The sequence below is a fragment of the Rhabdobacter roseus genome (genome assembly GCF_014202275.1).
Lineage (GTDB): Bacteria > Bacteroidota > Bacteroidia > Cytophagales > Spirosomataceae > Rhabdobacter > Rhabdobacter roseus.
On sequence record NZ_JACHGF010000002.1, the window covers coordinates 1,075,027 to 1,132,697 of the forward strand.

42 protein-coding genes and 1 riboswitch (1 of these 43 running past the window's edge) are annotated in these 57,671 nt (G+C 50.3%); of the genes, 16 read left to right on the forward strand and 26 right to left on the reverse strand.

Features of this window, described 5'->3' with window-relative positions; translation table 11 throughout:
* Nucleotides 1-65: 65 nt before the first annotated feature.
* Nucleotides 66-177: riboswitch (SAM riboswitch) on the reverse strand.
* A 221-nt stretch (nucleotides 178-398) separates the two neighbouring features.
* Entirely contained in the window at nucleotides 399-1,646 is a 1,248-nt protein-coding gene (locus HNQ92_RS09585) for an NAD(P)/FAD-dependent oxidoreductase (protein WP_184173523.1), read from the forward strand.
* 9 nt (nucleotides 1,647-1,655) lie between these two features.
* Here HNQ92_RS09585 and HNQ92_RS09590 read toward each other — a convergent pair whose 3' ends face one another.
* From HNQ92_RS09590 to HNQ92_RS09625, 8 genes are all read right to left on the reverse strand, one after another.
* Nucleotides 1,656-2,411: a methyltransferase family protein gene (locus HNQ92_RS09590; RefSeq protein ID WP_184173525.1), complete on the reverse strand. Its 756-nt coding sequence runs from the start codon at nucleotides 2,409-2,411 to the stop codon at nucleotides 1,656-1,658.
* 144 nt (nucleotides 2,412-2,555) lie between these two features.
* A complete protein-coding gene (locus HNQ92_RS09595) occupies nucleotides 2,556-5,660 on the reverse strand; it encodes an efflux RND transporter permease subunit (protein ID WP_184173527.1) in 3,105 nt (1,034 codons plus the stop codon).
* Nucleotides 5,661-5,717: 57 nt separating this feature from the next.
* Nucleotides 5,718-6,758 carry an efflux RND transporter periplasmic adaptor subunit gene (locus HNQ92_RS09600; RefSeq protein ID WP_246439846.1) on the reverse strand — a complete coding sequence of 347 codons (1,041 nt, stop codon included), beginning with the start codon at nucleotides 6,756-6,758 and terminating at the stop codon, nucleotides 5,718-5,720.
* A 246-nt stretch (nucleotides 6,759-7,004) separates the two neighbouring features.
* A complete protein-coding gene (locus HNQ92_RS09605) occupies nucleotides 7,005-8,069 on the reverse strand; it encodes a DUF1735 domain-containing protein (protein ID WP_484573250.1) in 1,065 nt (354 codons plus the stop codon).
* Entirely contained in the window at nucleotides 8,054-9,505 is a 1,452-nt protein-coding gene (locus HNQ92_RS09610; RefSeq protein ID WP_184173533.1) for a SusD/RagB family nutrient-binding outer membrane lipoprotein, read from the reverse strand. The genes HNQ92_RS09605 and HNQ92_RS09610 overlap by 16 nt, the downstream gene beginning before the upstream one ends.
* A gap of 40 nt (nucleotides 9,506-9,545) precedes the next feature.
* Nucleotides 9,546-12,794 (reverse strand): SusC/RagA family TonB-linked outer membrane protein, encoded by a 3,249-nt coding sequence (locus tag HNQ92_RS09615; RefSeq protein ID WP_184173535.1) that lies wholly within the window; start codon nucleotides 12,792-12,794, stop codon nucleotides 9,546-9,548.
* A 286-nt stretch (nucleotides 12,795-13,080) separates the two neighbouring features.
* On the reverse strand, nucleotides 13,081-14,565 hold the full coding sequence (locus HNQ92_RS09620; protein ID WP_184173537.1) for a SusD/RagB family nutrient-binding outer membrane lipoprotein: 1,485 nt from the start codon (nucleotides 14,563-14,565) through the stop codon (nucleotides 13,081-13,083).
* A gap of 59 nt (nucleotides 14,566-14,624) precedes the next feature.
* Complete coding sequence (locus tag HNQ92_RS09625) at nucleotides 14,625-17,825, reverse strand: SusC/RagA family TonB-linked outer membrane protein (RefSeq protein ID WP_184173539.1); 3,201 nt, start codon at nucleotides 17,823-17,825, stop codon at nucleotides 14,625-14,627.
* Nucleotides 17,826-18,793: 968 nt separating this feature from the next.
* On the opposite strand from HNQ92_RS09625, the gene HNQ92_RS09630 reads away from it, so the two are divergent.
* Together HNQ92_RS09630 and HNQ92_RS09635 are read left to right on the forward strand one after the other, a co-directional pair.
* Nucleotides 18,794-21,910: a SusC/RagA family TonB-linked outer membrane protein gene (locus tag HNQ92_RS09630; protein ID WP_184173541.1), complete on the forward strand. Its 3,117-nt coding sequence runs from the start codon at nucleotides 18,794-18,796 to the stop codon at nucleotides 21,908-21,910.
* A gap of 37 nt (nucleotides 21,911-21,947) precedes the next feature.
* Nucleotides 21,948-23,519 (forward strand): RagB/SusD family nutrient uptake outer membrane protein, encoded by a 1,572-nt coding sequence (locus HNQ92_RS09635; protein WP_184173543.1) that lies wholly within the window; start codon nucleotides 21,948-21,950, stop codon nucleotides 23,517-23,519.
* Between the two features lie 120 nt (nucleotides 23,520-23,639).
* On the opposite strand, the gene HNQ92_RS09640 is transcribed toward HNQ92_RS09635, so the two are convergent.
* The 3 genes from HNQ92_RS09640 to HNQ92_RS09650 are packed head-to-tail and all read right to left on the reverse strand — an operon-like array spanning nucleotide 23,640 to nucleotide 25,781.
* Nucleotides 23,640-24,440 (reverse strand): SDR family oxidoreductase, encoded by an 801-nt coding sequence (locus HNQ92_RS09640; RefSeq protein ID WP_184173546.1) that lies wholly within the window; start codon nucleotides 24,438-24,440, stop codon nucleotides 23,640-23,642.
* Between the two features lie 15 nt (nucleotides 24,441-24,455).
* Nucleotides 24,456-25,406: a S66 peptidase family protein gene (locus HNQ92_RS09645; RefSeq protein WP_246439849.1), complete on the reverse strand. Its 951-nt coding sequence runs from the start codon at nucleotides 25,404-25,406 to the stop codon at nucleotides 24,456-24,458.
* Nucleotides 25,407-25,454: 48 nt separating this feature from the next.
* Nucleotides 25,455-25,781 carry a DciA family protein gene (locus HNQ92_RS09650; RefSeq protein ID WP_184173548.1) on the reverse strand — a complete coding sequence of 109 codons (327 nt, stop codon included), beginning with the start codon at nucleotides 25,779-25,781 and terminating at the stop codon, nucleotides 25,455-25,457.
* Between the two features lie 149 nt (nucleotides 25,782-25,930).
* Between HNQ92_RS09650 and HNQ92_RS09655 the strand changes: the two genes are divergently transcribed.
* From HNQ92_RS09655 to HNQ92_RS09675, 5 genes are all read left to right on the forward strand, one after another.
* On the forward strand, nucleotides 25,931-26,617 hold the full coding sequence (locus HNQ92_RS09655) for a response regulator (protein ID WP_184173550.1): 687 nt from the start codon (nucleotides 25,931-25,933) through the stop codon (nucleotides 26,615-26,617).
* Between the two features lie 11 nt (nucleotides 26,618-26,628).
* A complete protein-coding gene (locus HNQ92_RS09660; protein WP_184173552.1) occupies nucleotides 26,629-27,999 on the forward strand; it encodes a sensor histidine kinase in 1,371 nt (456 codons plus the stop codon).
* A 78-nt stretch (nucleotides 28,000-28,077) separates the two neighbouring features.
* Nucleotides 28,078-29,328 (forward strand): TolC family protein, encoded by a 1,251-nt coding sequence (locus HNQ92_RS09665; protein ID WP_184173554.1) that lies wholly within the window; start codon nucleotides 28,078-28,080, stop codon nucleotides 29,326-29,328.
* 2 nt (nucleotides 29,329-29,330) lie between these two features.
* Entirely contained in the window at nucleotides 29,331-30,428 is a 1,098-nt protein-coding gene (locus HNQ92_RS09670; protein WP_184173556.1) for an efflux RND transporter periplasmic adaptor subunit, read from the forward strand.
* Between the two features lie 4 nt (nucleotides 30,429-30,432).
* Nucleotides 30,433-33,546, forward strand: coding sequence for an efflux RND transporter permease subunit (locus tag HNQ92_RS09675; RefSeq protein WP_184173558.1), 3,114 nt, complete (start codon nucleotides 30,433-30,435; stop codon nucleotides 33,544-33,546).
* A gap of 124 nt (nucleotides 33,547-33,670) precedes the next feature.
* Here HNQ92_RS09675 and HNQ92_RS09680 read toward each other — a convergent pair whose 3' ends face one another.
* The 6 genes from HNQ92_RS09680 to rpoN all read right to left on the reverse strand — a co-directional run bounded on the left by HNQ92_RS09680 (nucleotide 33,671) and on the right by rpoN (nucleotide 42,150).
* Nucleotides 33,671-34,675, reverse strand: a complete 1,005-nt coding sequence (locus HNQ92_RS09680; RefSeq protein WP_184173793.1) for a 4-hydroxyproline epimerase — start codon at nucleotides 34,673-34,675, stop codon at nucleotides 33,671-33,673.
* Between the two features lie 4 nt (nucleotides 34,676-34,679).
* On the reverse strand, nucleotides 34,680-35,588 hold the full coding sequence (locus HNQ92_RS09685; protein WP_343062980.1) for a dihydrodipicolinate synthase family protein: 909 nt from the start codon (nucleotides 35,586-35,588) through the stop codon (nucleotides 34,680-34,682).
* Nucleotides 35,589-36,212: 624 nt separating this feature from the next.
* Nucleotides 36,213-37,661 carry a hybrid sensor histidine kinase/response regulator gene (locus HNQ92_RS09690; RefSeq protein WP_184173562.1) on the reverse strand — a complete coding sequence of 483 codons (1,449 nt, stop codon included), beginning with the start codon at nucleotides 37,659-37,661 and terminating at the stop codon, nucleotides 36,213-36,215.
* Nucleotides 37,662-37,670: 9 nt separating this feature from the next.
* Nucleotides 37,671-39,173, reverse strand: a complete 1,503-nt coding sequence (locus HNQ92_RS09695) for a sensor histidine kinase (protein ID WP_184173564.1) — start codon at nucleotides 39,171-39,173, stop codon at nucleotides 37,671-37,673.
* 35 nt (nucleotides 39,174-39,208) lie between these two features.
* Nucleotides 39,209-40,657, reverse strand: a complete 1,449-nt coding sequence (locus HNQ92_RS09700) for a sigma-54-dependent transcriptional regulator (protein ID WP_184173566.1) — start codon at nucleotides 40,655-40,657, stop codon at nucleotides 39,209-39,211.
* 41 nt (nucleotides 40,658-40,698) lie between these two features.
* Nucleotides 40,699-42,150: an RNA polymerase factor sigma-54 gene (gene rpoN, locus HNQ92_RS09705; protein ID WP_184173568.1), complete on the reverse strand. Its 1,452-nt coding sequence runs from the start codon at nucleotides 42,148-42,150 to the stop codon at nucleotides 40,699-40,701.
* Nucleotides 42,151-42,403: 253 nt separating this feature from the next.
* Here rpoN and HNQ92_RS09710 point away from each other — a divergent pair, with 253 nt between their 5' ends.
* Both HNQ92_RS09710 and HNQ92_RS09715 read left to right on the forward strand, forming a co-directional pair.
* Complete coding sequence (locus tag HNQ92_RS09710; RefSeq protein WP_184173570.1) at nucleotides 42,404-43,846, forward strand: sensor histidine kinase; 1,443 nt, start codon at nucleotides 42,404-42,406, stop codon at nucleotides 43,844-43,846.
* A gap of 9 nt (nucleotides 43,847-43,855) precedes the next feature.
* A complete protein-coding gene (locus HNQ92_RS09715; RefSeq protein ID WP_221307411.1) occupies nucleotides 43,856-44,272 on the forward strand; it encodes a response regulator in 417 nt (138 codons plus the stop codon).
* Here the strand turns inward: HNQ92_RS09715 and HNQ92_RS09720 are convergent.
* From HNQ92_RS09720 to HNQ92_RS09730, 3 genes are all read right to left on the reverse strand, one after another.
* A complete protein-coding gene (locus HNQ92_RS09720; protein ID WP_184173574.1) occupies nucleotides 44,258-44,767 on the reverse strand; it encodes a hypothetical protein in 510 nt (169 codons plus the stop codon). The genes HNQ92_RS09715 and HNQ92_RS09720 overlap by 15 nt on opposite strands.
* Nucleotides 44,742-45,113, reverse strand: coding sequence for a phage holin family protein (locus HNQ92_RS09725; protein WP_184173576.1), 372 nt, complete (start codon nucleotides 45,111-45,113; stop codon nucleotides 44,742-44,744). The genes HNQ92_RS09720 and HNQ92_RS09725 overlap by 26 nt, the downstream gene beginning before the upstream one ends.
* A 136-nt stretch (nucleotides 45,114-45,249) precedes the next feature.
* On the reverse strand, nucleotides 45,250-45,537 hold the full coding sequence (locus tag HNQ92_RS09730; RefSeq protein WP_184173577.1) for a YtxH domain-containing protein: 288 nt from the start codon (nucleotides 45,535-45,537) through the stop codon (nucleotides 45,250-45,252).
* A 420-nt stretch (nucleotides 45,538-45,957) separates the two neighbouring features.
* Here HNQ92_RS09730 and HNQ92_RS09735 point away from each other — a divergent pair, with 420 nt between their 5' ends.
* Nucleotides 45,958-46,314: a response regulator gene (locus HNQ92_RS09735; RefSeq protein WP_184173579.1), complete on the forward strand. Its 357-nt coding sequence runs from the start codon at nucleotides 45,958-45,960 to the stop codon at nucleotides 46,312-46,314.
* A gap of 18 nt (nucleotides 46,315-46,332) precedes the next feature.
* On the opposite strand, the gene HNQ92_RS09740 is transcribed toward HNQ92_RS09735, so the two are convergent.
* The gene (locus HNQ92_RS09740) at nucleotides 46,333-47,469 is read right to left on the reverse strand and encodes an AI-2E family transporter (RefSeq protein WP_184173581.1); all 1,137 of its coding nucleotides are present in this window, start codon (nucleotides 47,467-47,469) and stop codon (nucleotides 46,333-46,335) included.
* Between the two features lie 338 nt (nucleotides 47,470-47,807).
* Here HNQ92_RS09740 and HNQ92_RS09745 point away from each other — a divergent pair, with 338 nt between their 5' ends.
* On the forward strand, nucleotides 47,808-48,266 hold the full coding sequence (locus HNQ92_RS09745; protein WP_184173583.1) for a sll1863 family stress response protein: 459 nt from the start codon (nucleotides 47,808-47,810) through the stop codon (nucleotides 48,264-48,266).
* A gap of 84 nt (nucleotides 48,267-48,350) precedes the next feature.
* Nucleotides 48,351-48,578 (forward strand): hypothetical protein, encoded by a 228-nt coding sequence (locus tag HNQ92_RS09750; protein WP_184173585.1) that lies wholly within the window; start codon nucleotides 48,351-48,353, stop codon nucleotides 48,576-48,578.
* 118 nt (nucleotides 48,579-48,696) lie between these two features.
* Here HNQ92_RS09750 and HNQ92_RS09755 read toward each other — a convergent pair whose 3' ends face one another.
* From HNQ92_RS09755 to HNQ92_RS09775, 5 genes are all read right to left on the reverse strand, one after another.
* Complete coding sequence (locus HNQ92_RS09755; protein WP_184173587.1) at nucleotides 48,697-49,161, reverse strand: PA2169 family four-helix-bundle protein; 465 nt, start codon at nucleotides 49,159-49,161, stop codon at nucleotides 48,697-48,699.
* A 64-nt stretch (nucleotides 49,162-49,225) separates the two neighbouring features.
* Nucleotides 49,226-51,043 (reverse strand): alpha-amylase family glycosyl hydrolase, encoded by a 1,818-nt coding sequence (locus tag HNQ92_RS09760; RefSeq protein WP_184173589.1) that lies wholly within the window; start codon nucleotides 51,041-51,043, stop codon nucleotides 49,226-49,228.
* A gap of 94 nt (nucleotides 51,044-51,137) precedes the next feature.
* Complete coding sequence (locus tag HNQ92_RS09765; protein ID WP_184173591.1) at nucleotides 51,138-51,602, reverse strand: ferritin-like domain-containing protein; 465 nt, start codon at nucleotides 51,600-51,602, stop codon at nucleotides 51,138-51,140.
* 332 nt (nucleotides 51,603-51,934) lie between these two features.
* Complete coding sequence (ctlX, locus tag HNQ92_RS09770; protein WP_184173593.1) at nucleotides 51,935-52,891, reverse strand: citrulline utilization hydrolase CtlX; 957 nt, start codon at nucleotides 52,889-52,891, stop codon at nucleotides 51,935-51,937.
* A gap of 95 nt (nucleotides 52,892-52,986) precedes the next feature.
* Nucleotides 52,987-54,447 (reverse strand): arginine deiminase family protein, encoded by a 1,461-nt coding sequence (locus tag HNQ92_RS09775; protein WP_184173595.1) that lies wholly within the window; start codon nucleotides 54,445-54,447, stop codon nucleotides 52,987-52,989.
* Nucleotides 54,448-54,708: 261 nt separating this feature from the next.
* Between HNQ92_RS09775 and sufC the strand changes: the two genes are divergently transcribed.
* The 3 genes from sufC to HNQ92_RS09790 form a co-directional block, all read left to right on the forward strand.
* A complete protein-coding gene (sufC, locus tag HNQ92_RS09780) occupies nucleotides 54,709-55,470 on the forward strand; it encodes a Fe-S cluster assembly ATPase SufC (protein ID WP_184173597.1) in 762 nt (253 codons plus the stop codon).
* A 75-nt stretch (nucleotides 55,471-55,545) separates the two neighbouring features.
* Complete coding sequence (gene sufD / locus HNQ92_RS09785; protein ID WP_184173599.1) at nucleotides 55,546-56,865, forward strand: Fe-S cluster assembly protein SufD; 1,320 nt, start codon at nucleotides 55,546-55,548, stop codon at nucleotides 56,863-56,865.
* Between the two features lie 105 nt (nucleotides 56,866-56,970).
* Nucleotides 56,971-57,671, forward strand: the 5' portion of a protein-coding gene (locus tag HNQ92_RS09790; protein ID WP_184173601.1) for a cysteine desulfurase. Its footprint extends 535 nt past the window's final position; the window shows 701 of its 1,236 coding nt (coding positions 1-701); its start codon is at nucleotides 56,971-56,973; its stop codon lies off the right edge, out of view.

The window sequence follows — 57,671 nt, forward strand, 5'->3', positions numbered from 1 at the left end:
AAGCTTAAGGGGGTACTTTCCCCCTCACCTAGTGTACGTAAGGATCGACTTTTCATGCGCGTTTGAGTTTATATTCCCTAATGAATTAGGTGGGAGTTAGCACCTTGCCCCGGTTGCGCTTGGGGTAGGTTGCCAGAGGTTCGCTGAGCCCATTCTCTAGCCTCTTCTTTATAAATCAACCGCTGTGATACGTGAAGCAATTGACTTGATGCTGCAATATTACAGTTGGATCGTTACAAAACCAAACCTGCCCCTATTTTTATCATGGGGTCCCGTATCGGTGGTGGGACTTTTCCAGGTACTTTCCGTAAGATTTTCCTTGGAGAGCAAAAATTTAGCCATACCTTCACCCCTTCGTTTTAGGAAAGTCTTTTGATACAAAAATAGTCTTATTCGTCATGAAGCACGTGGGCATCGTAGGTGGTGGCATCAGTGGACTTTTTTCGGCCTACTACCTGCACAAGGCCGGTTGTGAGGTCACGGTTATTGAGCGGGGTACTTTTGAAGACGGCTGTTCTTTCGGCAACGCGGGCATGATTGTCCCGAGCCACATAGTACCTCTGGCGCAACCCGGTATGATCTCCAAGGGCTTGCGCTGGATGCTAAGCGCATCGAGTCCTTTTTACGTCAAGCCACGGCTCAACCTCGGCCTGCTGAAATGGGGGTACTTATTCTGGAAACATTCCACCGAAGCCCACGTACAGCGGGCCGTACCCATTCTGCGTGACATCAGTTTACTGAGCAAGCAGCTCTTCCAGGAAATGGCCATGCAGGGCGAGCTGGACTTTGGGTGGCAGGAAAAAGGCCTGTTCATGCTCTTTAAAGAAGCCGAAGCCCGGCATGAACTCACGCAGGAAGCGGCCCTGGCCAACCGCGCGGGGATCGAGACCCACCTGCTGTCCGAAGCAGAAGTACAGGCCCTGGAGCCCGAGCTACGCGTAACCGTGGAAGGAGCCCTGTACTACCCCGGTGACGCGCACATCAACCCTGCCAAACTGATCCAGGAGTTGCTGACCTACCTCCGTCGGCAGGGAGTTACCATTTTATCGGGTCAGGCGGTCCGGGATTTTGGGGTGAGCCATGGCAAGATCGAGAGCGTCGTTACCGACGGCGGCTCCTACGCTTTCGACGAGGTAGTAGTAGCCCTGGGGGCCTGGTCGCCGGTCATGACCGAGAAACTGGGCATTACCCTGCCCTTGCAGGGAGGAAAAGGATACAGCTTCACGCAAAGAAAAGTACCTCAGAACGTCACGGTACCGGCCATCATGCTAGAAGCCCGCGCCACGGCTACTCCCATGAGTGCCGACCTGCGCTTTGCCGGTACCTTAGAGGTAGTAGGCACAGACCTGTCGGTCAATATGAACCGTGTGCGGGGCATTGTGCAGTCCATCAACCGGTACTACCCGGACCTACCCGTAGCTGCGCCCGCTCCCGAGGAAGTGTGGCGGGGCCTCAGACCCTGTTCGCCCGACGGCCTCCCCTACCTTGGGCGCGTGGAAGGCTTCAAGAACCTGACCCTGGCTACGGGACACGGCATGATGGGCATCAGCCTGGGGGCTGGTACGGGCAAGCTAATATCGGAGCTGCTGACAGGTACCCCTACCAGCATGGATGTGACCCCTTTCAATCCGCGGCGCTTCGGCTAAGGCTGAAAACTACCGGCCTTCTTCGTTCAGGAGATCGGTATAATTCTTGATTAGTTTCAGCACCAGGTAGATCAGCCCGCTCACTCCCCCCATCACCAGCCAGTGCTCGTTGCGAAAGGAAACGTCGCCGTACGTAATAAATTCACCTACGGTATCGAAAACGAAGAAGAGTAAAAAAAGAGCCGCAAACCCATTCTTCTCCTGCCGAAGTACCTTCCGCACACTAAAACAAAGATTGGGGTTGCGCCACTGGCTGGGAAACGGGACGATCGCGGGCGTTTGAGCCGCCCATTTTTTGAAATCATCCCCAAATTTTTTGGCAATGTACTGCTCCTCCGCGTACATGATTCGTTCGTAGTAGAGCCAATAGGCCAAACTAAAGGCCGTGATAAACCAGCCATCCTGGGTGAGCATCGCTACGCCCAGCCACATAAAGAAATTTCCCAGGTACAGAGGATGGCGTACGATGGAATACATACCCGAGGTATTCAACTCGTCGGCCAGCTGGCCGTGTGTATTCCGACCGGACGTGTTCTTGGGAGTAAATCCAACCGTCAGAATACGCACCAATAGGCCCAGTAAGCCCACTCCCAGGCAAAAAAACTCGTAGCCATTGGCGGCAAAACTAGGGTTACGCGCTTTGGTTTCCTCCCATATCACAAAAGCATATACGCCTAGGCCCACGCCCAGCACAAGTACCGGAAGTACACTGCGGTACTTGAAAAGGAAGTTCCCCTGCTGATCAAACTCTTTACTTAGTGCCATAATTCGCTGTTTAGGGTTTATCATAATTCAGCAATATAAATAGATTATTTCAATAAGTTGATTCACCCATGCCCAAAAAAAGCGGCAGGTAGTTTACCTGCCGCTCAAGGGTACTTTGTTAGCCATTCATGCGGTCGGCGTTTTTTACTCCACCGCTTCCAGCTCCGGCTTAAAGGTAGGCTCTTCAGGACGCCCTTTGTAGTCGCGCGATAGGTACGAATATACCGCCGGAATGACGTAGAGCGTCAGGATGGTAGAAAATAACATCCCTCCTACCACCACGATTCCCATCGAAACCCGGCTTTCGGCCCCGGCTCCCAGCGCCAGCGCAATGGGCAGAATACCCAGAATGGTACAGAGGCTTGTCATCAGAATGGGCCGGAACCGCGATACCGCCGCGTCTACCACGGCTTCGGCTTTAGACAGGCCTTCTTCCTTGCGTTGGTTGGCAAACTCAACGATCAGAATGCCGTTTTTAGTCACCAACCCGACTAATACGATGATGCCGATCTGGCTGAATATATTCATGGTTTGGCTGAAGTCCCAGAGCGATAGCATGGCGCCGCAGACAGCCAAAGGCACCGTAAGCAGAATAATGACGGGATCGATAAAACTCTCAAACTGAGCGGCCAGTACCAGAAAAATCAGAATGAGCGAAAGCAGGAAGGCGAACAGGAGGCTGTTGGAGCTTTCCCGGAACTCGCGCGAGTTACCGTCCAGCGTCGTGGTGAAGGTATCATCCAATACCTCTTTTCCGATCCGCTCCATTTCTTCAATGCCGTCGCCCAGCGTAACGCCCTTGGCCATGTTAGCCGAGATGGTCGCGGAGATGTAGCGATTGAAACGCAGTAGCTGCGGCGGTGAACTTTGCTCGGTAAGCTTCACGAGATTATCCAGTTGCACCAGCTCTCCGTTTTTGCTCTTTACGTACAGCGAGCGCAGGTCCAGCAGGTCGTTTCGCTCCTTGCGGTCAATTTGTCCAATGACCTGATACTGCTTTCCATCCATGATAAAGTACCCAAATCGCCGACCGCTCAGCCCCAGCTGGAGCGTTTGCCCTACGTCCTGAATGGATACGCCCAGGCTCTGCGCTTTTTCGCGGTCAATCTCCACCCGAATCTCGGGTTTGGTAAATTTGAGGTTGGCATCAACCCCTTCCAGCTTGGCGCTGGCCTGCGCTCTTTCAAGTACCTTGGGCAGGAATTCCTTTAATTTTTCAAAATTCTGCGCCTGAATAACGTACTGAATGGGCTGGCCCCGCCCTCCCCCGGCGTTGATGGTCTGGTCTTGGGTAAAGAAAGAACGAGCTCCCGAAAACTGCTTGATCTTGGGCGTAAGATCATCGACGATCTCCTGCTGGCTGCGGCTACGCTGGGCGGGAGGAGACAACACGATGCGCGTAAAGCCCGAGTTGGTAGAAGAAGAGCCAAAGCCGGGCGATGTAATGGTGACAATCCCGGCGCGCTCGGTTGAGTCGAGCTCGTTGTAAATAAAACTACCCAGCTCGTCGATGTACTTCTGCATGTACTCAAAGGTAGCTCCCTCCTGCGCCACGCTGTTGATCCGGAAGTTGCTTCGGTCTTCGAGGGGAGCCAGCTCCGAGGGGATTCGGTTGCCGGTACCCAGGTAGTAGGTAATCCCCCCGAACACAATCACCATGACCCAAGCCAGCCAGCGGTGGTACATGAAGCTCCGCAGGGTACTTTCGTAGCCTTCTACCAGCCAGGTGAAGAAGGGTTCCGTTTTACGGTACAGCCACGGCTTTTTCTGGCGGTTCTTAAGGATTCGCGAGCTGAGCATGGGCGTCAATGTCAGGGAAACGAAGGAGGAAATAATGACGGCCCCGGCCACGACGATGCCAAACTCCCGAAACAGCCGTCCGGTGATTCCTTCCAGAAAAATAACGGGCAGAAAAACGGCCGTGAGGGTTACGGTAGTAGAAATAACCGCAAAGTAAATCTCCTTTGAACCCGTAAAAGCGGCCTGCATGGGAGGCATTCCCTCCTCGATTTTGACATAAATATTTTCAAGTACCACAATGGCGTCGTCCACGACGAGCCCGATGGCCAGTACAATACCCAAGAGTGTCAATACATTGATCGTAAAGCCAAAAAGGTACATCATGAAGAAAGTACCTATCAGGGAAATAGGAATGGCCGTGAGTGGAATAAGCGTTGAGCGCCAGTCGCGCAGAAAAATAAAGATAATGAGCGCTACCAGCATGAAAGCGATGAAGATGGTCTCTTCCACCTCCTGGATGGAGGACCGCACGAATTTGGTATAATCCGTACCCAATTCCACCGTAATATCGCTGGGCAAATCGCGGGAAATCACGGCCAGTCGCTCGTTCAAAGCGTCTACGATGGCAATGTGGTTGGCACCCGGCTGCGGAATCACGGCCACGGCCACCATCGGCACGCCATCGCGCTTCAGTAGAGTACGTTCGTTTTCCGGAGCCAGCTCGGCGTAGCCCACGTCTTTAAAGCGCACAATCCGGTTGCCTTCCTCGTAGATGATCATGTTGTCAAAATCATCGGTTGTGTGCAGCCGTCCCAGCGTCCTAACGGTCAGCTCCGTATTGGCACCTTCGATGCTTCCCGAGGGTAGTTCTACATTTTGGCGGTTGAGGGCCGAGGCGATGTCGAGGGAAGTAAGCCGGTAGGCGGCCATGCGGGCTGGGTCAATCCGCAAACGCATGGAGTACTTTTTCTCACCCCAGATCTGCACGCTACTCACGCCGGGGACGGTCTGGAATTTTTCCTTAAGCTGGCGCGTCACGATGTCGTTGAGGTCCAGCAAGGTACGTTGCTCGCTCCGCACGTTAACAAACCAAATCGGCGAGGCATCGGCGTCGGCCTTGGCCACAATGGGCGGATCCACGTCCGGTGGAAGTACCCGCTGGGCGCTGGATACGCGGTCGCGAACGTCGTTGGCCGCGGCTTCCATATCTACTCCCAGCTCAAACTCCACCGTAATGCTACTCCGACCATCCCGGCTGGAAGAAGAGAGCGTCCGGATGCCCGCGATCCCGTTGATGGATTCTTCGAGGGGCTCCGTGATCTGGGATTCCACAATTTCGGCGTTTGCTCCCGTATATACCGTCGTGACGGTCACCACCGGAGGGTCTACGCTGGGAAACTCCCGAACCCCCAGGTATAGAAAACCAATCGCCCCGAACAGCATAACGACCAGCGACATAACGATCGCCAGTACGGGACGCTTGATGCTTACATCTGACAAACTTGCCATGTACCTTTAAAATTTAAGCGTAAAAGATTCTAACGAATGCTCGGAGAATAAATTTCTTTAGAGCTGAGCTTCCACCCGGGCCAGCGGGCGATTGATAACCTCCCGAATTTCTACCGCTCCTTCGGGTTTTACCTGTAGAATTCCCGTCGTAATCAGCGTATCTCCGGCATTGAGCCCGCGGCTGATTTCCACCGTACTTTCTCCCCGCACACCTACTTCAACCACCTGAGGCTGCGCTTTTCCGTTGCGTACCACAAATACCTTGTGCCCATTTTGCTCCGGAATAACGGCCTCCGTAGGTACCGAAATAGCCATCCCCTTGGAGCCGATGATCAGCTCGATGCGGGCAAAAGATCCGGGTATCAATTCGCCTTTGGGGTTCGGGCTCAGCGCCCGCACCTGCAGCGTACGGGTTTGGGGGTCAATTTGCGGATCAATGGCGTAGACCGTCCCGTTGTGGGTACTTTCGGAGCTTTCGGTTTGGTAAATAATACGGCTATTGACCCGGATGTTATCGGCGTACTTCGCCGGAATGGAAAACTCTACCTTGGCCGGATTGACGCTCGTGAGCATGGTTACGCGGGTACTTGGAGTTATGTAGCTTCCTTCGCTCACGTACCTGAGCCCAATGCGCCCCGCAAAGGGAGCCCGAATGGTAGTTTTGGCCAGGAGCGCCGTAATATTTTCAATGTCGGCTTCGATGGTTTTCACCGAAGTAAGGCTAATGTCGTATTCCCGTTGACTGATGGCTTCTTTTTCCAGCAAACGCCGCTGCCGGAACTCATTATCCTCTGCCAGTTTTTTGCTGTACTCCAACTTTTTAAGCTGTGCCTGCAAATCATCGTCATTGATTTTTAAGAGGATAGTCCCTTTTTGCACGTTCTGGCCCTCGCGTAGGGATAGTTGGGTAATTTTGCCGGACACTTCACTCCGTATTTCCACTTCTTCGTTGGCCAGTACCGTGCCGGTTGTTTTGACTACTTCGTCCAGCCGGGCTGGCTCTACCACCATCACCGAAACAATGGCCTTGCCCCCACCGGGCCGCACTCCGGCAGCAGGCGCACCCGTGGTGGGCGCTTTCTGAAAATATTCTTTCAATCTGGGATAAAACACCAGTCCGAGAATAAATAGAAGAATTAATCCCGTGATTACCCTTTTGGTAATTGTAGTCATGAAATAATTAAAAGGAGGTTAGGTTGACTATAATAATTGGTTAAACAATTTTATGAAGATAGAAGTTTGGGAAGGCCTAAGTCTACTTTGTTTGTCAGCAAAAAAGGTTGCTGAATTCAGTTCAGCAACCTTTTTTGGTAAATAGTAGCAATCAAAAAGTGCTTCTGGCTACTACCTTTCTCTCACAAACTTCCACTCTTCGTCCCAAGCGGTACGGATGTGGGGAGCTGCCGCTATGACACTGGGCTGGATCATCCAGTACTTGAGCTGGATGGTCTTGGTACTTGGGTCGTACGCATTCACGCCCGAGGGATCCAGCTGGGCCGAGCGGGTGTTGCCAGCGGGCTGGCCGAAGTAGTTGGTCACAGCCACTACCTTGTCCGTCACGGGATCAAATTCAATCACTAGACCAAAGCTTCCAAAGTAGCTATAGCCCGTTCCGGTCCAGATAGGAGTCGCCACGCCGCCCACAATCACATTGTCCACCACCAGGCATTTGGTAGGGCTGGCCGTCTGGAGGGTATATTCCATCACCAGGCCGCTACCCGCAGGATCATTATTAACCGTTACCAAAGCCGGATTTGCAAAGTCTTGCATGGTACCCGTCACCGCATAAACACCGTCATACTTGTTCTTCACGCTAATGAACGCCAGAATCGACTCTCCTCCCGATTTAATGGGCAGCCCTGAAGCATCCGTAATGGTGTAGGCTACGGCGTACTTGTGCGAAATGTCCCACTTGGCTCCGTTAAGCTGAATCGACAGCTCCTTGGCGAAATCACCAGAACCAAAGTTCAACATGTAGCCATCTGACGTTTTTTGGATCGTCGAATTAGAAACCAACGTATACAAGGAGTCGGGTAGCCACTCGAAAGTCTCATCGTTTTCTTCGTTAAAATCAGCCAGAAGTCCCGGAGCAGCCGTCAATTTCACCGCCGTAGCCGTTCTCAACGTAGCATTAGAATTGACATCTCGCCGTACGCTAAAAAGGTCAATGGTTTTCATGTTGGTAAAGGGGCTAAAAAATAGTTGATTTTCCGTCCCTTCAAAAAATTTCACCATGGATTGTCCTTTGTCCCCCAGCGGAGTCACGTCATCCTTGATACAAGAGGTAAAAAAGGCCGAGAAAGCGAGAAACGCTAAAAGGTACCTTACTAGAATGTTATATCTCATGTTCGTTCTATGATTAAGCTTTTTTAGAATTCTGTTCACACCTGCGCTTATTGATCCCACCATACGCGTGAGTCCTGCGTATCGCCGCCGGGAATAAGGGCCGCGGCCGCTTCTACGCTGGCCTTGTTGCTGGAGTACTCCGTATTGGGGTCGTACACGTACCGGCGGGGAATTTGCTTGGAAGTATTGGTGGCATCGGGAGCGGGCGTGAGCACGGGGAACCCGGTTTTGCGCCAGATGTTCCAGCCCTGAAGTCCGTTAGGATAAGTCGCAATGAACCGCTGTACGGAAATATTCCGGATGTTAGCGCCAGTACCTGCGGCAGCGGCCAAGGCTACGTTGTTTTGCGTAAAGTAAGAGTTAGCCGGTGCACTCAGCCCCCACTGCTCAAAGGAGAGCGTGATACCCTGACGGTACACGGTTTGCAGGTTCTCGGTGGTCCAGCCGTAATCGGCCGCTTCGGCGCGGGCCAGAGCCACCTGAGAGGCCGTGATGATGTGAACCGTTCCGTTGTTGGTTCTCTTGTCACCCCGCAAAATCCGGGCCCAGGTAGGGTTGTCGGCCGTAAAAGCTTCGGCACTAGCCCGGCGCAAGCCGTAGGGCATTCCTATGTTAGAAGTGGCGTTGGAGTTAGGCTGTCCTTCGAGCTCCGTCGCACCGCCAAATACACTTTGGCGGGTGTCGGCCAGGGAACCCAGCAGGGTCGTCATGGTCTCGCTTTCGGCGAAGTCCTTCCGGCCATTGTAGAGGTTCCACCAGTTGCTGTTGAAGTTTCCTCCGGGGTAAGAAACCGCAAAGTTCTGCGCGTTGGTGGTGATGTACCCAGCCGGATCGTTGAGTGCGGCCTTGAATTCCGTCGCGGCGTAGCCCGTGGGGCTGGGGAATTTTTTGGAAAGCTGTATGGCGGCCAGCAAACGGATGGAGTTGGCCGTACGTTTCCAGAGATCGATGTTACCCCCAAAAATGACATCGCCGGTAATGGGCGAATTATCAAATTCGGTCACGGCTTCTTTCAAGCCCTGGATAATACCCTTGTAGATCTCCTCCTGGCGGTCATACTTTGGCGTCGGGAATTCAACGCCTTTCAGCGCTTCGCTGTAAGGTACATCGCCCCAACGGTCGGTGATGGTCCAGAAGATATACTGCTTCAGGATCTTGGCAATGGCGCTCATATTCCGGCTCTGATCCTGTATGATGATATTCTCCAGGTCGTACAGGCTACCTGTATACTCGCCCACGAAGGCCACCTGCGGAATGCTGTACAAAGAGACGTCGGTGTACTGCGTTTCGGAGAAGTACTGGGCGTAGAGACCACCCCGGGTTTGCGTAGCATAACCAGCGATACCCGCTTCTACGTTGGTAAGCAGAGCCCCAATGTTAGGATTGGTGGTAGCCGCCGGATTTAGGTTGGTATCACCAAAATCAGAAAAGTCTGAGCAGCCCGAGACCCCCACAAGCAGGAGGCCAGAAAGCGTAGCTGATAATATTTTATTTTTCATCTTGAATTTCTTAATGAGTAAAGTAATGGGGATGAAAGGATCAGAATCCAATTCGCAGGTTAAATCCGTACCCTCTGGTACCAGGCAGCTGGCCCGTTTCGCCATAGACAGCACTTACTTCCGATGGATCGAAATCCCTGGTCTTGGCGTAGATCAACACCGGGTTACGCGCTACAAACGAAAGGGTTGCCGTTTGGAAGTACTTGGAAAGCCCCCACGATTTTACGGGAAGGTTATACCCCAACGCAAGCTCGCGTAGCTTAACGAAGGTAAGGTCATAGATGAATTCATCAAATACCTTATTGTTGTACAGGTTATGGTAGTAGTCCTGCGCCTCCACGTAGTAGTCTACGGCTTCACCGGCTTCGTTGACACCCGATACGTGGATACCGCCGCCATCAGCTACGGCGTCACGGATTGAATTGCCTTTGTCATTCACGGTAGCCGTCCGGGCGGTAAGGCCGCTGTAAGATCCCCACATGTTGGAAAGAGAGGCAAATTTACCCCCAAACTGGTAGTCAATGTTGACGTTCAAAGTAAAGTCCTTCAGGAAGTTAAAGGTATTTTGAACACCGCCCGTAACCTGAGGCAATACGCTACCAAAGTTAACATCGGGGTCATTTACGTAGAATCCGCTGGAGTTCAGGACGGGCTGTCCGTTGATCCGCTTGATCCCGTTGCCATACAACTGGCCCCAGCGCTGGCCTTCAATGTGTACCATATAAGGTACCGTGCTTCCCCATACACCACCCAGGTTGGTCGTGCGGGAGATCCCGTACTTCTTGCTGATCTCGATCACGTCGTTTTCGAGCAGGTTAGAGTAGGTACCTAGCAAGTTCCAGCGGAAGTTGGGTATGTCGATGGGCGTTACGTCCACCTTAAGTTCAATTCCTTTTTTGGTGATGGTACCTACGTTGGTAAGTAACGAAGTAAATCCGCTGGCTCCGTTGATACTCAGTGAGAAGGGGAAGCCTTCGGCGGTACCGTCAAAGTAGGTAGCGGAGAATCCGATCTTGTTAGACAGGAAGCGCAGGTCAACGCCTATTTCGCGCTGAGAAACGACCGAACCGCGGATTTCGGGATCAACGAGCTGGTCGGGCGTGCTCATGAGGTAGTTGTTGCCCCACTTGAACTGACCCACTCCGTACGCAAAGCCAGGGTAACGGTAGGCTCCGAAGGTCTCGGCCGTGGTACCCAGTGCCTGCGGAATTTCTCCCCAGGAAGCCCGAAGTTTACCAAAGCTAAACCAGCGGGAATCTTTGGCTATCAGATCACCGAAGATAAACGAGGCTCCGATAGACTTGGAAAGTACCGCGTTGTTATTGGGAGGTAAAGTCGAGTACCAGTCCTTACGAAGGGTACCTTCTAAGTAGATAAAGTCTCGGTATCCAATGGAGGCATTACCAAACACAGCCCGGTATTTCTCCTCGGCCCGGCCGTTAGCAATAGTGGGGTCATTCACGGAGTTAGCCAGGGTGAAAAGATCCGGTACACTCAGGCCTTGATTGGTATTGGCTGAATTTGACTTGGAAACCCACTGGAAGAAGTCCGCTCCCACAAAACCATTGATGCTGAAGTCTTGGATGGTTTTGTTGTAGTTGGCCATAAATTCCAGGTTCTGCCGGTTGGAATAGCTATTGCCGGTAGAATAAAAGCCCCTGGCCCGTGCGTTATTTCCAGTCGTTTGCAAACCACTTTCGTTCAGGCGGCTGCTGTACTTGGTTTCGGCCCAGGTGGTATTTTGCTGCTTCCGGTAGGTGGCTTTCAAACTGAGATCACTGTTAACTCGGTACGTAAAGGCCACGTCACCAAACAAACGATCGCGGGTTTGTACCATGTCGATCAGGTCGTAGTAGGTGTACGGGTTGTACCAGTAGTTCCCGGCGTAGAAGTTGCGAGGATTAGAAGGATCGTAAGTCGCGGGGCTGGCGTGGTTCCAGCTGGCAAAGATACCGTCCGGCGTGGTGAGACCCCGAAGCTCCTTCATGATTCCCATGTCGAGGTTACGGTGGAACCATTGGCTGAAGGCACCCGTGGATTGGTTGGAGTAGGCATCGTCGATTTCGCCTTTCAGGCTCCAATTCACGTAGTTGATATTGGCCGAAAACTCAAGGTGCTTGTTCAGCTCATAGGTCGTCTTAATACCAAAAATGTTTTTCTTCAAACCAGAATTAGGGATGAGCCCTTTGATATCCTGATTGGCATAGCTGGCCTTGAACGTAAGCCTCTCGGTAGCGGTGTTGAAGCTCACGGAGTTGTTAAGTACCACGCCCGTATTGTAGAAATCGCGGCCATTGTCGGGCTGAGGGTCCAGCGTGGCAGTTTGGTACGAACGGCTGTGGCCACCATACCAGGCATACCAGGGAATGTACTCCTGCCCTACCATACGGGGGCCCCAGCTTGCGTCGTCGTTGTAGTCAGGGTAGTACTTGCCTTCCAGCGCCTTCCACTCTTCCGGGTCGCCCGCTTTCCAGGTATACTTCGTCAAATCGCCGTTCGCACCACCGGAATAAGAATTCTGGTAGTTGGGCATGATGTATACATTCTCAAACTGAGCTCCCAGGTTAAGGGTCAAGCCCATACCGGCGGTTTTCTTTCCTCTTTTGAGCGTAATGACGATGGCCCCGTTGGCTCCTTGAGAACCAAACTGCGCCGAAGCGGCTGGTCCCTGAAGTACCGATACGCTCTCGACGTCATCAAGGTTGATGTCATCGGCGTTAGGCAGAATGGTACCGTCTACGACGTACAACGCACCGGTGCCGGTACCTAGCCCTGAGGCTCCCCGCAGACGTACTTCCGTCTGCCTGCCCAGAGCGGCGGCCGACTGGCTACGTACCTGAATACCCGCTACCTTACCGGCCAACGAGTTGTTGAGGTTGGGTTGGCGGATGGTGTTCAACTGCTCATCAGCAACGACCTGCGCACTATAGGTGGTAGCGCGGGAAGAGCGTTGGTTACCATAGGCCCCCGTAACGACTACCTCCTGAAGCTGGGCTACGTCATTGACCAGCACTACATTGATGATACTCTGGGTACCTACGGCGATTTCCTGACTGTTGAAGCCAATGAAACTGAAAACTAGCGTAGATCCGGTAGGAGCCGTAATACGGTATTCCCCTTCGCTATTGGTACTGACCCCGCGGGTCGTTCCCTTAAGCGAAACATTTACGCCCGGAAGTACCGAGCCATCTTCTGCCGAAACCTTGCCCGAAACGGCGATTTCCTGGGCATAGGAATGCATGCTAAGCAGCAACAAACCCGCCAGGATTGCAGGTAAAAAGTTCTTCATACGATTAGGTTATGTTAAAAATGAATCACTAATTGTTATTTAATGATTTACTAATAGTTGCAAAGATAACATTCAGTTTATCCATAGCAACGGATTGTACTCATTTTGCAGAATTAAATTTTGAAATGCCCCCTGTTATTAAAACATTTCGCAGTAAAGTACCTAAATGGGAGATACATTCGCATAAAAAGAGAGGTCTTCCTACCTGAGTAAGAAGACCTTCCCTTGTGTTATTCGCCGAATAAATGTAAATAAAGTACCTTCTGAATAAATTAAGGTACCTGGCTTAGTTCACGTCCCACCATTGCTTAGCCCCTTTGCTGTTGTTGCCTCCCAGCATCTGGACGGCAGCGGCATAGTTGGTGCCGTTCAGCGAAGCTTCCGTAACAGGGTAGCTCATCCGGTAAGGTACCGTCGTCACGGCTTGGTCCAGCGAACCTCCAGCGGGTGCTACAAAAATTTCCTCCCCCGTGTAGGGATCTTTGAAATCCAGTCGCAAACGCTCCAGCCAGCCCTGAATGCCCTGCATGTACATGGCGATCCACTTCTGGCTGCCGATGGCGTCTTTCCAACGGACGGGTACGTAGGGTACATTCTCGATATACGCGTTGGCGGCGGCAGTACTTAGGCCGGTATACGCAAAGGAAGCCCGGATGCCGTTTTCGTAGTGCTCCTTGGCGGTCCCGCCCGTATTAAGCCCCAGGTTGCGGGCTTCGATCTCCGCCAGCATGAACTCCACCTCGGCATAGTCCAGCCAAACGGCCGGGGCCGTGGCGGCAATGGAGAAATTAGCCGAGGGCAGGCTCACGCGGGTTGGGTCACCGTTGGACTGCTGGGCGTCGCCCTGCCGCAGGCCGTAGATTTCCCCTACGTACGTATTGGTACCCCGAACGGGCTCTGCGTACACCGCCAGGCGCGGGTCTTCGTACTTGTTGAGGTAGTCAACGAGCGTGGCGCTTACGGCAAAATCTATCCGAGTTTTGAAGGCCTCGTTCAGGGGGTTGTTGTTAGGAGCTCCCGCCAGGTACCTGAACAAAGCGCTTTCGGCGTTGGAAGAGATGACCCCGCCATTGGCCGGGTCCAGCGACTTAGCAATGGCCGCCGCTGCTTCCGTTGGTTTGACGTCGATCATTCGCAGGGCAATCCGCATCCGCAGGGAGTTCGCAAACTTTTTCCAGTTTTCAACATTACCACCGTAGATGATATCGCCGGCCAGAAACCCGGGATCGGAGGCGTTAAGAATACCTACCTGCTGATCCAGGGTAGCCAGCAGCCGCTCGTACACTTCCGGCCCGGACTCATAACGTGGAGTAATGATCTCGTTGTTGAGCGCTTCAGTGTAAGGAATGGGGCCGCCGTAGATATCCGATATATAATGAAAGACCATGGTCTTCATGACTTCCGCAATCGCGACCCGGTTTTCATAGCCAAGTACCTGCCTTTCGCGTTCGATTTCCTGCGATTCGCTGAGTTCCCGAAGTACGTCCGCATACAGGGCATTCCAAGTGGTTTGGTTGGTACCTTCTCGAATCAGGTACCGGCTTTCGTCCGAGTAGTAAGTCGACGACCAGTATTGGGCGTAGTACATGCCCATGCGACCGTTGTTCCAATCATCCCAAATCTGGTTGGAAAAATTGTATTGGGCCGTCGTAAAAAACTGACCCGACTCCGCCGCCGTGGGCTGGTTGGGGTTCATGTTCATCTCTTGCAAATCGTTGCAGGAGGCCATGAACAAAAGTGAACCCAGGTATAAACAATTTTTTAGTTTCATTTTTTGTAACTAGTTAAGCTTTACAACTCTTTATTCTTACCACACGTACTAGGCTGCGCTTACAACCCAAAAGACAATGTGAAGCCTACTGAACGCACCGAAGGCAGCGCCGAGCCCTCTATACCCTGGATGTTGGTAATGGAGCTGGTGATGTTGGAGGGATCGATGTGCTTCGAGTTGGATTTGAGCAACAGGAGGTTCCGGCCCGAAATCGCCAGGTTGGCGTTTTGAATGATCTTACCTCCAAACCATTTGGCGGGCAGCGCGTAGCCAATCCTAACTTCACGTAGGTAGATGTAGCTGGCATCGACCACATCGGCGGCGTTAATCACGTAGCCTCCGTTGGAATAATAGTATTCGATTGGGTCCAGAGCCACGGTATTGGGAGCGCCTTCGGCCGTGACGCCGGGGGCTATCATCCCGTCTTCCCGTACGTTGTTAGCGGCCGTTTCTTCCAGAATCCCCGACATCCTTCCGAACATCTGGGTCGTGGAGAAGAAACTACCCCCCTTCTGGAAGTCGATCAGGGCCGAAAGCGAGAGGTTTTTATACCGGAAGGTATTGGTCACCCCCCCTACGAAGTCCGGCAGTACCGAGCCGATCACTTCCTGCTCGTTGGATCTTAGGTAGGCTCCGTCGGCGTCGACGATTTTATTTCCATTATCATCGTATACGAAGTTATATCCGACAATCGAACCGTACGATTCTCCCTCACGAGCCTGTAATTGCACCGCAAATGGCGCGTTCACCAGCACATAAATCTTCTGCTCGTCGGTAAGCTTCACGACCTTGTTGCGGTTACGGGCCCAGTTGACGTTGATGTTCCAACTGAAGTTATTAGCCTGAATAGCGGTAGCATTTAGGCTTAGCTCAACCCCTTTATTTTCGACCAGCCCGGCGTTCGTGAAGCGGTTGGTATAGCCCGTAGTAGCTGATTGCGACAGGGCAATGATCTGGTTCTTGGTTTGTCGATTATAATAAGATGCATTTAGCCCTAGCCTGTTACCAAAGAACCGGAGCTCGGTACCTATTTCAAACTCGTTGGTAATCTCCGGCATCAGATTCTGATTGGGCAGGGAGTTGGGTACCGACACGCGCGAGTCCGAGCCGAAAGGCTGACGAAGCTCGTAGGAAAGCAGCGTATTATAAGGATCAGTATCATTACCCACCGAAGCCAGCGCTGCCCTTAGTTTCCCGAAGGACAACCAAGAAACATTGACCAAAGACTCCGTAAATACCCACGACAGCGAAGCCGACGGGTAGAAGTAGGAGTTGTTACCGGCTGGTAGCGTAGAAGACCAGTCATTACGAGCCGTCAGGTCCAGGTACAGCTGGTTGGCAAAGCCCAAAGAGGCGTTGGCAAATACAGAATTAATCTGCTTCTCAGACTTGGCATCATAGACCGTGGGGCGAGCGATCGATGCGTTCAGGTTGTATACGTCGGAGCTGAGTCCGTCTACGGTAGCTCCTCCGGAGGTACTTCGGATGCGGCGCATGATGTTACCTCCTACGTAAGCGTTCAGCGAGAAATTATCCGAGAAGTAGTTGTCGTAGTGAATTAACCCTTGGAAGTTATTTTCGTTATGGTTCAGCTTATACAAAGCGTAGCCCGGAATATCCTGCGAGCCGATGGCCGTCCGCTCCTCCTGCCTTTCGGAGTAGAAGTCGGTCATGAACTTCACGTCGGCGCTCCAGTGCTCGTTGAATTTATAGGCGGTCATCACGTTTCCGTACATGCGGTCCCGGCTGTCGTTCTGGTAGTTTTTGTACCGAGTCCAGTAGGGATTATCCGTGTACTTAGGGGTAGGATCATCCCAGCTGTTCCGGTTCCAGGTGAGTTGGGTACCGTCGGGTAGTTGGTAATCTTTCATTTTGTCCATATCCCACTGGCGTTGGCCCCACTGGTAAAACGCCTGCGTTACGTTCAGGCCCGAGTAGCCCGTACCCGGACGCCCCACGGCCTGGTTGGACACGTAGTTGGCATTGGTAGAAACGGACAGTTTCTCGCTCAGATTATACGTACCGTTAAAGCCGAAGTTATGCCGCTTGTAGGAAGAGTTTGGTAAAATAAACTTTTGATCCAGGTTGGAGTACGAAAATCGAAAGGTACCGTTGTCGTTTCCGCCATCGAAGGAAATCGAGTTGGTCAGGGTAGTACCGGTTTCGAAGAAATTCCGGACGTTGTTGGGCTGCGGCGACCAGGCGCTCAGCGTACCGAATTCGGGGTTGCCCCGCTCGCGGTCCCAGCTCCAGTAGGGGCGGTACATTTGCCCCAGTAGCTCGGGGCCCCACGATTCGTCCGTGCCGTAGTCCGGGATCAGGTCGTAGCTGCGGCCATCGTCGTCGGTATAGTACCCTTGGCGTCCGTCGGGAAAAGCCTCCGGGTTTTCGTCGTAGTAGAGGCGGGTAAAGTCATAGCCTCCGCCGTAGCGGTTCTGAAACTTGGGCAGTACGGATACCCGCTCCATGGTAGCTCCCAAGGTATAGTTCACGCCGACCCCCTTCCGGGAAGAACCTCGCTTGGTCGTAATCATAATGACTCCATTCGCTCCCCGGCTCCCCCAGAGGGCCGTTGCCGCAGCACCCTTAAGTACTGTCACCGTCTCGATGTCATTCGGATTAAGATCCTGAATGGTGTTACCATAGTCATAGCCACCGCCACCGCGTTGCTGGTTGGTGGTATTGGTATTGGAATTATCAAAAGGCATTCCGTCCACCACAAACAGGGCGTTGTTATTGCCCGTAATGGAGCTTACTCCGCGCACCGTCACCTTCACCGATCCGCCCATGGCACCCGAGTTGGTGCCTACCTGTACTCCAGCCAACTTTCCGGTCAGGGAATTGGCCACGTTGGTTTCCCGGACTTCACTGAGTTCGGTTCCCTGGATGGTCTGGGCGGCATAGCCGATGGATTTCTCTTCGCGCCTGATCCCCAGGGCCGTCACCACGACCTCTTGCAGCTGATTTATATCATTGGCCAACGTTACGTTGATCTCCGTCTGATTTCCAACGGCTATTTCCTGAGAAACAAAACCAATAAAACTAAACACCAAGGTACCTCCCGTAGGTACCTGTAAACTGTAAGTACCCTCTCCGCTGGTAGAGGTACCCCGAGTGGTTCCTTTCAGGGCTATGTTTACGCCCGGAAGTACAGAGCCATCTTCTGCCGTCACTCTTCCCGTCACTGTTCGCTCCTGGGCCAATGCTAGTGTACTACTGAGCAGCACCGCCATCAGGACACTTGATAAAAACTTCTTCATACAAGTAGACTTTTGTTGATAAATAGTTCACTAATAATTACAAAGATAACTATGCATTATGTACCCACCAAGTACTTAGCTCATTTACCAAAATTTAATTCGGCATATGAGCCTTTCGGGAATAGAAACAATTAAAATAGTTAAAGGTTATAGCCTTTAACCCAATTTTCAGTAAGTACACTTTAGAGTAACAAACGGGTACTTTCTGCATATCATTAGAATCCAGTTAGAAACTTGCAGACTCTCAAAGAGTTATGTATCTTTGGTAACATTTTAAAATTCATAAATAATTTGGATGAGGGTACTTTCATTAAATCGTTTTTTTTCTACTTTTGCTAGCATACTCCCCTTAATTGTCCTTCCTCGGCCTGCGGATTATTTCCCTAGGCAACCCGATGACCCGGTTTTACTAGCAGGCAAAAGCCATTTATTTAAGGCTTAAAATCCCTCGCTAGTTGTGCTGGATTTCAGGCACTTTATATTAGTATATGCCGTGGAAGGACAGCCCCCCTGTATTTGAGGAACACCAATGTAATCTTGGTGTTGGCCAGAGAAGGCAAAGTTCCCTAGCCTACTCAACCCAATGCTAGGCTACGGCTGCTTTGGTAGGGGCAATACATGGTTACAAATGGCGCTGATTCCAAGACAAGCTATAGACCTCTTGCCTGCCTAATGAGCTCACTTCAAGGAGGATTTTCTAGCAAGTAGCTATAGATAGGAAAAGACCAGGGAAAGAAGCTATATGTTGAAATACTTATTGCCTAAGCAAATAACTTTAAAAAAATCATATCCATAGTTCATAAAGTACCATGATAAAATCAACAAACAATTCATTACTAATCAATTACTTAAATACAAAATGCCTATGTAAATAAAGGTTACATTAATTTTAGCTGTATCGCTGTTTTACTATTTATCGTTACCCATTTATTATTATTGCATTAACAATCTAACCAAACATTAATCGTATGAAGAAGTATTTATTCACGTTTATGACCTTGTTTTGGGCTGGGCTTGCGCTGGCACAGGACAGAGTGATTTCCGGTAGAGTCACCTCTACCGACGACGGTTCCAGCATTCCGGGTGTCAGTATTCTGGTAAAGGGTACTTCGGTAGGAAGTACCTCCGACACCGAAGGAAACTACCGGATCAATGTTCCAACGGGAGCCAACACCCTGGTTTTTAGCTTTGTAGGCCTCCTCCCCGAAGAGGTAGCCATCGGCAACCGCAGTGTGATTAATGTTGAGCTCCGCTCGGACATAAAAGCACTGAGCGAGGTAGTGGTAGTGGGTTATGGTACGCAGCAGCGCCGCGATGTAACCGGCTCGGTAGGTACCATCAAAGGAGAAGGCATCAAGGATATGGCCATTCCCAGCTTCGATAAGTTCCTGCAAGGACAAGTAGCGGGGGTACAAGCTTCCGTTCCCAGCGGAATGTTGGGGCAACCCGCCCGGATTCGGATTCGGGGTACCAACTCCATCTCCAACAGTTCTGACCCACTCTACGTGGTAGATGGACTGCCCTACATCTCTGGTGATCAGGGCGGAAATACGACCAACAACCCCCTTGGCGACATTAACCCAAATGACATTGAGAGCGTTGAGGTACTGAAAGACGGATCAGCCACGGCTATTTACGGTTCCCGGGCGGCTAATGGGGTGATTCTTATTACCACCAAACGAGGTAAACTAGGCGCTCCCCGCCTGACCTACGATGGCTGGATGGCTGTTTCGCAACCTTCTAAATATTTCGATTTGATGAATGCGGACGAGTTTATCGCCATCACCAACGAAAAACTGGCCAATGCCAACCCCAGTTTGCCCGCTGCCGCATTTCCTACCTTGAATCCCGAAACCGGTGAAGCCTACGATACCGACTGGCAACGCGTGATTCTACGCAATGGCTTTCAGCACAACCACGCCCTGTCGTTCAGTGGTGCAACGGCTCAGACCAACTACTACTTTTCGCTGGGCTTTACCGACATGGAAGGGAACATCAACGCCAATAACCAGCGTCGGTTTACGTTCCGGTCTAAGCTCGACCAAAAAGCTTTCAACGATAAGCTCACGTTTGGTATGAATATGGCCGTGTCACATACGACTAACACAGGTCTTAACACGGGTACCAACGCGCTGTCTGGTAACGTAGCCGGGGCTATCTATGCCTTCCCGAACGTACCCGTAAAATGGCCCGATGGATCGTACAACCTGAGCTCTGACTTAGGTAGCCTCGGGCCCGGTGCCAATACCCGAGCCATCTTCGGAAACTACACCAACCAGGGCTTTATACTAGAGAACAACATCTACAAAAATCAAAGCCTTAACCTAACCGGGAATACGTTTATAGATTTAGAGGTATTGGAAGGCTTGCATGTACGATCTATGATTGGTATCAATTACCTGAACGGAGAAGATTACATGTTTACGCACCCAGGACACGGTGACGGACGTGGCGTAAACGGGCGTATCCAACAGTATAACCTGCCTTCGTTCCGCTACAACTGGCAGAATACCCTCAGCTACAACAAAACCCTTGGTGAAAGTAACCTGGGCGTAGTGGTGGGTCTGGAGCATCAAAAAACCCGGACCAGATGGTTCCTTGCGCACGGGACCAACTTATCCAGCATCTACTTTGGGGAAAATGAAAACATCATCAGTGGTTCACTGACCAACCAGTTCGTCGGCGGTACGGCCTCGGAACGCGCCTTCTCCTCGGTATTCGCGCGGGCCAACTACTCCCTCAAAGATCGGTACCTGCTGACAGCCACCGTTCGGAACGACAAAATTTCTTCGCTGCCTCACGGCAATCAGTCGGCCCTACTACCCGGGGTGTCTGTAGGATGGCGGATTTCGGAAGAAGATTTCTTTAAAGGTGCGAGTGGCTTAGAATTCATTAGCGAGCTGAAACTACGCGGTGGATGGGCCAAAGTAGGGAACGTAGAGATCGGAAACTACCCCTATGCTGGTATTTTTGCGGCCGCTCAATACGGCGATTGGAGCGGCCTCCGCTTCAACCAGGTGGGTAATAGCAACCTCAGCTTCGAAACCAGTAATAAAACCAACTTCGGTTTGGACCTATCACTGCTATCGAACCGCATCAGCTTCACGGCGGAGTACTTCAAGAACGACATTGACAACCTGATTCTGCAGGCACCTACCCCTCCTTCTTTGGGTATTCCTGCCAACCAGATTGCCCAAAACGTGGGTGCGATGTACAACAAAGGCTGGGAATTCTCGTTGACTAGCACCAACATCCAGGCGGGTGGATTTGCCTGGAGAAGCAATTTTAACGTAACATTCATTAAAAACGAAGTATTACGACTGGTTAATGACATTAACAGCGCCTACCACGTGACCCGTGAGGGCGAACCCATCGGCTCCTTCTTTGGCTACCAGTACCACGGCGTAAACCCAGCCAATGGTAACCCTATTTTTGAGAAAGCCGACGGAAGCCTGGTGCAGCAACGGGTAGGCGCTACGACCTTCGCGGTGTATGATCCCGCAAACCCAGCCGTTACTAATGTAAACGCCCCTGCGCTCACTTTTGCTGACAAGCGTATCCTGGGCCGCTCTAACCCAACCTGGTTTGGTGGATTTAATAACACCTTCACGTACAATAATTTTGATCTGAACGTCTTCTTCACCTACTCTGGTGGTAATAAAGTGTATAACGTGACGCGCCAGGAACAGTTGGTCAACCAGGTGTTTGGAAATGGAGGACGTGAGCTACTGAATCGCTGGACGGGCGAAGGACAGGTTACGGATGTACCCAGACTGGCATTTCTGTCTGACGCAAACGTGAACCAAACCGGCCATACCAACAGCCGATTCCTGGAAAATGGCAGTTTCCTAAGGGCTCAGAACATTGGTTTGGGATATACTCTACCATCAAATTTGCGCAACCGCATCAAGTCTAACTCGTTCCGGGTGTACGCACAAATTCAAAATGCGTTTGTCATCACGAAGTACACGGGTCTTGATCCTGAGTTGAACAGCAGCGTAACAACTAACCAGCAGCCCGGACTAGATAACCGTACTAACCCCATTCCCCGCGTGTACACGGTTGGACTTAATTTAGGTTTTTAATTGACTTCGCTCTATGAAAAATATACTTATAAAAAAAATGAATATAGGAAAAGTTGCCAAGATAACTCTGCTGGGTACCTTCGTAGCCATTTCTTCTTGCGATAATTTTACGGAGCTGGATCCGTTAGCTGCTCTTTCCGAAACGACGGCCTTTACCAGCCCGGCTAGTATTGAGCTGGTAGCCAACGGGGTATACCAGGCGGCAGCCGTAGGCTTTTACGAAGGAGGCGCGGGACGCGGGTACCCCTTTGGAGCGGCCGCCATCCAGCAAGGCGAAATGCGGGGTGAAGACATGGTGAACCTACAGGCGTTCTATGACATTACCTACCGCGCCTTGTATACGGTAGCCTCTGCCAACAACAAGAACCATTGGGAGCAGCTTTATGCGCTCATCAACCAGTCCAACATCCTGATTGATGGCGTACGGCGCGCCGGTGAAACCGGGCTCATTTCTGCCCAAGTTGCTGCTCAGTACGAAGGAGAAGGAAGATTCCTACGGGCGCTATCGCACCACGAGTTGTTGATCCACTTCGCTCGTCCTTTTGCTGATAACAACGGCGCTAGTCCGGGAGTACCCTACCGCGAGAGACCGATCACGTCTTCTGTTGCAGTAGAAGAAGGCTTGGCGCAGGGCCGGGGTACCGTAGCCGAAGCTTACGCCAAACTGCTGGCCGATCTCGACTTTGCCGAGCAAAACTTACCCGCTACGCGCACCAATGGGATCGCCCGAGCTACCTCAGGTGCGGCTATTGCCCTGAAAACCCGCGTGAAACTCCATATGCAGGATTGGGCCGGAGTCATTGCCGAGGGCACCAAATTGGGTACCAATGCCTCAACGGGTACTTTCACCAGTCCCATTGGTAACTATACGCTGGAAGCGGCCCCCGAAACGCCCTTTGTGAACTATACCAACAACCGAGAATCAATCTTCTCGATTGCCAACAGCGCGAACTCCAATGGTGGGGTAAACGGTGCCTTGGCCAACATGTTCGGCCCATCTAGTTTGGGCGCTCGCGATCTAATTGCTACTAGTCCTAATCTGTACAACGCTAGTTTCTGGGTGAATGGCGACTTGCGGAGAGAACGCCTTCAGGTAGGACAGACTACGGGTAGTTTTGCATTCTACTATACCCGAAAGTACCGCAGTTACGGTGTGTTTGCTGACTGGGCTCCTGTTGTACGGTATGCGGAGGTGATTCTAAACGCCGCCGAAGCATATGCTCGCCAAGGAAACAGCGCACAGGCGTTTCTGTTGCTCAACGCCGTACGCAACCGGTCGGTACCTGCCGAAGCTCGGTTCACTACCGCCCCGGCTGATCTTGTACTGGCTATCCTGAACGAGCGCCGCATTGAATTCACGGCCGAAGGCCGTCGGTGGGGTGATATTCACCGCCTGGTGCTAGACCCCAACTACTCTACGAACGGAATTCCGGCTAAGATAGAGGTATCACAGCTAACCAACGCCCGCTATGACCTGGTAAATCGTCCAGTTTTGACGCCTGCGTTGCCTACTATTCCGTACAGTGATTTCCGGTTCTTATGGCCTATTCCGGCTTCGGAAATTTCGGTTAATCCTACGCTGGCCGGCCAGCAGAATCCAGGATACTGATCCGGATATAGATCATACAAAAAAGAAGCTGGCTCATATGGGCCAGCTTCTTTTTTGTATGAGGTACTTTAATCAGAATCCCTCTGTTAGCCGCAAAGAGGTACTTTCTTTTGAATGGGCTTATTCCGGCGCATTTTTCCGTACGGCCGTAAAGAGGAGCGACGGAAAGAAACGACGGAGGTAGATGGCGGCCGTTTCTTTCAAGCCCCCGATGTATACTTCTTTTTTATCCTTTTTGACGGCCTCTACGATTTGCCGGGCGCACTCCTGCGCCGACATGCCTTTTTCCTGGTTCGCATCTTTCTTCCCGTACTGCTCTCCCTGGGCATTTAGAGCATTCACCGACACATTGGTTTTGATGTACCCCGGACAAACCACCGTCACCCGGATGTGGTCGTCGTGCGTCTCGGCCCGGAGCGAGTCATAAAAGCCGTGCAGGGCGTGCTTGGCCGCATTGTAGCCGGACCGCATGGGCGTACCTACCTTACCCGCCACGCTACTAATGACCACAAAATGGCCGCTTTGCTGCTTGAGCATGGAGGGAAGTACCGCCTGCGTGAGGGCCACCGTGCTGAAAAAATCCACGTCCATGAGGCGCCGATATACTTCAAAGTCGGTATCGCGCACGTACGACCGCTGGCTGATGCCCGCATTGTGCACGATCAGGTCGATCCGTCCAAAGTACCCTACCACCCGCGCCGCGTGGACTTCGGCCTGGTCAAACTGGGTGACGTCCATCGGTAGTACCAGTACCTGGTCCTCGGGCAGGCCGACGCTCTGCTTGACGCGCTCGAGCTCCTCGCGCCGCCGGGCCGATAACACCAGCCTGGCTCCTTCCCGAGCAAATTCCAAGGCCAGGGCCTCTCCGATGCCGGACGAGGCACCCGTGATCCAGACTACCTTATTGGAAAATGATTTCATATGGTCTTTTTTAGCTTAGGTACTTTGGGGTAATGGAAAGGAAAGCGTTACGTTTGACTCTCCTACTTTTAGCTGCACCGGCATCCCAACGCCGAGCGCGCGGTTGTCGGCCACGTGGCCCACGGGGAAATTGTAGCATACCGGGTAGCTATACGCCGACACATGCTGTTGAATAATCTCGTAGGCATCCTGGCCGAAAGTAGGGTCCCGATTATCCCTCATTTCGGTAAATTGCCCTACTACTAATCCCGCCAGGTACCTTAGCTTTCCGGCGCGTTGCAACTGAATGAGCATCCGATCCAGGTTGTAGTAGTACTCCCCTACGTCTTCCAAGAAAAGTACCTTTCCGGCGGTGTCCAAATCCGACGCTGAACCCACCAGGTGCGCCAGCAGACACAAGTTCCCACCTACCAGCTCGGCCTCGGCGCTTCCGAGGCGATTGAACGGATGGGTACTTACCTCATAGGCCACTTGCTCGCCAAAGAGCATTTTACGCAGCGACTCCAGCGCTAGCTCACCGCCTGCTTTGGTAAAGAGCTTCACCATGGAGGCATGGAGGCTGGCAAAACCCATACCGTGCAGATGGGCCATAAGGGCGGTCAAATCGCTAAATCCGACGACCCATTTGGGATTTTTGCGGAACTCCGTAAAATCGAGGCGATCCAGCAGCCGCGAACAGCCATAGCCACCCCGGGCCGCCAGAATGGCTTTGATGGAGGGGTCGTCGAGCATGGCCTGCAGGTCCTGGAAGCGCTCTTCGTCAGTACCCGCAAACTGGTGGTGCGCTAGCCGGAGGGTTGTACCTTCCTGTACCTGGAGCTGCCACTGCTCCCTAAGTACTCTCAGGCCCGGAAGTACCTCTTCGTAATCGAGCCGACTGGCGGGAGCCAGCACGCCTACGGTGTCGCCGGGTTGTAGAAAAGAGGGTAGTTGTTTAAGAAAAGTACCTTTTTGGGGTGGCATCATTGATTGAAAATAAGAATCCATAAAACGAAGGCGTAGGCAGGTACCTTCCTAAATAAACACGACATCCCGAATCAGGCCCGGTTTTACTTCGCGGTTGATGAGCTCGATGATTTTGTGCTTGGCCCGTACCAATTCGTCCCGCAGCGGAGCCGACTCAATTTGTAGAAAAAGGATTTGATCCTTTACGTACACTTTGGTAGTTCGGGAGGCAATGGGCTGGCCCATGATGGTACTCCAGTGGGCCGTGAGGTAGGTTTCATCAAAACTATTTTTCAGATGGTACGCATCAAGCATCTGACTAATAGCCTCTTTTAACGGCGTAATGCCGGGCTTCCGCGAAGACTTCTCTTTGTCGAAACGATAATACTGTGCCATAGAACGTAGATGCTCAATACAAATATAGGCAATCTGTTGATAGAAGATGAAGTACCCTCCCCGAATCAGGGTAATACTTATTTCTATCCATACTACTCAAATGGAGTGAGGAAGTTTACTATTTTTACGAAAATCAAAGCGACCAACTGGTGAAGAAAATCCTGATTGTCGAAGATGACCGGCGCATTGCACAAACGATTTATCGAAGCCTTACCGGCGAAGGATACGAAGCCGAGATAGCCTACGACGGCATTACGGGCAAGCAATCGGCCATTACCAAGTACTTTGATCTTATGCTGCTGGACATCAACCTGCCCGGCCTGAAAGGCTACGAGGTGTGTGAGCAAGTGCGAGCGCTTCGCCCTACCCTACCCATCATCATGCTCACGGCCTACGGGGAGATTGAGGATAAAGTACAAGGGCTGGGCAAGGGCGCTGACGACTACCTGGTGAAGCCCTTTGACCTGCGCGAGCTGCTGGCCCGCATCGCCGCCGCGCTTAGGAGGGCCGAGCTGCATAATCCCCCCCGGAAACATACGGTGCTCCGCCTGGCGGATCTCGAACTAAATACGGATACCAAAGAAGTGACTCGGGGAGGGCGCTCCATTGAGCTCACTGCCCGTGAATTTGCCCTGCTGGAGTACCTCCTCCGCAACCGGGGGCACGTGATGTCGAAAATGGACCTGGCCGAGCACGTCTGGAACCTTCGGTTTGACCCCGGCACCAACGTGGTGGAGGTGTACATCAATTACCTTCGTCGTAAAGTAGATAAAGATTTCGACACGAAATTAATTCATACGCGCCCCGGCCTGGGTTACGTGATCAAGGAAGGGTAACCGGGTAGGTTATGAAGATAAAAAACTGGATTGCGCTGCAATTTTCGCTGATCGTAGCCTCCATACTCATCATTTTTTCGGTAGTAGTCTATACTATTTCGGCCAACTACCGTCAGGAAGAATTCTATGATCGGCTGCAAAATAAAGCGCGTACTACCTGCCGCTTGCTGGTGAAGGTGAAAGAGGTTGATAAGAATCTCCTCAAAATTATTGATCAAAATACTCTTACGGCCCTCATCGACGAAAAGGTACTTGTCTTTAATCAGCAAAATGAACTCATCTACTCCAGTGTCGACGATAAGCAAATTACTTTTCGCCCTAGCCTTCTTGAGGAAATACGGCAAAAGAAAGAGCTGGAAATAACCGAAGGTACTAATGAAGTAGTGGGCTTACTCTACGAAGAGGGCCGTGAGCCCCTGGTGGTACTGGCTTCGGCCTACGACAAATTTGGTCAGAGTAAGCTGCGGAACCTTCGTAGTACGCTCTCCTGGGGTTTGGTAGTAGGCATTGGCCTGACGGTAGCACTAGGTATTTACTTTGCCGGCCACGCCCTGAAACCCATCGCTTTGATCAACGAGCAAGTTTCTACCATTACGGCCCGAAACCTCCAGCAACGCCTGGACGAAGGAAACCGGCGTGACGAAATTGCCCAGTTGGCTATTAATTTCAACCATGTACTTCTGCGGCTCCAGCAGGCTTTTGAACAGCAACGAAGCTTTGTTTCGCACGCCTCCCACGAGCTGCGTACGCCTTTGGCCGCCCTGAAGCTGGAAGTACAGCTGGGCCAACAGTATGTTGAGAGCGACCCGGAACTGAACGAAATCTTTCAGAACCTGACTTCCGATACGGATCGCCTCATCAACATCACCAACAGCCTGCTGTTCCTGGCTCGCTCGTTTGAGAATATTGCTCAGATGACCACCCAGCGGGTACGCATCGACGACCTGGTTTTTGCGGCCAAAGATGAATTGCTGGCTACTCACCCTACCGACTACCAGGTACAAATCGAGTTCGATAAAATCCCCGAAGACGAAACGTACACGATCATGATGGGCAACGAAGAACTTTTAAAGCGGGTTTTTCTCAATCTCATGGACAATGCTTGCAAATACTCCCCAAACCATACGGCCTACGTCCGGATCGATGCGGACGAGGAATTTTGTAGCGTTCAGGTAACTGACCAGGGGATTGGTATTGCCTTGGAAGAACTACCCCACATCTTTGCGCCATTTTATAGAGCCTCCAATGCCACCCTTTTTTCGGGTTATGGCATCGGCCTTTCCATTTGTCAACGCATCGTAGAAATCCACGAAGGTACCCTGAACGTCACCAGCCAAAAAGGCCAGGGAAGTACCTTTTCAGCCGTTTTTAGGCACGTTTAGCATTTTAATTTTTTTCTAAGTCTATTCTAAGCTTCGTGTAATGCCCCGCGTACATCTTTGCAAGCCAAATTTGTACACATGCGGTTGCTTAGCGTAGCTTTATTCGTTTTTGTTTCTTTTTCTTTATCGGCCCAGGATACGCTCCGGATTAGCCTGGCGCAGGCGGATAGCCTATTTATACAAAATAACCTGGCTATTCTGGCCGAAAGGTACCGTATTGAGGCCTCGCGGGCCTTTGAGCTACAGGACCGGCTCTGGGAAAATCCTAACCTATTTGTCGAAATCAGTGCCTATAACGGTACCCGAGGCAAAGTGCTAGACGTAGGCCAGCAGGGGCAGAAGATTATTAGCGTGCAGCAGCTGGTCTATACGGCCAGCAAACGAAATAAGCGTGTCGCTCTGGCTGCTGAGTCGACGCGCATGACCGAGTACGAATTTTTCGAACTGATCCGGGCGCTTAAATTTGAACTGAGGGAGCGCTTTTTCGAAACGTATTTCCTCAGTCATACCATTCAGCTTTTCGACGCCCAAATGGCCACCTTGCAAGCGACGGTGGCCGCTTTTGAAAAAGAATACAACCGCAACAACGTAGCGCTCAAAGAGGTACTTCGCCTGAAAGCGCTACTCTTCCAGATCACCAACGACCGCACCACTATTCAATATGAGCTTCTGGATAACCAGCGCGAGCTCCGGAATATCCTGCAGGTAGAGGTACCTATTTCGCCTCGGATCGACTCCGCCCAGCTAAGGCGTTACCGACTGGGTACTTATACGAGCCAAAGTCTCCAGGAAAAAGCCCTGCTTAGCCGCGCGGACCTCCGCATTGCTGAGTCGCTGGCCCGCCAGGCCGAGCTTAATTATTCGTTACAAAAAGCCCTGGCCGTACCGGACCTGCGGCTGGGTGCTACCTACGACCAGGCCGGGAGCTACATCAACAACTACCTGGGTCTCAGTCTCTCAACCGACCTTCCCATTCTGAACCGTAACCAGGGGGCCATTCGGGCGGCCCGAAGCATGATCACGTACCAGAAAACCCTGGAGAACGCACACAAAGCATCCATCCTCAACGAGGTCGAAACCGCGCTTCGGAAGGTACAGGAGGCCGACAAGGTATTTGAAAGCGTAGAAGGCAGCTTTGCGGCGCAGTTTGAGCTACTCAGCCGGGGGATTTATGACAATTTCCAGAAAGGCAACATCACCTTACTTGAATTCATTGATTTTATCGAAACCTACAACGAGAGTATCAAGCAGTTCAACCGCCTTCAGGCCGATCGCATTCGTGTTTACGAGGAATTGAATTATGCCGTAGCTGAAGAACTCTTCAAATAATTATGAAAAAGTACCTACCCCTCAAAGTACTGCTGATCGTATGGCTACCCACGCTCACGCTGCTTTCCTGCCGCGAACACCACGATGAGCTGGACCAGGCTACGGCCTTTATGCTATCAGACACCATGATGCAACGGATCGTGCTCGACGACGTACGTACTGAGCCGATCCGGAATGAGCTGGTGCTGGTAGGTAAGGTCATTCCCGACGAAAATCAGGTCATCAAGGTATTTCCGCTGGTGGGTGGGCACGTGGAGGAAGTAAACGTAGAGCTGGGTGATTTTGTACGCAAAGGTCAGATTCTGGCCGTTATCCGGTCGGGGGAAGTGGCCGACTTCGAGCGCCAGATGATTCAGGCGCAGTCGGACCTGCTGGTAGCCCAAAAGGGCCTGAAAACCGCCGAAGATCTCTTTGAGAGCAAGCTCTCGCCGGAGCGCGACGTCATAGCCGCCCGTCGGGAGGTAGACCGGGCCCAGGCTGAGCTAGAACGCGTCAACGAAATTTTCCGGATCTACGGCCTCGGCAAAAGCTCCAACTACGTCGTGAAGTCACCCATTGACGGATTCATTCTGCAAAAGAACGTCAACCGAGACATGCAGCTGCGTTCCGACAACGCCGAAAGCCTCTTTACCGTCGGGCAGATCGCCGACGTCTGGGCCATTGCCAACGTAAACGAGAGCGATATTCCGCGTATACACCTGGGCATGAAAGCCAGCATCCAGACCATCAGCTACCCCGACGAGCGCTTCGAGGGGGTAGTTGACAAAATTTATAACGTGCTCGACCCCGACACCAAAGCGCTACGCGTACGTATCCGGCTCAAAAATTCGGGTTATAAACTCAAACCCGAAATGCACGCGACGGTCTTCCTGAATTTTGAAGAAAAAGAACAAATGGCCTCCATCCCCGCCGAAGCCGTGATTTTTGACCGAAGCAAGTACTGGGTGATGGTGTTCCGGAGCCGCACCGACATCGAAACCCGTGCCGTGGAGGTATTTCGGACCCTGGCCGACCGCGCCTACATCCAGGCAGGGCTACAGGAGGGCGAGAAGGTCATTTCTAAAAACCAACTGCTAATCTACGACGCGCTGAACGACTAGCTACATGAATCGGTTTGTTAGAGGTATTGTGGGCTTCTCGCTCAAAAACCGCTTTTTTATTTTCTTCATGACGGGCATCCTGGTGGTGTCAGGGGTAGTTAGCTACCTGAATACCCCCCTGGAGGCATTTCCGGACGTAACCAATACCCAGATCATTATCGTGACTGAGTGGAACGGCCGCAGCGCGGAGGAAATAGAGCGCTTCGTGACGGTACCCATCGAGGTCGCCATGAACTCCGTCCAGCGCAAGACCAACGTCCGTAGCATCACGATGTTTGGCTTGTCGATCATCAAAATTATTTTTGATGACGACGTCGACGATTTCTTTGCCCGGCAACAGGTCAACAACCAGCTCCGGACGGTATCGCTGCCCGACGACGTGGAGCCGGACGTGCAGCCGCCCTACGGCCCCACGGGCGAAATCTTCCGTTTTACCCTCGAAAGTAAGGACCGGGACAGCCGCGAGCTCCTTACGATTCATAACTGGGTCATCGACCGGCAGCTACGGAGCGTACCCGGCGTGGCCGATGTGGTGGCCTTTGGCGGCCGGGAGAAAATATACGAAGTGCAGGTGAATCCCACCCAACTGGCTAAATACGACATCACGCCCCTGGATGTCTACCAGGCCGTGACGCGCAGCAACATCAACGTGGGCGGCGACGTCATTGAGCGCAACGGCCAGGCTTACGTGGTGCGAGGCATTGGCTTGCTTAATTCTATTCAGGACATTGAAAACATCATTGTGGAGTACGTCAAAGACTACCCCGTGCTGGTCAAGAACGTAGCCGACGTGCGCGAGTCCAACCAGCCCCGGGTAGGCCAGGTAGGTCTGAACGACAACGACGACGTGGTGGAGGGGATCGTGGTGCAGCGTAAGGGCGAAAACCCCAGCGAGGTACTGGCCCGCGTAAAGGAAAAAATCGAGGAGCTAAATACCAAGGTACTTCCGCCGGACGTCAAGATGGTGACTTTCTACGACCGCGATACGCTCATCAGCTATTGTACCCGCACAGTACTCCACAACCTCCTGGAGGGTATCCTGTTCGTGACCGTGATCGTATTTCTGTTCATGGCCGACTGGCGCACTACCCTCATCGTCTCCATCATCATTCCGCTGGCGCTGCTGTTTGCTTTTTTGTGCCTGAGACTCAAAGGTATGTCGGCCAATCTACTCTCAATGGGTGCGGTCGATTTTGGCATCATCATCGACGGTGCCGTGGTCATGGTCGAGGGTATTTTTGTGTCGTTGGATCACCTGGCGCATAAAGTAGGCATGGCCCGGTTTAATAAACTCGCCAAAATGGGGATTATCAAGAAAACGGGCGGAGAGCTGGGCAAAGCCGTGTTTTTCTCCAAGCTCATTATCATTACGGCCCTCATTCCTATTTTTAGTTTTCAAAAAGTGGAAGGCAAGATGTTCAGCCCGCTGGCTTACACGCTGGGGTTTGCGTTGCTGGGTGCGCTGCTCTACACGCTGACGCTCGTGCCGGTACTTTGCTCCATTTTACTTCGAAAAAACGTACGTGAGAAAAACAATCCGCTGGTCAACTTCTTCGACCGCATCGTGATCCGGGGCTTCGAGTGGTGCTACCGGCGTAAAAAGACGAGCATACTGGCGGCGTTCCTGTTTCTGGGGGGTACTTTGTTTTCGTCAACGCTGCTCGGAACGGAGTTTCTGCCGCAACTAAACGAAGGGGCGCTTTGGGTAGAGGCCAAACTACCCATGAGCAGCTCCCTGAACGAAACCGTCAAGATGGTGAAGGTACTTCGTGCCAAGCTGGCCGAATTTCCCGAAGTCAACGGGGTACTTTCCCAAACCGGCCGCTCCAACGACGGTACTGATCCCTCGGGCTTTTACTACGTGCAGATGCAGGTGAACCTCAAGCCCCAGAATGAATGGACCCGCGCCATCACGACCGACGAACTCATTGAGGAAATGGACACCCAGCTGCGGCAGTTTCAGGGGATCAACTACAACTACTCCCAGCCCATCATCGACAACGTGGCCGAGGCCGTGGCGGGAATGAACGCCAGCAACGCCGTGAAAATATTTGGCGACGATCTGGAGGTTCTTAACGAGAAAGCGGACGAAGTGATTGAGGCCATCAAAGCCGTGCCCGGCGTCAAGGACGTGGGCATACTACGCAACATCGGCCAACCCGAGATGAGCGTGCTTTTTGATGAACAAAAAATGGCGCTCTACGGCGTATCGACGGCCGACGCCCAAGCGGTGATCGAAATGGCCATTGGAGGCAAAACGGCCTCTATTCTGTACGAAGGAGAACGTAAATTTGAGATTCGGCTGCGGTACCAGGAGCAGTACCGGCGCAGCGAGGAAGACATCCAGCGCCTCATGGTACCTACCCTCACGGGCAGTAAAATACCCCTCAAAGAAATTTCCAGTATTCAGAAAGTAACGGGCCCGGCCTTTGTGTACCGCGATAACAACAAACGCTTCATTGGTGTGAAGTTCTCGGTCCGGGAGCGCGATCTGGGAAGTACCATCGCCGAGGCTCAGGAGCGGGTAAGATCCGTGGTGGATCAGCTTCCGAAGGGGTACTCGGTGACCTGGACCGGCGAGTTCGAAAACCAGGTGCGGGCTACGAAGCGGCTCGGCCAGGTAGTTCCCATCAGCCTCATTGCCATTTTTATTCTGCTGTTTATCACCTTTGGCAACGCCAAAGATGCCGGCCTGGTCCTGATCAATGTACCCTTCGCGCTCATCGGGGGTATTCTGGCGCTGCACGTCACGGGTATGAACTTCGGAATCTCGGCGGGGGTAGGCTTCATTGCCTTGTTTGGGATTTGCGTTCAGAATGGCGTCATCTTGATTTCGGTCTTTAACAAAAACCTCTCGAACCGCCTGAGCCTGGACGAGGCCATCCGGGAAGGTGTAAAATCGCGCGTTCGGCCCGTGGTCATGACCGCCCTCATGGCAGCCATCGGGCTGCTCCCCGCGGCCATGTCTACCGGTATTGGCTCCGAAACCCAAAAACCACTCGCCACGGTCGTGATTGGTGGTTTGATCACCGCCACCGTATTGACGCTGCTCGTCTTCCCGATCATTTACGGCTTTTTTCACCGACACAACCGCTACTCGCTCAAAGACCTGAAGTAGGTTTCAGCAGAGGGGGTTAGGTACCTTTCGGATAAAGGGTACTTTTAACCCAAAGGATTTCTTGCAAACAAAAAGAAGTACCTGCTCCGAGGGCAGGTACTTCTTGGGTAGGTACTTAGCAGCCTTAAAGTACCTGAAAACCGTGTACGTAAGGGTCAGCTTCGTCGAAGATGATATGGTTGTAGCCGTGAATGATGGCCCAGCCTTCGATACTCGGCACAATGGCCTCCCGACCGGCCAGCTCGGTTACGTCTTCAATACGCCCGATAAACTTGGAGCCAATGATGCTTTCATGAATAAAGGCATCACCGGGCTTTAGCTTACCCTGGGCGTGCCACTGGGCCATGCGGGCTGAAGTACCCGTACCGCAGGGCGAGCGATCGATGGCTTTATCGCCGTAGAAAACGGCGTTGCGGGCCGTCGAGGCAGGGTCCAGGGTGTCGCCCGTCCAAAGTACGTGGCTTAGGCCCTGGATGGTTGGATTCTCGGGATGTACGAACGTATGGCTGGCGTTGATCCGCTCCCGCACCACGCGCGCCCAGGCCACGAGCTGCTCGGCCTTAAAATGTTGTAAGCCCGCAAAGTTAGGCTGGGGGTCTACGATGGCGTAGTAGTTTCCACCGTAGGCTACATCAACCGTCAAAGTACCTAGGTCGGGGCATTCTACCACAATTCCCTCCGCCGCCAGGTACGATTTGATGTTGGTAATCTTAACGGATTTGACTTTTTTCCCCTCTTGTATATACTCAGCCTTCACCAGCCCGGCGGGTACTTCCAGCCGAAGTACCCCCGGTGTTTTGGGGACTACCAAGCCCTGTTCAATGGCCACCGTAACGGTACCGATGGTACCGTGCCCACACATAGGCAGGCAGCCGGACGTTTCTATAAACAGGATACCCACGTCATTGGCCGGGTCAGAGGGTGGATACAAAATACTCCCCGACATCATGTCGTGGCCACGTGGTTCGAACATGAGCCCCCGCCGAATCCAGTCGTACTCGCGCAGGAAGTGCAGCCGTTTTTCGCTCATGGTACTTCCTTCGAGCCGCGGAATGCTCCCGCCGGTCACGACCCGTACCGGGTTACCACAGGTATGGGCATCGATGCAGAAAAAATGCTGATCGTTCATCGGTTCAAAGCGCCAGGTAGTCTGGAAGTTGGGGTCGAACGGCAAGGGCATCGGTGATGATTTGCTCAACTCGCTCCCGCTCGGCTCCTACCAACGGCAAGCGCGGAGCTCGCACGTGTTCGGTACCCAGGCCGGTATGTACCTCCGCCAGCTTGATGTACTGCACCAGCTTGGGGTGTAGGTCCAGCTCCAGCAGGGGCAAAAACCAACGGAAGAGCGTCCGGGCTTCGTCGAGGCGGCCCGCCTTGACTAGGCGATAGATCGCCACCGTTTCGCGCGGAAAGGCGCATACCAGGCCGGCTACCCAGCCATCGGCGCCCATGACCAGTTCCTCCACCGCCAGGGTATCCACGCCACAAAGTATCTTGATGCGGTCGCCGAAGCGGTTACGAAGGCGGGTTACGTTGGATACGTCCCGGGTCGACTCCTTCACGGCCTGGATGTTTTCAAACTGAAGTAGCTCCTCAAACATGTCTAGGGTCACTTCTATTTTATAATCAATCGGATTGTTGTAAATCATGATCGGAAGCTCCGTCGACCGGGCGATGGTCTTAAAATATTCGGCCGTTTCGCGATCATCGGCTTTGTAGCGCATGGGGGGCAACAGCATGAGTCCGCTTGCGCCCAGCTCGGCCGCATGCTCCGCGATCCGGACGGCTTCTCGCGTGGAGCCTTCGGCAATATTAAGCACCACAGGTACTTTGCCTTCCAGCAGATTGACGGCTCGTTCTACAAGCTCCTCTTTTTCAACGACCGTCAGGGTACTTGCCTCGCCCAGGGAGCCACCCAGGATAATGCCGTCGACGCCGGCTTCGAGTTGGGCCTGTAGGTTATGTTTGAAAGCAGCGTGGTCGAGGGTACCTTCTGCGGTAAATTTGGTAGTGAGGGCGGGAAACACCCCTTGCCAGGATATATTCATACGTGATAAGAGCTAATTGCTGATTGTAGGACAAATGTAGTTTACCCGCCTACCAATCCCTTTACCGATATTCAGGAGTAATCATACAATATTAACCTACATTCTTCTCTTTAGCTTTATTTTCCGGCAATTTTGGTTCTATCTAGCTTATTTTGGGGTACTTTGAAAGCAAAAAGCGATCGAGCGTTGTACTGAAACAACGTTCGATCGCTTTGGATATAGTGCTATTTATGTAACGTTAAAGTTGCTGTGAACAGACTTGCCAGCTGCTTTTCAAAAAACCAAACTGGCTTTCACCACTGAATTTGCCGGGCTTTTTTCTTAAAGTATGTAAAATCAAGCGATGCACTTGATAAATTTCCAGACCGTTGTCTTCTCTTTTTAGGTACTGTCTCTACCCAATAGGCGGCCAAAACACCCGCCGACAGTGAAAGTATAAGGAATATGATGAGTTCCATGGGATATATCGTTTAGTCTACGTTAATGTCATGCACTTATGAAGACTAAAACCATACCCGGATTCCTGAGCGTAATTTTAAGGTGAGGCCGTGTAAAAATTGGGGATTGAATTGCTCAACTGTTTATTTACTTTACCACAAGTACTTTACAGTCCGCTGTTTACACTTCCAAAACGGGTTCCTTTATGGAGAAGCTCACGGTAAAGATAGTACCTGTTCCTTCCTCAGACTGTACATCCACGCGGCCTTTGTGCGACTGTACAATGTTGAGCGTAGTGGCCAATCCAATGCCCATACCGGTTTTTTTACCGGTAAAGTAAGGTTCAAACACTTTACGCATATTTTCTTCGCTAATGCCCGATCCGTTGTCCACGATCAGTACCTGGATATCCTGGTCATACTTGCGCGTAATTACCCTCAAGATACCTTTGCCTTCTTCCATGGCTTCAATAGCATTGGTGATCAGGTTGATAAAAGCAATTTGCAGCGTGGTACTATCCAGAGGAATCACCAGATCGTCGTTTTCATACTCCCGCGATACTTTTATTCTTTTTAATTGGATACGGTCATTGGAAGCCGCCAGTACTTCATCCAGGAGCTGGTTAAGCGATTGTGGAATCAGCGTTATTTCCGTGGGACGCGATGACTGTAGAAGCTGCGTAATAAGATCATTGATCCGACTGCAATTTCGCTTGATAATCTGCGTATAAAATTTTTGATCTTCATCTTCCAGTTCCGACTCCAGCTGTTCGGCGGAAAGATTTACGTTCGTCAACGGATTCCGTATTTCGTGAGCCAGCATCCGAACCAACCGGCTCGTAACGGCCAGCCGTTCTGAAAACAGGCGTTCGCGCTCGGACTGCATGCGGGAGGTAATGTCATGGAGGCGTCCTTGGATGTACTTGCTGTCCATGTCTGACTCCACAGATGCGGAAAAAATACAGTACTTTTTTTCACCCTCTTTGGTAATTAGCCTTACCTCGCGGTCCTGTAAATTATTTCCTTCCTGAATGTAGTTCCAGACCGAAGGTACGTCCGGGCCATCCAGAAGTTCCAAAATGGTTTTCGACTTCAAATCGCTTGCCTTGTAATCGGTTAGTTGCAAGGCAGCTTGATTAAAATCCAGGATTTTGCCGGACAGATCACTAATAAAGAGCATATCCATGGACTCTTCAAAAATGCGCTTGTAGCGCCGCTCACTTTGGCGAAGGGCTTTAAGTACCTTGGTTCTTTCGAGCGAATACCGGATACTTCTTTCCAGAGAAGTTGGTTCCAACTCGCTCTTGATCAAGTAATCGGCCGCACCCAGTCGGAGCGCTTCCACGGCTACCTTTTCGTCTCCCCGGCCCGTCAGAAGAATGATGGGCTCTTCGCACTCATTCTTTAGTGCTTCGGCTAGCAAGTCAATGCCCGTCCGATCACCCAATAAAAAATCAAATACGTAAAGATCGTGTCGGCATGTACGCAGGCATTCTACGGCTTCCTGGTAGGTAGGGCACCAGGTAAGCTGGAAATTCCATTGATACAAATCCTTGAAACAAGCACTCGTTAATAAATAGTCGTCTTCATCATCATCGACTAGCAATACGCTAATGGGCTTATCCTGCATGGGGGTACATTATGATTGAGAAGTGGGCAAAAGGATTGTAAAGGTGGCACCTTCTTCCGGTATACCATACGCTTCGATGGATCCTTGATGATTCTCGATTACTTTTTTGCAAACTGAAAGCCCAATGCCCGCTCCTTCAAATTCAGAGCGTCCTCTTAGTCTTTGAAACAAAGTAAAAATACGGCTTGACTGATCGTTTTGAAAGCCAATCCCGTTATCTTCAATAAGAATACGGATGTACGATTTGCCGAGCAGGGTACCTTGTTGCTCACCAACCTCATTGGGTTTGAGTGCTTCTGCCTTAATAGTAATGATTGGCCTTACTTCACGTCTAGTAAATTTCAGCGAGTTGGAGAGCAGATTCATAAATAGCTGAGACATCTGAGAAGGAATGGCGTCTATCTCCGGCAGATCTCCCATTTTTACCACCGCATTCTTTTGTTGAATGGTAACCTCCAGGTCGCTGATTACACTCTTGAGAATGGTATTGAGGTCTGTACGAACAAAACCATCCTTGGTGCGGGCCACGCGCGAAAACTCCAGGAGGTTGTCGATCATCTCTTGCATACGCCTGGTGGCGTTCAGGATTCGGTCTAGGTAAAGTGCCTGCTCTTCGTTAAGTGCTCCCCGGCTCCGGCTGTCGAGCCGCTCGCCAAAGGAGACGATTTTGCGAAGGGGTTCCTGCAAATCGTGGGAAGCTACGTAGGCAAATTGTTCTAAATCAGCGTTGGATTTATTCAGATCAAGTACTTTACCTTCCAGTTCGTTTTGAATTAATTTGAGCGAAGTGATGTCAAAGATATTACCCATGTAGATGGCTCTGCCTTTCGTCTCGTCCAGTACCTTTTGACCTCGTACCATTACGTAGCGCTCTTCCTTCTCGGCTGTAATGATTCTGGCCTCAAACGTATAGGTGGATTGCTCCAGTACCTCCGTAACAGTGTTAGGTACGATCTCTAGGTCGTCTGGGTGCAGGTGGCTTTTTAGTAATTGGTAAGTAATAGCCCCTTGAAAACTGTCCACATCGTAGCCAAGCATGTAGTATACGCCATCAGACCATCCGATCTCACCCGTTTCGGGGTCCCAGGTCCAGCTGCCAAAGCGCATGGTTTTCTCAGCTTCCCGCAGCAGTCTAAAATCAAATTTATTTTTACTTTCTAATTGCTTTCTTTGGGAAATATCCGTCAGCGTACACAAAAAATGATTCTCGTCAACGGCTACATTACTAATCCGGCACCAGGTATGGGACCGCTTAAAAAAAACTTCTGTATCTGTATCATGCACTGGGCCAGGTACCTCATTCCCTTCTCCAACAAATTTTGACCATTCCATTCCACTCAACGACCCATAACCCGTTAGGGTACGCGCAGATTTGTTATCTACCGTACACACAATACGCTCCCTTTGCTCATCCAGGTTCTTTTCTTTTTTAAAAAGAACCAATCCGCTCGTAGAGGCATTCAATAAGTCATTTATGCCGAATGAGTGGAATATCTTTTTCAAATCCGTCATTTTGGTACTCGCTTTTGAAAATCAAACTTCTTTTTTTATTGGAGGTCAAATTGTTTCATTTTGTTATAGAGTGTTTTACGGTCAATATTAAGTAGTCGGGCCGCTTTACTTTTATTGAAATTGACCTGGCGAAGCACCTGCATGATCATGTCATATTCGGCTTCGTTAGCAACCGTTTTCAGGCTAGGCTTGGTGTCTACTTCACGTATTTCCTCTTCTATTTTCAGGGGAACAAAATCACCCTCTAAGTCTTTTATTTTCTGATAGTTAGCTATTTCAAAAGGCAATGATTTTTCTTCTATATACTCGCCATCACTCAGCAGTGTAGCACGCTTGATGACATTCTTTAACTCTCTTAAATTTCCGGGCCATTCGTAATTCATAAAGTCCTCAATGACCTGATCCGAGAAACCCTTCACGGATTTATTAAGCTCTGCGTTGGTATTTTGCAAAAAGTACTCCGTAAAAAGCAGCAGGTCTTCTTTCCGCTCCCGGAGCGCAGGTACCTCAATCGTGAACTCATTGAAACGATAATAGAGATCTTCTCTGAACTTGCCCTTATGGGCGGCCTCCATCAACCGCTCGTTGCTGGCCACAATGATTCTTACATCCAGGTCTATCTCTTTATTGCCACCGATGCGCCGCATTTTTCGCTCCTGTACTACCCGCAACAGGGCCATCTGAATTTCGTACGAAAGGTTCGAAACTTCATCCAGAAACAAAGTACCTCCGTTGGCCATTTCGAAGTGCCCGATTTTGGTTTGCAAAGCCCCTGTAAACGAACCCTTTTCGTGGCCAAACAGCTCACTTCCAGCTAGTTCTTTAGAGATCGCTCCGCAGTCCATCGCCACAAATGGTTTATTCTTCCGGGTAGAACGGCTGTGAATCTCGTGCGCAATGGCCTCTTTCCCAGATCCGCTTTCGCCATAAATAATAACGCTGAAGTTGGTAGGAGCTACCAAGTCGATCTGCCGATACAATTCATCGGCGATCTTACTTCTTCCGATAATATATCCTGACTTCAGCTGTACGGGCGACTTTCCGTTGCTGCTGTCTTTTCTTTTAAAGGTACTTTCTGATTCAACACCGGATAACTCGGGCTCTACTTCGTCTCCTCCTTCTTCGGCATCTTTCAGGGCTTTTTTTACCGTTACCAGAATTTCATCCGGAAAAAGGGGCTTGGTAATGTAATCATACGCGCCCTGTTTCATCACGTTAACGGCAATTTTGATGTCTGAGTAGCCCGTAATGATGAGGACAGGGACGTTAGGTAGCTTGGACTTGATGTTCACAAGGAGCTCAGATCCGGTAATGTCCCCTAGACGAAAGTCAGTCATGACCAGGTCAGGCTTAAAGTCGTCAACCATTTGTAGCCCTTTCTTTCCGGTTTGGGCGGTTTCTACCAGGAAATCATTTTTTGATAAGAAGCGCTTGAGAAGCATGCAAATATCTGCCTCATCGTCAACAACAAGTATTTTTTTCATAATGGTTAACTAGGTACAAGAATAGAGTAGGGAGTAAACTACTAAATGGTAACTCGAAGCCTTGCCGTAGGGATACTTAGTTGATCCCGGTACTTGGCAACTGTTCTTCTCGCCACGTTGTATCCTTTCTCGGCCAGCATGTCTGTAATTTGTTGGTCGTTAAAGGGATGGCGCTTATCTTCGGATTCCACAATTTCGCGTATAGCTTCCTGAATAGCCCGGTTCGAAACTTCTGTTCCGTCTTCCGTAGCCACCCCTTCGGTAAATAGGTCTTTTAATAAAACGATGCCAAATGGTGTCTGGACATACTTGTTGGTCGTTACACGGGAGACCGTCGAAATATCCATATCAATAATTTCGGCTACATCCTTCAGGATCATGGGTTGCAACTTTTTTATGTCGCCGGTCTGAAAGTAATCGAATTGAAGCTTCACGATGGCCCGCAGGGTACTCAGCATCGTATTTTCCCGCTGCTTGATGGCATCTATAAACCAGCGGGCGGAGTTGATCTTATTACGTAGAAACTGATTGGTCGCCTTATCGTTTTTTTGCTCCGCCATTTGGGTAAATAGCTTACTCATTCGCAAGGCAGGACTGTTACCCCAGGCAAGTTGTACTTCAATTTCACCGTCATCCGTATAGCGAAGCAAGAAGTCGGGTTTAATGTTGTCATTGGTTGGGGTATCGTTTCGTAACCCCGAAGCAGGTTTAGGATTGAGCGAGGTAATGGTATGGATTGCCTTTTTAAGGTCCTGCTCCTCAATCTCGAGCACACGCATGATTTTTTCGTAATTTCGGGCTCCGAGTTCTTCAAAGGTGTCAGAAACAATCCTGTAAGCCAGCTTCCAAGTTTCATCTTTGGTAGGCAGACGGTCCAGCTGAATCAGTAAGCATTCTCTGAGATCCCGGGAGGCAATCCCGGGTGGGTCAAGCTGTTGAATAACCCTTAGCATGGACTCTACTTCCTCCATGTCAATGAACATGCTGTTAGCAAAGGAGATATCGTCCGCAATGACTTCGCAATCCCTCCTTAAAAAGCCATCCTCATCCAGGGAGTCTAACACGAAATCAGCTATAAGCTGCTGCCGGTCGTTCAGTTGAAGAAAATGAATTTGTTCCTTAAGCTCATCCCGAAACGAGATTGTCTCCACCATAGGCCTGGAATAGAGATCATCATCGGCCGAAAAGTTGTTGGAGTACGTTTTATAATCCGGAATGTCGTCGTCTCTGAACTCATCCCAATCGTAGTAGTCTTGTACTTCTGGGGTTTCTTCTCCGTTGGCACCGATGGTATCACCCGGGTCTGCAAAGTCTTCGGTCACTTCCTCCGTACTTGCTTCCTCTTTACCTTCCTCCAGCACGGGGTTCTCTTCCATCTCCTCTTTGATTCTATTTTCCAACTCCAGGGTTGTTAGGTGGAGAAGGTTAAGCATTTGTATTTGTAAGGGAGAGTATTTCAACGTTTGACGTTGAACTTGGGCTTGTCTCTGCATATACTAAAACAATTTTGGGTAGTGGGTAAAATATTGGTTCCACCTTTGCCTTAAGGAAGGAATTACTATTATTTTTTTATCTTTGATTTGCTTTGGTACTATCTTACAGACCCTTAAAAAAAGAAGATTTTTTGCTACTATTTTTTGTGCCTACAGCCCAACGGCAGCTACTATCCTATTAATCAAATTGAGTGCGCAATAGTTTCCACATATTGAGCAAATACATACATACCGTCAAATTCACAAATTTTTGATGAAACTTTCTTCTTTACGCTTACTAGACAGAACATTAAGTGAACTACAGCTTACTTGGGCCATACGCTTTCTGTTTGGCATTTCCATTGCCCTCATTGTAGCTTTATCGTACAGTTATCATACCATCAACCGTGAACTCGTATACTATGCCGGTCGGGTCGATCACACACAGGAAGTACAAATTACCATCCAGAAGATTGCCTCTTCTGTATTTATTACCGACTACCATCTTAAGAACTACCTCTTGCTAGGGGGCGAAGACAGTAAAAATGAAGCCCGTCAGCAGTTAAAAATTCTCCCGGTTTTTACTGATCTGCTCGACAGCCTGGTAGATGATAACCTTGCTCAAAACAAACGAGCTCAAACCTTGAGGGGTGAGCTAAGGGCATTTTCCCGCACTGTCGACTCCCTTGTAACTCATGCGTTGCCCATCGACCAAGCTTCACAACTGTTGTCGCTACGGGTAGATACCAAGCAACTTAACCGAATCAACCAGACGCTTCATGACATGACTTCGGTAGAAATACTGCTAATGGAAAATCGGATCAAAAGCCGCGACAATTACGAGCAGCAGGTATACCGGTTTAATTGGGTTATCATGGTTGTTGCGCTTCTTTTCCTCTCTTCTTCCTTTATCTTGCTCGACCGGGAGCTCCGGCGCAACAAGATGTACCGATTAGAGTTAGAAAACAAGATACAGAACTTAAACCGCTCGAATGAAGAACTGGAACAGTTTGCCTACGTAGCCTCTCATGACTTACAAGAGCCCCTGCGAAAAATCCGTTCCTTTTCTGACCGCATTGTATCCCAGCACGCTCCAAGCCTTCCCCAGGAAGTACGGTATATGCTGGAGAAGATTGACGTTTCTGCCAAAAGAATGCAGCTACTTATTGACAACTTGTTGTCTTTTTCTAGGATTGTCCGAACGAATTACAGCCCCAAGCTGACCAACCTTAACACTATCCTACTGGAAGTAAAAAACAATTTATCCGAAACCATTAAAGAAAAAGAGGTCAAAATCAAGAGCCAGGACTTGCCTACGGTAGCAGCTTACCCTATGCAGATGGTACAGCTGTTTCAGAACCTGATTTCCAATTCCATTAAGTACTCTAAAGACGGGCAATTCCCAGAAATTGCTATAAATTACCGCCTTGCGCATGGAACGGACATACCTACTGTTAACCCCTCCCATCGGGAGCTCCAGTTTCACCTCATCGAATTCATCGACAATGGGATAGGCTTCAGTCCGGAATATGCTGACAAGATATTTGTTATCTTTCAAAGATTACACGGTAGGGACCAATACGAGGGTACGGGAATCGGCCTGGCTATTTGCCGCCGGGTAGTATCGAATCACAATGGATATTTAATAGCGGAAGGAAAAGAAGGAAAAGGGGCCAAGTTTTGCTTATATTTGCCTCTGCAACCAATCTTTAATTAGAAGCGGTATATGATTGACCACAGCATACTCATGGCTGATGATGATGCGGACGACCGATTTTTGGTCCAGGCGGCTTTCGAAGACAACAACATACCCTACAATGTACTTTTTTTCGAAGACGGAGAGCAGCTATTGACCCACCTCAAAAATAAAATGAACGAAGTAGCTCCTTCGTTCATTTTACTGGATCTTAATATGCCCAAGCGGGATGGCCGAGATGTACTAAAAGTGCTCAAGGCTGATAGTAGACTTCGCTCTATACCTATCATTATTTTTAGTACCTCCAAAGCCCCAGATGACGTAGATTCGTCGTATAGGCTCGGTGCCAACAGCTACGTAGTAAAGCCTACCAGCTACGAGCATCTTAAAGATGTGATTCTAAAAATCAGTGACTTTTGGCTCAATACTGCCCTAACTCCTTCCTAATTGATCGGTGCCATACACGTCTACTCCTGAACTAGGGCTTTCGATAGGTACAGCAACTCCTGCTTCACTGGCATCAGTGTAAACGGCTGCCGGAAGCGCCAATCGCTCTACATCTTCCGTGGGTTCATCATCCTCCGTAACCTCTTTCAACCATCTCAGGCCGGTCAACAACCACTCATCTCCGTGGCGATGAGTATAGTTTAGTATGGTATTCTGAACCAAATGGGGGACCAGAAAATTGAGGGGGATGGGTAATCGACGAAGAATGGTCTTGCCTAAAAGAGCGTTGACGCCAACCTGGACGCTTTTACCTACCATTCCCTGATAACGGTTCGTGAACACATTTCCAAGTAAGTACGTAATACGTCTGATTGGCTTAGCCTCATCCAGCCAGGCTTCCTTATCAAGCGTTAATCTTGACTTCGCTATTTGCAAATCATTGTGAGCCTGTGCTTGTTGAGCTCGAAGATCATCCACTGATTTTATCGTCATCATCTTTGTAAAAAGTTGCTAAAAGGTAATTCATGATCGGGAAGAATAGCAATTTCATGCGATTGCTAAATATGATGATCCCAATGAGCGCGTACAATAGCGCCACAATAAGAAATCCTACTGCTACATTATTTAGTAGACCTCCAAGTGCCAGAGCGATTGAGACGCTGATAAATAACAGGAAGAAGATAGCCAGGACTCCCAATACAATTCCAACTACAAAGGCTGTAGCGGCTCGGGCAGTTCGATCTGACAGCTTAAGGGCTATCAGGTTCCAGCGGGCTTCCGCATACCCAACCGCGTGGTTAAGCGTTTCTTCTGCCTTGGTCTTTGCATCGTCAAATAACATCGCTTTTGTAAAAGTTTAGATAGATAATGAAAAGAGGTTTGGCTGTAAACTTATAACTACTGAACGATGAGCCTCTTCATTTACAGGGGCTTATATCGTCCAGTAGCATAATGATAAGAACAGCTATACTACACTACTATTTAGCTTTGTTGACTGCCGTTTGGGCGGTGTCAATAGCATCCTCGGTCGAAGCCAGCGCCTCATCTTTGTATTTTTCTCCTTTGATTTTCACTTGCTCCGCTGCGTCAAGTACTTTACCTTTGCCTTTTTCAAGAGCATCGATCATGTCTGTCGCCCAGTCATTGGCAGATTTCTTTATTTTCTTACGCATTTTTTTACCGTCCTCTGGTGCTACCAAAAGTCCTATAACTGCTCCTGCTGCCGCAGCTGTAACAATGCCCCAAAATACTTTACCGTTAATCATGTCTTTTCCTTTTTGAAGTTAAACTATTGGATTTACCTTTCTAACGTAAGTGTATAAACCCCGTTCCATAGGGGGGCTGCTCGGTATACAATGGCACCCCTACCCTTTTTCGTGAACTCCCTTCTACATACTGGGGAAAGTAGTACCGACTTCCGAGCCAGTGAAGTCTGGGGAGAGCAATCTGTTTCTGGCAAGATTATTTAAAAGTTATTGTATAGTTTTTTTCTAATAATCCCAAAAGCCGCTGTATTTCCATTTAGTAGCATGTAGTAGCCTTGTTTTACTTATCCAACTGTCTTATTCAGACGCCTCATGCATACACTGAGGAAACCACTGGTCGTAAAATTTTATACTAAATGAATGGTAAATCAGCGCTCAATACCCTCCTAACCGTGATTTACTTTTTACCTTGTAAAATGTATGAAAATAGTCATTATTGAAGACGAGGTTGACCTAGGCATTTTGATGCGTAAATTTTTACAGCGTCAAATCCAGGACTCCTCATCCAATAGTATAAAGATCGCGACTACCCTAGCCGATGGGCTAGCCTTTATAGAAGAAATTAAACCTAACTGGGTACTATTGGACAATAATCTACCGGATGGTAAGGGGCTGGATAATATTGAATCCATCAAGGCATTTGAGAGCAATCCTCACATCATTATGATGAGTGCCATGACCAATCTGAGGGAAGAGGCCATTCGTAGAGGTGCTGATCACTTCCTGGACAAACCTATAAGCTTCACAGAAATTAAAAAAATTCTGGAGGCCGAATAAAAATACACTTCCCAGGACTCAGATAGCTTCTTTAACCGAATCCGCTACCTCGTCGGTAATCAATTCGGGATTCTCGGCTGTATGTTCTTCTACTACCCTACGCGATTCTTCCCGAACAGGCTCACCAATCAAATAGCCGAAAGGTTTTAAGCTTTCGGAATGATCAAAAACTACCTTAAGAATGGCAATCATCGGCAGCGATAGCATCATGCCCGCGATTCCCCATATCACGCCCCCGAGCAAAAGCCCAATGATGGCCACCAACGGGTTGATGCTAATCTTTGAACCTACAATGTAAGGGGTAATAAAATTACCTTCCAGAAACTGGATAAAGAGGAAAGCTCCCGCTACGCCTACTCCGTACATGGGAGAATCTTTAGTAATAAAGGCCATCAAAATAGGTAGCAAAGAGCCGATTAACACACCTATATAAGGAATAAGTAGCAGCAGCGCCGCAAAAAAGCCAAAGAACACGGCATAATTGATATCCAAGATCAACAGGCTTATTGTATTGAGTGACCCTACTATAACCATTACGATAAATAAACCTGATAGGTAGTTGTGAACGACATCACAGATTCGAAAAAGTACCGTATTTACCCGCTGCTTCTCCGATTTTGCCATTACCTTATATACAAATTCACAAAAGAAGCTGCGGTAATAGAGCATGAAGAACATATATAACGGAATGAGAATAACGTCAGCGAGGGTACTTGTAGTCTTGAGTAGAGCGGCCGATCCCCCTCCGCTTAGAAAGGCCATAGACATTTCTTGCAGCTTGGTTATCTGACTTTGCGGCCTCAGGCCAAAAAGTCGGTAGGCCCAGTTTTGGAGCTGGGTAAACCACAGAGTACCTTTTCTTTTGAGATCCGGCCAGACGTCCAACATATCAGAAATCTGCATGGTAGCAAAATAGATGATACCGGCAATCAGCCCCAGAAAAAGAACTATGGTAAGGATAATGGAAGCGATTTTGGATAGTCCCTTCTCTTCTAATTGAATAGTGATGGGCGACACCAGAATGGATAGAAGAACCGATATAAGAATAGGTACCAGTAAGCCTCTCAGAAAAATCATCCAGTAAACGCTCAGGGTTATGATGATCATCGCTGCGGCCAAGCGTAGCAAATTGGAGAGTGGCGGAGAAGAGTTCATACTGGCTGGTTTGCTTTTCTTTCTATATTAGCTAAATTCCCAGGCCACGGCTATCTAGCTAAATAGTGCTAAATCCAGCATCGTACCGCTGAGTACATTATTCCTCATCTTGCCTAGCTTCTCCCCATGTTTGGTCGCTCAGAATGGTACGGGGCGGCTAGCTTGGTAGTCTTACTGTCCATCTCTGCAGAGAGCCGCATTTAGCGTGGCCCCTGGTTAAATGCTTTTCTGAATTCTTCTGGTATTTTTTTTTAGTATAGCCTCGTACAGGGCTAACTTTTAGTAGTTGTTACTTTGGGTTATCAATAAACGTATATTCCTATAAACTTCTCTTACGTATGAAAAAGAATCCATTGGCTACCATCCTACTCCTCTCTTTTGGGCTCATCACCTGGACCGGATGTACGGACAATCAACGCGATAAAACCGATGATACCTTAGCCCAAACTGAAGAAGAGGCTCAGGAGGGATTTCAAGAGGCCAAAGAAGACCTAAACGCCAGTACGAAGAATCTCCAAAGCAACTGGCAGGAAGAAAAAGCTGAGATGAAGATTAAGATCAACAAAGCGATTGATGATCTGGACCGTAAAATGGAAGATATCGACGGTAAGATAAGCACGGCTACTGCCAAAGAAAAGGAACGCTGGCAGGCGCGAAAAAAAGAGCTTCGAGAAGAGCGCGGCGAACTCAATACCAAGCTAAAAAGCCTTCAAAGCAAAACCGAGGAGGGCTGGACGAGCTTCAAGACGGACGTGCAGAATAGCATTAATAGAATAAAGAGAGACACCATTAACTAGCTTACACTACCTTCTTTACCAGTTCACTAGCGTATCGGGTAAAGAAAGAATGTACTACGAAACACAATTCAATAATTAAGTGCAATGAAAGACTTATTTTCGAAGACCTCCACCTACGTACTTGGAGGAGCCATTATTCTTTTGGTCGTTGTTGTCCTAGCTGTTTTTTATTTCCAGGGTAACCGTAAAAATACCGTACGGCAAATTTATGTCACCCCTGGAACCGTACCATCAGATACCATCGTGGGCGACCTACCTAAGGAGAAAGCCGACAGCATTCATCTGGAAAACCTCACCAATAGCACTCGGTAGGGTACTTTGTAGCCCCGCAATCCCCACAGACTACATTAGTAAGAGAAGTAAATAAGCAGCGGGAGGAATAAAGCGTTGATTAACGCTTTATTCCTCCCGCTGCTCTACTTCAAGCTATTCAGTTGATTTTTTCTACTTGTCTTAAGGAGTGTATTCGCTCGCAGGCAACCTTAATATCTTGCTGCTGACGGGCTATCACGTGTCTGAGCTCAATGGGTAGTATTACTTCTTCGGAAGTCAGGAGCTTGTCGTATTCCTGAATAATGGCATTTTCACCAAATTCACAGGAGTCAAGAATCGACCCGGTATTTGGGCTAGTCATTGAAGCTTTTAAGTCTAGCCATACCTTATGGATTTGCCCCAAAAAGGTATTCTCCGGCGGAATTAAGCCTCCGTAGTTGATCATTTCGCTGTTAAGTTCCGCTTTGAAATGATGGCTCTGATCGGAATAAAAAGAGAATAACCTTTTCAGCTCCGGGTTTTCGGTATCTTCCTGAGCTCGGGTATATCCCTCAATCCGATCCGCATTTAGCTTAATTAAGTTTTCGAGTATGTCCCTTATATCTTTATTTAAATTCGCCATGATGAGGTACTTTAAGTGCAATTGGTTCGTAGGCTTCGCAAAAATAATCTTGCCAAATCTTAAGTTACTTATCCTGCGAGTAAATTACTACCGAGTAGGGTGCCAGCTTGAGCGTAGCTGACTGAGGCAAGTCGTCACAGGCTTCATCCTGCATTTCTTGGTCGAAGACTTCCTGATCCGAAAATTCTTCGTCATAGCCTCGCCAATCGCTGTTAAAGCGGGCCTTCCAGTGCCCTCCCGACGGAAAACCTATGGTGTAAGCATCATAAACCTGAGCTGAGAAGTTAAAAACCACTACCACGCTGTCACCGGGTCCTCCGTCTTTCCAGCGGTGCATGGCCAGTACTTTTTTCTCATTGTCAGTCCGGATGATCTGCACATGCTGCCCGGTAAGTCCGTTGGAGGTACCTGTCTGGTTGCGCCGTAGGTGAATCAGGTCGCGGTGCAGATTGGCAAAACCAGCGAACATTTCGAGCCGCGACCAATCCAGCGGATCGGTATCCGAAAACCACTTATCTTCCAGGAGCGTTTGTCCCTGGAAAAGCATCGGGATACCCGGAGCGGTTAACACAAGCGCTACTCCTAAGGCTGCCCTTTTCTTAGAGTACCAGTTATTCACGTCACCATTGGCAATTTCTTCCGCTACCCGCGCCTGCCCGTTGGCTACTTCGTCGTGAGACTCGGTATAGATAATGCGCTCAAAAACGTCATTATTGTACCGGTGGGTAATGGCTTTCACTACCACCTCCATGTCGCGGTCTTCGTCGTGCTGCGCAATGATGGTTTCCCGAACGGGATGCACAAACTGGGCATCCCACTGGGAGCCATAGCCCAGCCCTCCACTTTCCACCGAGTTCGTGATGGAATTTAGCGAATGCATATCCTCGGCAATGGTGATTTTATGGGGGTACTTGCTTTTGATCTCCCCATTGATCCACTGAATCAGGCTGAGGCCTTCTTCGATATCATTCCCCGGATTACCATCGGCCTTGACGTTTCGAATGTAAGGAACCATGTCCATCCGAAGACCGTCGACGCGGTATTCTTCTAGCCACATGATGGCGTTGTCATGAATGTACTGCCGTACTTCGCCGCGGCCATAATCGGGTCGGGTATTACCCCAGGGAGTTTCGGAGCGCCAATCATTATAAAAGTAAATGCCTCCCCCTTCGTTTTCCTGCCAGCCGTCAAACTGCCACAGATCCAGATCCGAGGGGCCAAAGTGATTGTACACTACGTCCAGGATTACGGCTATGCCCAGGTCGTGGGCGGTCTTGATGAATTCCTTGAAGGCCTCGGGTCCGCCGTAGTCTGACTCGATTGCGAAGGGATGCGAAGGATTATAGCCCCAGGACAAACCTCCCGGAAATTCAAAGGCGGGCATGATTTCTACCGCATTGATGCCGAGCTCTTGCAAATAAGGAAGCCGCTCCATAGCGGTGTAAAAATTCCCCGGCTTGCCTTCTTCTTTTACGTTGAAGGTACCTATGTGCATTTCGTAAATCACCAGTTCATTCCAGGAGGGCATGTTGAATTCCCGGTTTTCCCAGTCAAAAGAAGCGTGGTCATAAATCACTCCATTACCTATTGAGCTGGTCACTTTAAGCGCGTAGGGATCATTTCTATAAAAATCGCCAAAGGGAGTCTTCAAGAAGTACTTATACTCGTCACCGGCTTTGGCTTTCTCGCTATTTCCGGCCCAATGTCCGTTTTCTTCCCGGGTGAGTACATCGGCTGAATCATTCCAGTCGTTAAAAGTACCTACTACCGAAACCGATTCGGCATGAGGGGCCCATACTCTAAAACAAACACCTTCGGAATGGCAGATAGCACCCATACCGGCTACTTTTTCTTGGGTAGAATCTTCTTCTAATTGTTGCATAAAACGTATAAATGGATGTTTATTGAGGTTAAATACTAAGTAAGGGATAGCCCCTCGGACTACCCCTTATCGTGTACGCTATGTATTCAAATTATTAATCAGCCTGGGCATGTAACAGGGAGATCTGGCTGTAGGCCGACTTGATGACGGTATGCTGGTTTTGTAATAAAGTACGGAGTGAAGTCGGGATCTGGACGTCATCCTCGTCATACTTCAGGACGTCGTCATACGCGCCCAGGATGGTCTGCTCTCCAAATTCACATGAGCTCAGAACCGACTCTCTATCTTTATTGGTAATGGCGGCTTTGAAGTCCATCCAGGCTTTATGAATATCACCCAAAAATTTATTGTCTTTAGGTACTTCTCCGCCATACTTATCCATTTCGGCACTTAGCTCAGCCCGAAATTGCCGGCTTTGGTCGGCATTGTGGCTAAAAAGCGCCTTTAAATCCGCATCTTTGGTGTCTTCCAGAGCGTGCTCGTAGCCCTGAATCCGGTCGTAGTGCAGCTTGATTAAATTTTCCAGGGCATCTTGTGCCTTTTCAACGCTATTTTCCATGGCTTGTATATTGGCTTATTGATAAGGGTACTTTGAAAAATCTTTGCCATCTCTAAGTCCACCCTTATCCAGGGAAGCAGAGGTAGTCCGGTAAGCCCAAAAAGCGCCTTACTAATTTACTAATTATTTATTTGACAGCCATTTAAACAACAGGAACGCCTTCACGAAGAATAGCTACCCAGTAAAGTAGTTAGGGCAATATAGACCCCTGCCGGATTAGTGTCAGTAAGCCTATGGGAATAATTTTCCACAAAAAAAAGATCCAGCGGCAGAGGCCCTGGATCGAAGTACTTTCAAGTACCTATCTGTAAAGTACCTAAGCTTACTTGAGCTTACTTGGGAGGTAGGTGAATTTCGGCCAGCATACAGCGAGCAGAGCCTCCACCGTTACCCTCGATCATCGACAGATCCGCGTGGAAAAGCTCCGCGTAATCGTCCAGGGCATCGCGTTGCTGGGGAGTTAAGGATTCGTAGGCCTGAGTAGACATCACGAGTAGCTTCTCGCCTTTCTTGTTTCGCACCATCAGCATGTTGCCTGCCATCTGGCGCACCTGCTCCATTGTCAACTCTACAATGTACTTGCCCGTCTCTTCCAGGACCGAACGGACCAGATGCCGCTCGTCGGGATTCCGAATGGCTTCCAGGCACACCGCCGCAAAAATATCCCCCACGCACATCAGTACATTGGTATGGTAAATAGCCTGGCCGTTTTCGTCCGTGGCCTCGAAGCGCACAATCTCATAGCCCGTTGCCTCCGCAAACGCATCAAGTACCTCAGGATGCGTGCGGGGTGAAAGGCAGGCGTAGGCAATTTTGTAGCGGCGGTCCAGTACCATGCTGCCGGTACCTTCCAGGTACTTCTCCTGCTGCTCAAAGTACGTTAAATCGATGATTTCCTCGACGTGGAAAGTCTTTCGAAGCTCGTCGATAATATCCAGGCGGCGCTCATCGCGGCGGTTGGGGGCCATCATGGGATAGAGCACGATCTTACCACTTTGGTGAAAGGATACCCAGTTGTTAGGAAAAATGGAGTCGGGCGTATGGGGTGTGGGTGTATCGTCGAAGACATAAAGCTCCACCCCGTGTGAGTCCAGCTGGCTTACCAGGTGATCAAACTCCTCCCGGGCCTGCTCCTGCGCCGTAGATTCATGCGCCCGGGCAAAAGCAGCGTCCTGAAATTCGTTGCTCGTGGCAGTTTGCTCATTGAAAGCAAAGTGTACCGGCCGTACCATCAAAATTCTTGAGGTAGACTGGGGTTGTAGCTGGGCCGAGGTACGAATGGAACGCATAGCGGTAAAGAGATAAAGAGAGTTCTGTATGGGCGAAGTTACGACCGAATTGGTCCGTTTGCAAGCCCATGGACACACAGAAGTACCTATCTATTCTACAAAACTGCCTCCCGCAGAATAGGCATACTCATACAGTGTGAACCACCGCGCGCACGCGATAGCTCCGCCGAGGGTAGCATGATAAACGTATCGGTGAGGGTATCGGGCGCAAGTACCCCCTGCTCGAACTGTTCCAGTAGATCAACGGCTTTCACTACCCTAAATCCCGCGTTACGAAACGCCTCCAGGGTTTTGTCGTTGCGGTCGTAGCCTATCACCACGCCGTCTTGAAGCGCTAGCAGGTTGCAGGAGTCGGTCCATTGTTCCCGATCGCCAAACGGAAATTCTTTGTTGCCCGAATAAATAAACTGCACCGGCTCGGTACTGCCCAGGTCCTTGCGGCTAATATCCGTGAGGAGGTCTTCCAGGTTTTCGATGTCGACGGGCTTGTGCTCCTGGCCTTTCTTAAATTGCATGATCCGCAAGTCATGGTCGAAGGCCTGGGGCGCAAAAAAGTGCAGCAGGTCGCGTTTTTTGGCTTCGTCTCCCTGCCGCCCCAGCGAACTGAGCAGTACCCACATGTTTTTTTTCACCTGCGTAAACAGCGTATCGATGTGCATGTAGTCGCGCTTTTTTGGGATTTTGATGATCGTAATGGTATCCACCACAGCCCGCTCAAAAAGGACCTTCATCACCTGCTGCGCGGCGTAGAGTGTGGTGCGTTCGCTGCACCCGATCAGCAAATGCCGGGGCGCCACCATCATCACATCCCCTCCTTCGAGCGTGGTGCGGTTGTAATCGCTGTGTTTTTCGTCGTCGGGAAGCAAAAAGTGGTGCTCATTGTCAGGAATTTCGATGATCTTGTCCTGGTAGTTGGCAAAGATCGGGTGGTGAAAAAAGACATACTGCGCCAGCAGCGACTCGCGCGTCCGGGCCGACTTGGCGGGTTTGTTGAGCAGAATGTGGTCGTTGATTACGATGCCGATGTCGCGCGTGAAGATCAAATTGGGCAGCGGCGCAAAGAGCATCCGCTCGTCGGGCAGCGAACCCGACAAGAAAATTTTGGCCAGCTCAGCCGGATCATAGGTACCCAGCTCGGCCTGGATGTGGTACGAACACCGCTCAATGCCACAGATAGCCGCCGTCAGCTTGGTGCGGATAACGGCCTGCTCTAGAATTTCAGCAAGTAGCGTCTGGACGTCGATCACCCGGTCTGAATTAAAATACTCAGGGGTACCTGGTTTGTAAAAGGAACGGGACAAATCGGCATCGATGGCCTTCACACGTCCTTTGATCTTATCCGGGTCCAGGAAGTACAGGAGCAGCTTCACGTAGTAATCGTATTCTTCTCGCCGCATGGTAGCCAGGTGTACGATGTCCTCAAAGAGCCAATCCTGGGCTTTGGAAGGTACCACCTTTCCTAGGCCCCGGTCCGGGCTGTGAATCAGGAGGCGTCGCAACCGGCCTACTTCCGAATCTACCTGAATGTTTTCCAAAAGGGTACTTGTATTGATCATTGGTATAGGTCATCCATAAAATTAAGGATTGCAAAATAGAAAGCTTATTTTGAATTAAAAAGATCCAAGTTCACAGGCTACGGTACAGGCCGTGGTCTTCATCCTGCAAGAAAAGCCAACGAAAAGGAACAAGCACGGCTCTAACGGGGTTATGTTACCGTAAATGAGTGGTTTATAAACACCCCACACGTAATTTTATTAAACCACCAAAGCTTACTACTTTTGCACAAGTCTACTATTCATTAATTGCGTAAACCAGTTATGCTCAAAATCAATGATTTGCGTGCCTCTATTGAAGGCAAAGAAATATTAAATGGAATTAACCTGGAAGTAAAAGCAGGCGAAATACATGCCATCATGGGTCCGAACGGCTCCGGCAAAAGTACCCTGGCGTCCGTCCTGGCCGGGCGCGAAGAATACGAAGTGACGGGAGGATACGTGGACTACCAGGGTAAGAGCCTCCTGGAAATGGCCGCCGAAGAGCGCGCCGCCGAAGGTATCTTTCTGGCCTTTCAGTACCCCGTAGAGATTCCGGGCGTCACAACCATTAATTTTCTAAAAACGGCCGTCAACGAAATTCGTAAATACAAAGGTGAAAATCCACTGGATGCAGCTCAGTTTCTGAAGCTGGTTCGTCAGAAAGCCGCCCTGGTCAGCATGAATGACTCGCTACTAAAACGCTCGCTGAACGAAGGTTTTTCGGGTGGAGAAAAAAAGCGTAACGAGATCTTTCAGATGGCGGTCCTTGAACCCCGGTTGGCCATTCTGGACGAGACGGACTCCGGCCTTGACATCGACGCGCTGCGCATCGTGGCTGAGGGCGTGAACGCCCTGCGCTCAGCCGAACGCGCGACCATCGTGGTAACGCACTACCAGCGTCTGCTGGACTACATCGTACCCGACTACGTGCATGTACTTTATAAGGGACGCATTGTAAAATCCGGCCCCAAAGAACTGGCGCTTGAACTGGAAGAAAAAGGGTACGACTGGATTAAGGCGGAGGTAGAAGCCCAACACGCCTAAACGGTTTGCCGCTGGTGGCTTTTGCCTGAAAGGCAGGTCCCGGTTTTCTTTAAAGTACCTAATGTCAACTACGAAATGAGTACCGAAACCATAGATTTAAAAACCAAGCTCGTTGCCGATTTCTACTCCCGGGAAGCAACCCTGAACGGAGAAGCGCAAAGTACCTTTCACCAGCTGAAGCGCGCGGCCCTGCTCCACTTTGAGGAGACGGGCTTTCCTTCACCGAGAAACGAAGAGTGGAAATACAGCAACGTGCGCGAACTTGTCGGGAAATCCTACCAGTTTAGTGGCGAGCACGCCGTAACTGCCGAGCTCATCAATTCCCTGGAGATTCCGAATTTGGCGGGCAATATCCTGTATTTTATCAACGGCCGCTACGAAGCCAGCCTGTCGACCATCGTGTCGCCCCCTGAGCAGCTGAGTATTTTGCCCCTGACGGAGGCCGCCAAGCAGCAGCCGGAGCTCGTGACCAAGTACTTTGGACAACTGGCCCGCTACCAGGCTGATCCTTTTACGGCCCTGAACACGGCCTTTGCTCACGACGGTGTCTTTATCCAGGTACCCGCGGGAAAAGTAGTGGAGCAACCCATCATTCTCCGCTTTATTTCCGACGCCCGTACCCAAAACGTAGGGAGCAACCCGCACAACATCGTGGCCATTGGCCGGGGTGCCCAGGTGAAACTCGCCGAGTCGTTTCGTACCCTGGGTGAGGCCTACTCGCTCACCAACATCGTCACCGAAATCCACGTCGCCGAAGATGCCTACGTGGAGTATTACAAAGTACAAAACGAAACCGAGCAGGCCTATCACGTAGGTACTACCCAAGTGCAGGTACTCGACCGGGCCAATTTTTATGCCGCTACGGTATCGCTCAACGGGGCTTTTATCCGGAATAACCTCAACATCGAGATCAACGGCGAGCATTGCGAAGTGTACATGTACGGCCTGTACCTTCCCGACGGTAAGCAACACATCGACAACCATACCGTAGCCGATCACATGAAGCCCAACTCCAACAGCAACGAGCTGTACAAAGGGGTACTTCGGGAGCGGGCCACCGGCGTGTTTAACGGGAAGATCTATGTGCGCCCCGACGCCCAGAAAACCAACGCGTTTCAGTCGTGTAAGAACGTGGTACTTTCCACCGAGGCGACCATGAACACCAAGCCTCAGCTGGAAATTTTTGCCGATGACGTGAAGTGCTCGCACGGTACTACCACCGGCCAGCTCGACGAGGAAGCACTCTTTTACATGCGCTCGCGGGGTATTTCCAAGCCCGAAGCCCTCACGCTGCTGATGGCTGCCTTCTGCGAAGATGTCGTGAGCCAGATCAAGATTGACGCCATTCGGGAGTACCTGACGGGCGTGATCACCGACAAGCTGGCCGCCAAGTAAGGTAGCTTCGCTTAGCAAGTAGGTAGTTTAGAAAGTACCTACCCCTCGGGCCAGCATGGAAAAGTGATGTAAGGAAGCATTTAATGGCTGCAAGCCCCTGATTCAATGACAACCGTGACCCAACAATTAGATATAGCTAAAATCCGGCGGGACTTTCCCATTCTCAACGAGACCATCAACGGAAAGCCGCTCGTGTACCTGGACAACGCCGCCACTACCCAGAAGCCCCGGCAGGTACTTGATGCCCTAACGGGCTACTATGAGCATTATAATGCCAACATTCACCGGGGTATTCACCACCTGGCCGAGAAAGCGACCTCGGCCTTTGAAGCCTCCCGGCGGCGCATCCAGGCTTTTCTGAACGCCCGGTTGTCCGAGGAAATCATCTTTACGTACGGCTCCACTGACGGCATCAACCTGGTAGCCCAGGCTTACGGCCGGGCCTTCCTGAAAGCGGGCGACGAGATCATCATCAGTACCATGGAGCACCACTCCAACATTGTACCCTGGCAAATGCTTTGCGAAGAAAAGGGGTGCATTCTGAAGGTGATACCCATCAGCGAAGAGGGTGAGCTACGCATGGAGGAGTACGAGAAACTACTCAGCGAACGTACCAAGTTTGTGTCGGTGGTGCACGTTTCCAACGCTCTGGGTACTATCAATCCGGTTGCTCAGATTGTGGAGAAAGCCCACGCCGTGGGAGCCAAGGTACTGCTCGACGGCGCGCAGGCCAGTTCCCACCTCAGCATTGACGTGCAGGCGCTCGACTGCGATTTCTACGTGTTTTCGCTTCATAAACTCTACGG

What these genes read in the sequence shown, in the direction of transcription:
- HNQ92_RS09585 (WP_184173523.1), top strand. Translation starts at nt 399, where the DNA reads ATGAAGCACGTGGGCATCGTAGGTGGTGGCATCAGTGGACTTTTTTCG.
- HNQ92_RS09590 (WP_184173525.1), bottom strand. Translation starts at nt 2,411, where the DNA reads ATGGCACTAAGTAAAGAGTTTGATCAGCAGGGGAACTTCCTTTTCAAG.
- HNQ92_RS09595 (WP_184173527.1), bottom strand. Translation starts at nt 5,660, where the DNA reads ATGGCAAGTTTGTCAGATGTAAGCATCAAGCGTCCCGTACTGGCGATC.
- HNQ92_RS09605 (WP_484573250.1), bottom strand. Translation starts at nt 8,069, where the DNA reads ATGGTGGGATCAATAAGCGCAGGTGTGAACAGAATTCTAAAAAAGCTT.
- HNQ92_RS09610 (WP_184173533.1), bottom strand. Translation starts at nt 9,505, where the DNA reads ATGAAAAATAAAATATTATCAGCTACGCTTTCTGGCCTCCTGCTTGTG.
- HNQ92_RS09615 (WP_184173535.1), bottom strand. Translation starts at nt 12,794, where the DNA reads ATGAAGAACTTTTTACCTGCAATCCTGGCGGGTTTGTTGCTGCTTAGC.
- HNQ92_RS09620 (WP_184173537.1), bottom strand. Translation starts at nt 14,565, where the DNA reads ATGAAACTAAAAAATTGTTTATACCTGGGTTCACTTTTGTTCATGGCC.
- HNQ92_RS09625 (WP_184173539.1), bottom strand. Translation starts at nt 17,825, where the DNA reads ATGAAGAAGTTTTTATCAAGTGTCCTGATGGCGGTGCTGCTCAGTAGT.
- HNQ92_RS09630 (WP_184173541.1), top strand. Translation starts at nt 18,794, where the DNA reads ATGAAGAAGTATTTATTCACGTTTATGACCTTGTTTTGGGCTGGGCTT.
- HNQ92_RS09635 (WP_184173543.1), top strand. Translation starts at nt 21,948, where the DNA reads ATGAATATAGGAAAAGTTGCCAAGATAACTCTGCTGGGTACCTTCGTA.
- HNQ92_RS09640 (WP_184173546.1), bottom strand. Translation starts at nt 24,440, where the DNA reads ATGAAATCATTTTCCAATAAGGTAGTCTGGATCACGGGTGCCTCGTCC.
- HNQ92_RS09645 (WP_246439849.1), bottom strand. Translation starts at nt 25,406, where the DNA reads ATGATGCCACCCCAAAAAGGTACTTTTCTTAAACAACTACCCTCTTTT.
- HNQ92_RS09650 (WP_184173548.1), bottom strand. Translation starts at nt 25,781, where the DNA reads ATGGCACAGTATTATCGTTTCGACAAAGAGAAGTCTTCGCGGAAGCCC.
- HNQ92_RS09660 (WP_184173552.1), top strand. Translation starts at nt 26,629, where the DNA reads ATGAAGATAAAAAACTGGATTGCGCTGCAATTTTCGCTGATCGTAGCC.
- HNQ92_RS09665 (WP_184173554.1), top strand. Translation starts at nt 28,078, where the DNA reads ATGCGGTTGCTTAGCGTAGCTTTATTCGTTTTTGTTTCTTTTTCTTTA.
- HNQ92_RS09670 (WP_184173556.1), top strand. Translation starts at nt 29,331, where the DNA reads ATGAAAAAGTACCTACCCCTCAAAGTACTGCTGATCGTATGGCTACCC.
- HNQ92_RS09675 (WP_184173558.1), top strand. Translation starts at nt 30,433, where the DNA reads ATGAATCGGTTTGTTAGAGGTATTGTGGGCTTCTCGCTCAAAAACCGC.
- HNQ92_RS09680 (WP_184173793.1), bottom strand. Translation starts at nt 34,675, where the DNA reads ATGAACGATCAGCATTTTTTCTGCATCGATGCCCATACCTGTGGTAAC.
- HNQ92_RS09690 (WP_184173562.1), bottom strand. Translation starts at nt 37,661, where the DNA reads ATGCAGGATAAGCCCATTAGCGTATTGCTAGTCGATGATGATGAAGAC.
- HNQ92_RS09695 (WP_184173564.1), bottom strand. Translation starts at nt 39,173, where the DNA reads ATGACGGATTTGAAAAAGATATTCCACTCATTCGGCATAAATGACTTA.
- HNQ92_RS09700 (WP_184173566.1), bottom strand. Translation starts at nt 40,657, where the DNA reads ATGAAAAAAATACTTGTTGTTGACGATGAGGCAGATATTTGCATGCTT.
- rpoN (WP_184173568.1), bottom strand. Translation starts at nt 42,150, where the DNA reads ATGCAGAGACAAGCCCAAGTTCAACGTCAAACGTTGAAATACTCTCCC.
- HNQ92_RS09710 (WP_184173570.1), top strand. Translation starts at nt 42,404, where the DNA reads ATGAAACTTTCTTCTTTACGCTTACTAGACAGAACATTAAGTGAACTA.
- HNQ92_RS09715 (WP_221307411.1), top strand. Translation starts at nt 43,856, where the DNA reads ATGATTGACCACAGCATACTCATGGCTGATGATGATGCGGACGACCGA.
- HNQ92_RS09720 (WP_184173574.1), bottom strand. Translation starts at nt 44,767, where the DNA reads ATGATGACGATAAAATCAGTGGATGATCTTCGAGCTCAACAAGCACAG.
- HNQ92_RS09725 (WP_184173576.1), bottom strand. Translation starts at nt 45,113, where the DNA reads ATGTTATTTGACGATGCAAAGACCAAGGCAGAAGAAACGCTTAACCAC.
- HNQ92_RS09730 (WP_184173577.1), bottom strand. Translation starts at nt 45,537, where the DNA reads ATGATTAACGGTAAAGTATTTTGGGGCATTGTTACAGCTGCGGCAGCA.
- HNQ92_RS09735 (WP_184173579.1), top strand. Translation starts at nt 45,958, where the DNA reads ATGAAAATAGTCATTATTGAAGACGAGGTTGACCTAGGCATTTTGATG.
- HNQ92_RS09740 (WP_184173581.1), bottom strand. Translation starts at nt 47,469, where the DNA reads ATGAACTCTTCTCCGCCACTCTCCAATTTGCTACGCTTGGCCGCAGCG.
- HNQ92_RS09745 (WP_184173583.1), top strand. Translation starts at nt 47,808, where the DNA reads ATGAAAAAGAATCCATTGGCTACCATCCTACTCCTCTCTTTTGGGCTC.
- HNQ92_RS09750 (WP_184173585.1), top strand. Translation starts at nt 48,351, where the DNA reads ATGAAAGACTTATTTTCGAAGACCTCCACCTACGTACTTGGAGGAGCC.
- HNQ92_RS09755 (WP_184173587.1), bottom strand. Translation starts at nt 49,161, where the DNA reads ATGGCGAATTTAAATAAAGATATAAGGGACATACTCGAAAACTTAATT.
- HNQ92_RS09760 (WP_184173589.1), bottom strand. Translation starts at nt 51,043, where the DNA reads ATGCAACAATTAGAAGAAGATTCTACCCAAGAAAAAGTAGCCGGTATG.
- HNQ92_RS09765 (WP_184173591.1), bottom strand. Translation starts at nt 51,602, where the DNA reads ATGGAAAATAGCGTTGAAAAGGCACAAGATGCCCTGGAAAATTTAATC.
- ctlX (WP_184173593.1), bottom strand. Translation starts at nt 52,891, where the DNA reads ATGCGTTCCATTCGTACCTCGGCCCAGCTACAACCCCAGTCTACCTCA.
- HNQ92_RS09775 (WP_184173595.1), bottom strand. Translation starts at nt 54,447, where the DNA reads ATGATCAATACAAGTACCCTTTTGGAAAACATTCAGGTAGATTCGGAA.
- sufC (WP_184173597.1), top strand. Translation starts at nt 54,709, where the DNA reads ATGCTCAAAATCAATGATTTGCGTGCCTCTATTGAAGGCAAAGAAATA.
- sufD (WP_184173599.1), top strand. Translation starts at nt 55,546, where the DNA reads ATGAGTACCGAAACCATAGATTTAAAAACCAAGCTCGTTGCCGATTTC.